Annotated in this window: 49 protein-coding genes and 4 pseudogenes (2 of these 53 cut by a window edge); 26 read left to right on the top strand and 27 right to left on the bottom strand. The window is 72.0% G+C overall.

Translation table 11 applies throughout. The features are described from left to right. The 3 genes and pseudogenes from BM536_RS26440 to BM536_RS26430 form a co-directional block, all read right to left on the bottom strand. Window positions 1-924, bottom strand: partial view of a hypothetical protein gene (locus BM536_RS26440; RefSeq protein WP_073492531.1) — the 5' portion only. Its footprint begins 369 nt before the window's first position; the window shows 924 of its 1,293 coding nt (coding positions 1-924); it begins with the start codon at window positions 922-924; its stop codon lies off the left edge, out of view. 238 nt (window positions 925-1,162) lie between these two features. After that, a pseudogene (locus BM536_RS26435) lies at window positions 1,163-2,399 on the bottom strand (GAF domain-containing protein). A gap of 352 nt (window positions 2,400-2,751) precedes the next feature. Continuing rightward, window positions 2,752-4,385, bottom strand: a pseudogene (locus BM536_RS26430) (acyl-CoA dehydrogenase family protein). Between the two features lie 308 nt (window positions 4,386-4,693). Between BM536_RS26430 and BM536_RS26425 the strand changes: the two are divergent. Together BM536_RS26425 and BM536_RS40385 are read left to right on the top strand one after the other, a co-directional pair. Beyond that, window positions 4,694-5,860, top strand: coding sequence for a YihY/virulence factor BrkB family protein (locus tag BM536_RS26425; protein WP_073492535.1), 1,167 nt, complete (start codon window positions 4,694-4,696; stop codon window positions 5,858-5,860). 486 nt (window positions 5,861-6,346) lie between these two features. Beyond that, on the top strand, window positions 6,347-6,604 hold the full coding sequence (locus BM536_RS40385; RefSeq protein WP_143650966.1) for a hypothetical protein: 258 nt from the start codon (window positions 6,347-6,349) through the stop codon (window positions 6,602-6,604). 65 nt (window positions 6,605-6,669) lie between these two features. Here the strand turns inward: BM536_RS40385 and BM536_RS26420 are convergent, their stop codons facing one another. Beyond that, entirely contained in the window at window positions 6,670-7,503 is an 834-nt protein-coding gene (locus BM536_RS26420) for a Rossmann-fold NAD(P)-binding domain-containing protein (RefSeq protein ID WP_073492552.1), read from the bottom strand. 221 nt (window positions 7,504-7,724) lie between these two features. Here BM536_RS26420 and BM536_RS26415 point away from each other — a divergent pair, with 221 nt between their 5' ends. After that, entirely contained in the window at window positions 7,725-8,723 is a 999-nt protein-coding gene (locus BM536_RS26415; protein ID WP_073492537.1) for an AraC family transcriptional regulator, read from the top strand. Between the two features lie 9 nt (window positions 8,724-8,732). Continuing rightward, the gene (locus BM536_RS26410) at window positions 8,733-9,404 is read left to right on the top strand and encodes a helix-turn-helix transcriptional regulator (RefSeq protein ID WP_094103597.1); all 672 of its coding nucleotides are present in this window, start codon (window positions 8,733-8,735) and stop codon (window positions 9,402-9,404) included. Between the two features lie 93 nt (window positions 9,405-9,497). Here the strand turns inward: BM536_RS26410 and BM536_RS26405 are convergent, their stop codons facing one another. Further along, on the bottom strand, window positions 9,498-9,896 hold the full coding sequence (locus tag BM536_RS26405) for a VOC family protein (protein WP_079274958.1): 399 nt from the start codon (window positions 9,894-9,896) through the stop codon (window positions 9,498-9,500). 411 nt (window positions 9,897-10,307) lie between these two features. Between BM536_RS26405 and BM536_RS26395 the strand changes: the two genes are divergently transcribed. From BM536_RS26395 to BM536_RS26385, 3 genes are all read left to right on the top strand, one after another. Next, window positions 10,308-10,913 (top strand): hypothetical protein, encoded by a 606-nt coding sequence (locus BM536_RS26395; RefSeq protein WP_073492541.1) that lies wholly within the window; start codon window positions 10,308-10,310, stop codon window positions 10,911-10,913. Window positions 10,914-11,074: 161 nt separating this feature from the next. Then, the gene (locus BM536_RS26390; protein ID WP_073492543.1) at window positions 11,075-11,773 is read left to right on the top strand and encodes a ThuA domain-containing protein; all 699 of its coding nucleotides are present in this window, start codon (window positions 11,075-11,077) and stop codon (window positions 11,771-11,773) included. Window positions 11,774-12,043: 270 nt separating this feature from the next. Further along, window positions 12,044-12,907, top strand: coding sequence for an isocitrate lyase/PEP mutase family protein (locus BM536_RS26385; RefSeq protein ID WP_073492545.1), 864 nt, complete (start codon window positions 12,044-12,046; stop codon window positions 12,905-12,907). A 532-nt stretch (window positions 12,908-13,439) separates the two neighbouring features. On the opposite strand, the gene BM536_RS26380 is transcribed toward BM536_RS26385, so the two are convergent. The 3 genes from BM536_RS26380 to BM536_RS26370 form a co-directional block, all read right to left on the bottom strand. Then, on the bottom strand, window positions 13,440-14,483 hold the full coding sequence (locus BM536_RS26380; RefSeq protein WP_073492548.1) for a LacI family DNA-binding transcriptional regulator: 1,044 nt from the start codon (window positions 14,481-14,483) through the stop codon (window positions 13,440-13,442). A 112-nt stretch (window positions 14,484-14,595) separates the two neighbouring features. Beyond that, window positions 14,596-16,773 carry a galactose oxidase early set domain-containing protein gene (locus BM536_RS26375; RefSeq protein ID WP_094103596.1) on the bottom strand — a complete coding sequence of 726 codons (2,178 nt, stop codon included), beginning with the start codon at window positions 16,771-16,773 and terminating at the stop codon, window positions 14,596-14,598. Between the two features lie 134 nt (window positions 16,774-16,907). Further along, window positions 16,908-18,260 (bottom strand): glycosyltransferase family 39 protein, encoded by a 1,353-nt coding sequence (locus tag BM536_RS26370; RefSeq protein ID WP_073493248.1) that lies wholly within the window; start codon window positions 18,258-18,260, stop codon window positions 16,908-16,910. Window positions 18,261-18,995: 735 nt separating this feature from the next. Between BM536_RS26370 and BM536_RS26365 the strand changes: the two genes are divergently transcribed. Then, a complete protein-coding gene (locus BM536_RS26365; protein ID WP_073493295.1) occupies window positions 18,996-20,222 on the top strand; it encodes a glycosyltransferase in 1,227 nt (408 codons plus the stop codon). After that, window positions 20,219-21,403 carry a glycosyltransferase gene (locus BM536_RS26360; protein ID WP_094103595.1) on the top strand — a complete coding sequence of 395 codons (1,185 nt, stop codon included), beginning with the start codon at window positions 20,219-20,221 and terminating at the stop codon, window positions 21,401-21,403. The genes BM536_RS26365 and BM536_RS26360 overlap by 4 nt, the downstream gene beginning before the upstream one ends. Before the next feature lie 156 nt (window positions 21,404-21,559). Here the strand turns inward: BM536_RS26360 and BM536_RS26355 are convergent, their stop codons facing one another. Further along, on the bottom strand, window positions 21,560-23,593 hold the full coding sequence (locus tag BM536_RS26355; protein WP_170109958.1) for a thioredoxin domain-containing protein: 2,034 nt from the start codon (window positions 23,591-23,593) through the stop codon (window positions 21,560-21,562). Between the two features lie 133 nt (window positions 23,594-23,726). Between BM536_RS26355 and BM536_RS43185 the strand changes: the two are divergent. After that, a pseudogene (locus tag BM536_RS43185) lies at window positions 23,727-24,181 on the top strand (hypothetical protein); the annotation flags it as partial. A 209-nt stretch (window positions 24,182-24,390) separates the two neighbouring features. On the opposite strand, the gene BM536_RS26345 reads toward BM536_RS43185, so the two are convergent. Next, window positions 24,391-24,636, bottom strand: coding sequence for a hypothetical protein (locus BM536_RS26345; RefSeq protein ID WP_073493254.1), 246 nt, complete (start codon window positions 24,634-24,636; stop codon window positions 24,391-24,393). Then, window positions 24,629-25,510 carry a mycothiol conjugate amidase Mca gene (gene mca, locus BM536_RS26340; RefSeq protein ID WP_073493256.1) on the bottom strand — a complete coding sequence of 294 codons (882 nt, stop codon included), beginning with the start codon at window positions 25,508-25,510 and terminating at the stop codon, window positions 24,629-24,631. The genes BM536_RS26345 and mca overlap by 8 nt, the downstream gene beginning before the upstream one ends. Window positions 25,511-25,669: 159 nt before the next feature. On the opposite strand from mca, the gene BM536_RS26335 reads away from it, so the two are divergent. After that, window positions 25,670-26,068 carry a DUF4307 domain-containing protein gene (locus tag BM536_RS26335; RefSeq protein ID WP_073493258.1) on the top strand — a complete coding sequence of 133 codons (399 nt, stop codon included), beginning with the start codon at window positions 25,670-25,672 and terminating at the stop codon, window positions 26,066-26,068. A gap of 169 nt (window positions 26,069-26,237) precedes the next feature. Continuing rightward, window positions 26,238-26,738: a transcription elongation factor GreA gene (gene greA, locus BM536_RS26330; protein WP_073493259.1), complete on the top strand. Its 501-nt coding sequence runs from the start codon at window positions 26,238-26,240 to the stop codon at window positions 26,736-26,738. A gap of 110 nt (window positions 26,739-26,848) precedes the next feature. Here greA and BM536_RS26325 read toward each other — a convergent pair whose 3' ends face one another. From BM536_RS26325 to ilvA, 3 genes are all read right to left on the bottom strand, one after another. Beyond that, the gene (locus BM536_RS26325) at window positions 26,849-27,706 is read right to left on the bottom strand and encodes an ABC transporter permease (RefSeq protein WP_073493261.1); all 858 of its coding nucleotides are present in this window, start codon (window positions 27,704-27,706) and stop codon (window positions 26,849-26,851) included. Further along, the gene (locus BM536_RS26320) at window positions 27,703-28,680 is read right to left on the bottom strand and encodes an ATP-binding cassette domain-containing protein (RefSeq protein WP_073493263.1); all 978 of its coding nucleotides are present in this window, start codon (window positions 28,678-28,680) and stop codon (window positions 27,703-27,705) included. Before BM536_RS26320 ends, BM536_RS26325 begins: the two co-directional genes overlap by 4 nt. 271 nt (window positions 28,681-28,951) lie before the next feature. Further along, a complete protein-coding gene (gene ilvA, locus BM536_RS26315; protein WP_094103593.1) occupies window positions 28,952-30,181 on the bottom strand; it encodes a threonine ammonia-lyase in 1,230 nt (409 codons plus the stop codon). A 163-nt stretch (window positions 30,182-30,344) separates the two neighbouring features. Between ilvA and BM536_RS26310 the strand changes: the two genes are divergently transcribed. The 3 genes from BM536_RS26310 to BM536_RS43175 all read left to right on the top strand — a co-directional run bounded on the left by BM536_RS26310 (window position 30,345) and on the right by BM536_RS43175 (window position 31,770). Next, a complete protein-coding gene (locus tag BM536_RS26310; protein WP_211362960.1) occupies window positions 30,345-30,851 on the top strand; it encodes a MarR family winged helix-turn-helix transcriptional regulator in 507 nt (168 codons plus the stop codon). Window positions 30,852-31,003: 152 nt separating this feature from the next. After that, window positions 31,004-31,525 carry a sigma factor-like helix-turn-helix DNA-binding protein gene (locus tag BM536_RS43180; RefSeq protein ID WP_073493265.1) on the top strand — a complete coding sequence of 174 codons (522 nt, stop codon included), beginning with the start codon at window positions 31,004-31,006 and terminating at the stop codon, window positions 31,523-31,525. Next, window positions 31,522-31,770 (top strand): hypothetical protein, encoded by a 249-nt coding sequence (locus BM536_RS43175; protein ID WP_073493267.1) that lies wholly within the window; start codon window positions 31,522-31,524, stop codon window positions 31,768-31,770. Before BM536_RS43180 ends, BM536_RS43175 begins: the two co-directional genes overlap by 4 nt. A gap of 4 nt (window positions 31,771-31,774) precedes the next feature. Here the strand turns inward: BM536_RS43175 and BM536_RS26300 are convergent, their stop codons facing one another. Next, the gene (locus BM536_RS26300) at window positions 31,775-32,929 is read right to left on the bottom strand and encodes a cystathionine gamma-synthase (protein WP_073493269.1); all 1,155 of its coding nucleotides are present in this window, start codon (window positions 32,927-32,929) and stop codon (window positions 31,775-31,777) included. 131 nt (window positions 32,930-33,060) lie between these two features. Here BM536_RS26300 and BM536_RS26295 point away from each other — a divergent pair, with 131 nt between their 5' ends. Continuing rightward, window positions 33,061-34,179, top strand: a complete 1,119-nt coding sequence (locus tag BM536_RS26295) for a hypothetical protein (RefSeq protein WP_073493270.1) — start codon at window positions 33,061-33,063, stop codon at window positions 34,177-34,179. Window positions 34,180-34,265: 86 nt separating this feature from the next. On the opposite strand, the gene msrA is transcribed toward BM536_RS26295, so the two are convergent. Further along, window positions 34,266-34,781 (bottom strand): peptide-methionine (S)-S-oxide reductase MsrA, encoded by a 516-nt coding sequence (gene msrA, locus BM536_RS26290; protein WP_073493272.1) that lies wholly within the window; start codon window positions 34,779-34,781, stop codon window positions 34,266-34,268. A 178-nt stretch (window positions 34,782-34,959) separates the two neighbouring features. On the opposite strand from msrA, the gene BM536_RS26285 reads away from it, so the two are divergent. The 5 genes and pseudogenes from BM536_RS26285 (at window position 34,960) to BM536_RS26265 (ending at window position 38,787) form a co-directional block, all read left to right on the top strand. After that, on the top strand, window positions 34,960-35,568 hold the full coding sequence (locus BM536_RS26285) for a DUF4291 domain-containing protein (RefSeq protein WP_073493274.1): 609 nt from the start codon (window positions 34,960-34,962) through the stop codon (window positions 35,566-35,568). Window positions 35,569-35,577: 9 nt separating this feature from the next. Then, window positions 35,578-36,679 (top strand): annotated as a pseudogene (locus tag BM536_RS26280) (serine hydrolase domain-containing protein). 55 nt (window positions 36,680-36,734) lie between these two features. After that, window positions 36,735-37,373 carry a hypothetical protein gene (locus BM536_RS26275; RefSeq protein ID WP_073493276.1) on the top strand — a complete coding sequence of 213 codons (639 nt, stop codon included), beginning with the start codon at window positions 36,735-36,737 and terminating at the stop codon, window positions 37,371-37,373. Further along, entirely contained in the window at window positions 37,366-37,947 is a 582-nt protein-coding gene (locus BM536_RS26270; protein WP_245873776.1) for a DUF3885 domain-containing protein, read from the top strand. Before BM536_RS26275 ends, BM536_RS26270 begins: the two co-directional genes overlap by 8 nt. A 99-nt stretch (window positions 37,948-38,046) precedes the next feature. After that, window positions 38,047-38,787 carry a Type 1 glutamine amidotransferase-like domain-containing protein gene (locus BM536_RS26265; RefSeq protein WP_073493278.1) on the top strand — a complete coding sequence of 247 codons (741 nt, stop codon included), beginning with the start codon at window positions 38,047-38,049 and terminating at the stop codon, window positions 38,785-38,787. 125 nt (window positions 38,788-38,912) lie between these two features. Here the strand turns inward: BM536_RS26265 and BM536_RS26260 are convergent, their stop codons facing one another. Continuing rightward, window positions 38,913-39,953 carry an NAD(P)-dependent alcohol dehydrogenase gene (locus BM536_RS26260; RefSeq protein WP_073493280.1) on the bottom strand — a complete coding sequence of 347 codons (1,041 nt, stop codon included), beginning with the start codon at window positions 39,951-39,953 and terminating at the stop codon, window positions 38,913-38,915. 169 nt (window positions 39,954-40,122) lie between these two features. On the opposite strand from BM536_RS26260, the gene BM536_RS26250 reads away from it, so the two are divergent. Continuing rightward, window positions 40,123-41,046, top strand: coding sequence for a helix-turn-helix domain-containing protein (locus tag BM536_RS26250; protein WP_073493282.1), 924 nt, complete (start codon window positions 40,123-40,125; stop codon window positions 41,044-41,046). Between the two features lie 183 nt (window positions 41,047-41,229). Here the strand turns inward: BM536_RS26250 and BM536_RS26245 are convergent, their stop codons facing one another. The 4 genes from BM536_RS26245 to BM536_RS26230 all read right to left on the bottom strand — a co-directional run bounded on the left by BM536_RS26245 (window position 41,230) and on the right by BM536_RS26230 (window position 45,384). After that, window positions 41,230-41,910 (bottom strand): ABC transporter ATP-binding protein, encoded by a 681-nt coding sequence (locus BM536_RS26245; RefSeq protein ID WP_073493284.1) that lies wholly within the window; start codon window positions 41,908-41,910, stop codon window positions 41,230-41,232. Between the two features lie 36 nt (window positions 41,911-41,946). Continuing rightward, window positions 41,947-43,389 (bottom strand): ABC transporter permease, encoded by a 1,443-nt coding sequence (locus BM536_RS26240; protein ID WP_073493285.1) that lies wholly within the window; start codon window positions 43,387-43,389, stop codon window positions 41,947-41,949. Between the two features lie 134 nt (window positions 43,390-43,523). Then, window positions 43,524-44,771, bottom strand: a complete 1,248-nt coding sequence (locus BM536_RS26235; RefSeq protein WP_073493301.1) for a L,D-transpeptidase — start codon at window positions 44,769-44,771, stop codon at window positions 43,524-43,526. A 235-nt stretch (window positions 44,772-45,006) separates the two neighbouring features. Then, window positions 45,007-45,384 carry a hypothetical protein gene (locus BM536_RS26230; RefSeq protein ID WP_073493287.1) on the bottom strand — a complete coding sequence of 126 codons (378 nt, stop codon included), beginning with the start codon at window positions 45,382-45,384 and terminating at the stop codon, window positions 45,007-45,009. Window positions 45,385-45,493: 109 nt separating this feature from the next. Here BM536_RS26230 and BM536_RS26225 point away from each other — a divergent pair, with 109 nt between their 5' ends. Beyond that, on the top strand, window positions 45,494-45,853 hold the full coding sequence (locus BM536_RS26225; protein WP_073493289.1) for an LPXTG cell wall anchor domain-containing protein: 360 nt from the start codon (window positions 45,494-45,496) through the stop codon (window positions 45,851-45,853). A gap of 42 nt (window positions 45,854-45,895) precedes the next feature. Further along, the gene (locus tag BM536_RS26220; protein WP_073493291.1) at window positions 45,896-46,678 is read left to right on the top strand and encodes a hypothetical protein; all 783 of its coding nucleotides are present in this window, start codon (window positions 45,896-45,898) and stop codon (window positions 46,676-46,678) included. Window positions 46,679-46,783: 105 nt separating this feature from the next. On the opposite strand, the gene hutH is transcribed toward BM536_RS26220, so the two are convergent. From hutH to BM536_RS26190, 5 genes are all read right to left on the bottom strand, one after another. After that, complete coding sequence (gene hutH, locus BM536_RS26215) at window positions 46,784-48,322, bottom strand: histidine ammonia-lyase (protein WP_094103592.1); 1,539 nt, start codon at window positions 48,320-48,322, stop codon at window positions 46,784-46,786. Between the two features lie 85 nt (window positions 48,323-48,407). Next, window positions 48,408-49,550, bottom strand: a complete 1,143-nt coding sequence (locus BM536_RS26210; protein ID WP_073493293.1) for a GGDEF domain-containing protein — start codon at window positions 49,548-49,550, stop codon at window positions 48,408-48,410. Between the two features lie 109 nt (window positions 49,551-49,659). After that, window positions 49,660-50,460: an enoyl-CoA hydratase/isomerase family protein gene (locus BM536_RS26205; protein WP_094103591.1), complete on the bottom strand. Its 801-nt coding sequence runs from the start codon at window positions 50,458-50,460 to the stop codon at window positions 49,660-49,662. 889 nt (window positions 50,461-51,349) lie between these two features. Continuing rightward, window positions 51,350-52,483 (bottom strand): adenylate/guanylate cyclase domain-containing protein, encoded by a 1,134-nt coding sequence (locus BM536_RS26195; RefSeq protein WP_073499418.1) that lies wholly within the window; start codon window positions 52,481-52,483, stop codon window positions 51,350-51,352. A 223-nt stretch (window positions 52,484-52,706) separates the two neighbouring features. After that, window positions 52,707-53,579, bottom strand: a complete 873-nt coding sequence (locus BM536_RS26190) for a biotin--[acetyl-CoA-carboxylase] ligase (protein ID WP_073499416.1) — start codon at window positions 53,577-53,579, stop codon at window positions 52,707-52,709. A 110-nt stretch (window positions 53,580-53,689) separates the two neighbouring features. Between BM536_RS26190 and BM536_RS26185 the strand changes: the two genes are divergently transcribed. Then, complete coding sequence (locus tag BM536_RS26185) at window positions 53,690-55,282, top strand: acyl-CoA carboxylase subunit beta (protein ID WP_073499415.1); 1,593 nt, start codon at window positions 53,690-53,692, stop codon at window positions 55,280-55,282. A 9-nt stretch (window positions 55,283-55,291) separates the two neighbouring features. Next, on the top strand, window positions 55,292-55,498 hold the full coding sequence (locus BM536_RS26180; RefSeq protein WP_073499413.1) for an acyl-CoA carboxylase epsilon subunit: 207 nt from the start codon (window positions 55,292-55,294) through the stop codon (window positions 55,496-55,498). Between the two features lie 219 nt (window positions 55,499-55,717). Here the strand turns inward: BM536_RS26180 and BM536_RS26175 are convergent, their stop codons facing one another. Next, window positions 55,718-56,632: the 3' portion of an SGNH/GDSL hydrolase family protein gene (locus tag BM536_RS26175; protein ID WP_094103590.1), read on the bottom strand. The gene runs 216 nt beyond the window's last position; only the last 915 of its 1,131 coding nucleotides appear in the window; the start codon falls outside the window, past its right edge; its stop codon occupies window positions 55,718-55,720.

Genomic DNA, 56,632 nt, shown 5'->3' with positions numbered 1-56,632 from the left:
GGCGCCCCGGTCGCCGTCGTCGAGCGTCCACTCCCCGGCGACGAGACTGTCCGGGGCGGTGCTGCGGTCCAGGGACACGGTGGCGGGGTGCGGGGCACCGGAGCCGCCGCTCAGCCGGTAGGAGGCCACGGCCGGCAGGACGTACGGAGCGCCGTGCGCCGACCATCCGCCGGGCACCCGGCCGACCGCCTCGCCGGCGACCGTCGCCCGGTGGATGCGGTTGACGTCGTAGACGTACAGCGCGGCCCGGTCCCCGTCGTCGGCGGTGACCAGCAGCTTGTCCTGGTACCAGACCATGCCCGAGACCTGGGAGACCAGGCCTCGGTAGTCGCGTCCCCCGTCGACGGGGACCGCGAGCAGCGCCCAGGTGTAGGGGAGGCGGTTCGTGTCGTCCGCGTCCACGAGTGCGACCCGGGCGAGTCCGCGGTCGGCGACCGGACCGGAATCGCGCGACCAGCCGGAGACGATCACCCGGTGGGCGCCCCACAGACCGTCGTCGTCCGCGTCTCCGGAGGTGGTGACCGCGCCCGGCTCCCAGCCCTCGGTGTCACCGGTGTTCCAGCAGTACGCACGCGTGGCCGTCGGGGAGACGGGCAGGGCCTCGCGCTCCCCCCGAGTGCAGTCGGCCGCGTGGCGCAGCGAACGGCCGGCGCCGCTCAGCGCCTCGCCGACCCCGACCGAGGGACCCATCTCCGCGGCGAGCCGGTCCAGAGAGGCCGACGGCACCGCTTCCTCGGTCAACCGCAGCGAGGCCGTGGAAGCGGACGAGGTCAGCGGTTCCAGGGCGCCGGGGCCGTCGGCGACCGTGGCCTGGGAAGCGCTGATCATGGTGGCGGCCGCGGTGAGCGCGAGAGCGGTTCCCGCCAGGAAACCGCGTACCGCCCTGCCCCGCCTGCGCCGGCGATGTCGGCCACGCTGCTTCATTCGTCCTCCCGAGGCGGGCCAACTGCGCCTGTTGATCCTTGCGTTGACCGAGGAGCAGGTGGGGTGACCCGTAGGGGGATGTTACGGCAGTCGGCACCCGCAGGGGGCGAAGACCTCGCATATGTACGGAAGATGCTGTGCCGTAAGTCGACTTACGGTACGAAAGCCCTGATCGCGGGCGGGCGGACACGTCGCCGGTCGCGGTTCCGGGAGCGGGGGACCGGACCCCCGCTCCCGGTCACCGTCGGAGGGAACCGGGGAGCCGCGCGCCCGTCACCGCGGGCGCCGTCGAGTGGGGGAGGAGGTCCTTCGGGTCCTCGGGGAGGAGCACCTCCACCTCCGCCTGCTCGCAGAAACGATACGGCCGATGCTCCAGAAGCCCCCCGAGATACCGCCGGACCCGCGACATCTCGGCCCGTACCGTCACTCTGCGCGCCGGATCCCCGAACACCTCCTCGGCCAGCCCCGAGGCACTGCGCCCGGCCCGGTGCACCGCCAGCACGTACAGCAACTCCGCGTGCCGGGGACTCAGTTCGTGCGACCACGTGCCCGCCCCGCCGGTCACCGTCACCGACCACCGGCGCGGCCGCGTCAGATCCAGCACGACCCGGGTCCTGCCCGGCACCTCCGGCTCCACCGCCCCGTCGAACAAGCGCACCAGCCAGCCCCCCGCCAGCGGCTCCAGCGTGCACAGCCCCAGCGCCGGCAGCCGACGACGCCCCGGCGAGGGCGACTTGGGCAGCGCGATCCGATTCGTGTACGGCATCCCGGTCACCGCCGCCGTCCACCCGTCCCCGTCCACCACCACCGCCCGGCCGCCGATCCTGGCCAGCACCGGAGCCGCCACCGCCCGCAGCCGATCCAGCGCGCCCAGATGCCGCTCGCGCAGGGTCGCCTCGGCCAGTTTCGCCACCGAGTCGACCCAGGCGAGGGTCGCCGGATGCATCGTGTCCAGCGGACCGCTGACGTCGACCACACCGAGCAGGCGTCCGCTCCTCGGGTCCGTGATCGGGGCGCCGGCGCAGGTCCAGGCGGTCTGCGCGCGCACGAAGTGCTCGGCGGCGAACACCTGCACCGGCCGCCGTACCACCGCGGGGGTGCCCACCCCGTTGGTGCCGACCACGTCCTCCCGCCAGTCGGCGCCCAGTTCGAAACCGATCCCGTCCGCCTTGCGCAGCACGGTGGAGCAGCCCTCCCGCCACAGCACCCGGCCGTCCTGGTCGGCGACGACCATGATGTGTCGGGTGACGTCGGCGACCGAGAGCAGGCCCTCGCGCAGCACCGGCAGCACGTCCCGCAGCGGCGACTCCTCCCGGCGCCGCCGCACCTCGTCGGGGCTGAGCAGCCTGGCACGGTAGCCGTTCTCCGGATCGACACCGCTGCGCAGCGTCCGTTCCCAGGACTGCTCGATCACGCCGGTGCGCGTGTCCGGGCGACCGGCCGGCGAGCTTGGCGTCACGCACCTCGCTGAGCATCCGGGCCGCCCGCGCGGCGTCGACGGCGGCGAGTTGCGGCACGTTCAACGGCGACTTCGCCACGGGGCCTCCCGGAGAGCAGACGGACGCAGGACCGGATGTCAAGCGGCTTCGCCGACTGTTTCCGGTCTTGCTGCGGGTCCCATACTGCCGTCCACCGGTGCCGGAGGGGCACACTCCGCTCACCCGGCCCCCCCACGTTGCAACCCCCTGCAACCCTGGTCAACATTCACGAGCTGTCCGAAACTTGTGGCACGCCGTCCCGAGCGGCGTTTCCGGCCTCGCAGGGCCATGGCCGCGGGGGTGGTGCCGTGTCGGCGCAGCACCACCCCCGCTCCTGCTCCTCCGCAGGTCACCCCAGCGGCCGAGCCCGCTCCACGAGCGCCCGGAGATCCAGGGTGTGGGGCAGCGTGCCGAAGGCGCCGCCACTGTCGCCGCCCAGCCGCGAGGCACAGAACGCGTCGGCCACCTCCGGCGGCGCGAACCGAACGAGCAGCGACCCCTGCAACACCAGCGCGAACCGCTCCGCGATCCGCCGCGCCCGCCCCTCCGCACCGCCGAGATCGGCCAGTTCGGTCAGCAGGTCCTTGATCGCCGCGTCCAGCCGGTGATCGGCGCCGCGCGCCCGACCCACCTCCTGGAGGAACGCGTGCAGCGCCGACGGCTCCCGCCGCAGCGCCCGCAGCACGTCCAGCGCCTGGACGTTTCCCGCTCCCTCCCAGATCGAGTTCAGCGGCGACTCGCGCACCAGCCGGGGCATCCCCGACTCCTCCACGTAACCGTTGCCGCCCAGGCACTCCGCCGCCTCCACCGTCACCGGCGCACAGCGCTTGGTCACCCAGTACTTGGCGGCCGGCACCGCGATCCGCAGCAGCGCCCGCTCCTGCTCACCGCCGTCGTCGCAGGCCGCGCGAGCCGCAGGCCGAGAACCGTCGCCGCCTCCGACTCCAGCGCGAGATCGGCCAGCACATTGCGCATCAACGGCTTGTCGAGAAGTTTCCCGCCGAACGCCTCCCGGTAGGCGCAGTGGTGCAGCGCCTGCGCGACGGCCGCCCGCATCAGCCCCGCCGACCCCAGCACACAGTCGAGCCGGGTCGCCGCCACCATGTCGATGATCGTGCGCACCCCGCGCCCCTCCTCACCGACCCGGCGCGCCCACGTCCCGTCGAACTCCACCTCGGCGGAGGCGTTCGACCGGTTGCCCAGCTTCTCCTTGAGCCGCTGGATCAGAAACCGGTTGCGCGTGCCGTCCTCCAGGACCCGCGGCACCAGGAAGCAGGTCAGCCCCTCCGCGGCCTGGGCCAGCACCAGGAACCCGTCCGACATCGGCGCCGAACAGAACCACTTGTGCCCCGTCAGCACATACGTCCCGTCCTCGGCCAACGGCCGCGCGGACGTCGTGTTCGCCCGGACGTCGCTGCCACCCTGCTTCTCCGTCATCCCCATCCCGAACAGCGCCCCCGCCTTCTGCCCGGCAGGCCGCAACTCCCGTTCGTAGATCATGGACGTCAGCCGCGGCACCCACTCGGCGGCCAGCTCCGGGTCGGCGCGCAGCGCGGGCACGGCCGCGTGCGTCATCGACAGCGGACAGCCGTTCCCCGCCTCCACCTGTGTCCACACCAGGAAGCCCGCAGCCCGCCGCACATGTCCGCCGGGCCGGGTCCAGGCCGCGGTCAGTCCCGCGCCGACCCCCTTGCCCAGCAACCGGTGCCACGCCGGATGGAAGTCGACCTCGTCGACCCGGTGCCCGTAGCGGTCGTGTGTTCGCAGTCTGGGCGGATTCTCGTTCGCCTGCACCGCCCACTCCTGGAGCTGTGCCGACCCGGCGGCCCGGCCCAGCGCCGACAGCTCGCCGTGGGCCTCGTCGAGCAGCTCCGGATCGAGGTGGCGCTCCACCGCGGCCACCAGGGCCTGGTCGGTGCCGTAGACGTCGTACCCGAGGAGCGGCGGGGGCTGGTTGGTCACGGTGTGCGTACTGCCTGCCATACCGCGAACGTACCCCCGGCCACGCCGCTCATGGCCGGGGGAGCGCAGAACGCGCCGTCCGGTGCCGCAGGCACGCCCGCCTGCCGAGGGCCGTGGCGGGGTGCCGTCCCGCGTGCCGAGGGCCGTGGCGCGTGCCGTCCCGCGTGCCGACGGCGGTGGCGCGTGCCGTCGCGCGTGCCGTGGCACCCGCCGTGCGGGACGTGCCGCGTGGCACCGGCCGAGCGGTGTGCGGCACGTGGTGCCCGGCAGGCGCTGACAGCCCACCACCGGAGGTGAGTGCAGTCGCGTACGGCGGATACCTTTAGGGCGTGCAGCCAGCAAGTCAGTCACCCGAGCAACCCGAGGCACCCACCGGGCGTCTCCATCGGGCGCGTGCCCTCTACCGGAACGTCTCCAAGCGCAGGACCGCCTGGCTGCTGGTCAAGGACACCGTCAACTCCTGCATCGAGTACCGCATCCTCGGCCTCGCCGCCGAGGCCGCCTTCTTCACGCTGCTGTCCGTGCCGCCGCTGCTGCTGAGCCTCATCGGCCTGCTCGGTTACGTCGACGACTGGACCGGCACCGACACGATCAGCAGCCTGGAGGCCACCCTCCTCGACGCCTCCCGCACGGTCCTGTCCGAAAAGGGTGTCGCACAGATCGCCCAGCCGATCCTCGACGACGTGATGAAGGGTGGCCGCCCCGACGTCATCTCCATAGGTTTCCTGTTCGCCCTCTGGTCCGGCTCACGTGCGGTGAACGTCTTCATCGACACGATCACCGTCATGTACGGCCTCGACGGCATGCGCGGCATCGTCAAGACCCGCCTCGTGGCGTTCCTGCTGTTCGTCGCCGCGCTGTTGCTCGGCGCGGTCGCGCTGCCCCTGATGGTCGCCGGACCCGACGCCGTCGTGCGGATCGTGCCGTGGTCGGCGACGGTCGTCCAGGTCCTGTACTGGCCCGTCGTGATCGTCCTGTCGATCGCCTTCCTGACCACGCTCTACCACGTGTCGGTGCCCGTGCGCTCCCCGTGGATCGAGGACGTCCCCGGCGCGCTGGTCGCCCTCGGCATGTGGGTGCTCGGCAGCTTCCTGCTGCGCATCTACCTGGAGAACACCGTCGAGGGCGCCACCATCTACGGCTCCCTCGCCGCCGCCGTCGCCGTCCTGCTGTGGATCGGCGTGTCGGCGTTCGCCGTCCTCGTCGGCGCCGCCATGAACGCCGCCATCGACCGCGTCTGGCCGGCCGCCGCGACGGCCGCCGCCCGCGCCGCCAACGAGCGGCTGCGGCAGGAGGAGGCCGCCGAGTACGTCGCCCGGATGGCCGCCGCCCACCCCCACGAGGACCCCGACGACCCCGACATGCCCTCCGAGTTCCCCGAACGGTGGTCACGGTTCCTGCCCCCGGAGGACGTCACGGGTCGGCTGCGCACCCACGCGAAGATCTCGCCGAAGGGCGGCGGGGGCGGCGAGGAGTGCCCGCCCTCCGAGGGGTGAGCATCCGGAGGCCCTCCGGCCGGACCGCCTGGAGGAGCACCACGTCGGGGACCGGGCGCGGGGGGACACGGGCCTGGTGACACTGCCGTCGCTGACGTCGGCGGGGGCAGGACGGCGCCGTGGCGGTCCCGTGCCGAGGAGTCGACGCCGTCCGGGAGCCGAGGGCCGCGCCCCGCACCGCCAAGCCCTGAGGGCCGTACCGCCAGGGGGCGTCCGCGCCGGACAGTCGCCGTCCGCGGCGAGCTCTTGGCGGGCTGCCGCCCGCGCCGGACAGTCGCTGTCCGCGGCGAGCTCTTGGCGGGCTGCCGTCCGCGCCGGACAGTCGCTGTCCGCAGCGAGCCCTTGGCCGCCTCCCGTTTACACCGGGCCGGCCGATGGGCGGTCTCCCGTCCGTACCGGGCGGCCCATGGGGGATCTCCCGTCCGTACCGGGCAGCCGACGAGCGGCCCGAGGTCGGCCACGACGCCGTGGGCAGCCTCGTCGGGCGTGCCGGCCGGCTGCGTGGTCTGTACCGGCTCGACGAGGCGCTCTCCGTCCTGCGCGACGCGCTCGCCGTCGTCGACCCGGCCGGAGAGCCCGGCCACCCCGGTGGCCGCCGACGCCCTGGCGATAGTCCTCGACACCATCGGCGGGACGCTCGTCTCGACGGGCGGACCCGAGGAGGCGCTGGAGCCGGTCCGCCGCGGACCCGCCATCCGACGAAGCCTCGTGGCGGACGCCGACGCGCCGAACGAGCTGCTCTGAAACTCCCCCACCAGCACGGATGCGTGCTGACGGAACTTCGCCGCCTCGACCTGTGGCGGCCGGTGTCACGCCCAGGTGCCCGCCGCCGCGGCCTCCTTCGCGAACTCGGCGAAGTCGCGCGGCTCCCGGCCCAGGACCTGCCGTACACCGTCCGTGAGCTGCGCGTTGTGTCCGTCGAGCAGCTCCTCGAACAGCTCGACCAGGAAGTCGGCCTCCTCGCCCGGCACCCCGAACACGACCAGGTGCTCCCGGTACTCCGACGCCGACACGGTCCGGTACGACAGCTCCCGCCCGCTCGCCGCGGCGATCTCAGCGACCGCCTCGCCCCACGCCACCAGCCGCGGCCCGGTCACGTCGATCTCCCGCCGCACATACCGGTCCCCCGAGGTCAGCGCCGCCACGACCACATCCGCGATGTCCCGTACGTCGATGAAGGGCTCCCGCACCCCCTCGGCGGCCGGGAACACCAGCCCGCCGCTCAGCCGCAGCTCCTCCACCAGCGGACCCTCGCTGAAGTTCTGTGCGAACCACGAGGCCTGCACGACCGTCCAGTCGGCGCCCGACTCCCGCAGCGCCTCCTCGGTCGGTCGCGCCCGCTTCTCACCACGAGCGGAGAGCAGCACCAGCCGCCGCACTCCGAGGGCAACCGCCTCCCGCGAGATCTCCCCGATCGCCCTGGTCGCCTCAGGCGAGCCGACGTCCGTCGGGAACGCGAGGTAAGCCGCATCCGCGCCGCGCAGCGTCTCCGCCCACGTCGACCGGTCCCGCCAGTCGAAACCGGTTGCCCGTGAGGCCGCCCGCACCTTCAGCCCGGCCGCCCGCGCGGCCAGCGCCACGCGTCCGCCCGTACGACCGGTCGCCCCGGTCACCACCACCGTCGTGTTCGAGGCGTCCGTCATGTTCGAGGCGTCCGGCGTGTCCGGCGTGTCCGGCGTGTCCGACGTGCTCGATGTGTGCGACGTGTTCGTCGCCGGGCCCGAGGCCGTGCCCGGGGTCGTGGTCGGGTTCGTCGTCGTGTTCTCGGCCGCGTCCTGTGTCATGGCATCAGTCAACTGCCGTACGGCGCACGGGCCCATCGCTGAACGGCTCATTCCCATAAGCGCGCGTCTACGCTGGCCGCATGGACGCTCACCCACGCTCGAACGGGCTCACGCGGGGCGACCCCCTCGCCGGCCTGTTGGAGGGCCCGCGCGCGCGTGGCGCCCTCATGATCCGCGCCTGCTTCGACCCGCCGTGGGCGGTACGGGTCGAGGACCGGGCCCCGCTCACGGTGATGCTCATGGTGCGCGGCGAGGGCTGGGTCGTGCCCGACGAGGGCGAGCGGGTCCGGCTCACGGCGGGTGACCTCGCCATCGCCCGCGGACCCGGCCACTACACCTGCGCCGACGACCCCGCCACGGTCCCGCAGGCGCTGATCCTCCCCGAGGGGCAGTGCGCCTACCCCGACGGGCGGGCGCTGAACGGCTCCATGGACCTGGGCGTGCGCGCCTGGGGCGACCGCCTCGACGGCTCCACGCTGGTGCTGATCGGGACGTACATGATGGACGGCGAGATCAGCGGCCGGCTGCTGGACGCGCTGCCGCCCCTGCTGTCCCTCACGTCCGACGTGTGGCGGTGCCCGCTCACCCCGCTGCTCATGGAGGAGATCGGCCGCGACGAGCCGGGCCAGGAGGTCGTGCTGGACCGGCTGCTGGACCTGCTGGTCATCGCCGCGCTGCGGGCCTGGTTCTCCCGGCCGGAGGCGGAGGCGCCCGCCTGGTACCGGGCCATGGCCGACCCCGTCGTGGGCCGGGTGCTGCGCCTCGTCCAGGACGACCCGGCCCACCCCTGGACGGTCGCGTCCCTGGCCGTGAAGGCGGGCGTCTCCCGGGCCGGCCTGGCCCGCCGCTTCACCGAGCTGGTGGGCGAACCCCCGATGACCCACCTCACCGGCTGGCGCCTCGCCCTCGCCGCCGACCTGCTGAGGGACACCGACGAGACGATCGGCGCGATCGCCCGCCAGGTCGGTTACGGCAGCGCCTTCGCCCTGTCCAGCGCGTTCAAGCGGGTGTACGGGGTGAGCCCTCAGGAACATCGGGGCCGGGTGGGGGCCGGTCTCCCGGTGGTGGGCGGCGCGTAGCCTGGGCCCGTGTACGAGGAACGGCCCTCCCGGCTCGCCGGTGCGGTGGTGTGGACCAACACCCCGACGGGCGGCGTCCCACGTCCGGTGCTGCCAGACGGCTGCATGGACCTGCTGTGGAACGAGGACAGGCTGCTCGTCGCCGGACCCGACACCAGGGCGTACATCCCTGACGGCCCGACCGCGGCCTGGGCGGGACTGCGCCTCTACCCCGGCACCGCGCCCGCCCTCCTGGGCGTGCCCGCCCATGAACTGCGCGACCAGCGAGTCGCGTTGTCCGATCTGTGGCCCGCCGCTGAGGTACGACGCCTGCGCGCCGGGGTCGAGGCCGCGAAGCACCCGGCGACCGCGCTGGAGGAACTGGCGCTGGAGCGAGCGGCCCCACCCGACCCCGAGCTGCGCCGCCTGGTGACCGCCCTCGCGACGGGCCGCCCGATCGCCGCGACAGCAGACCGACTCGGCCTCGGACCGCGCCAGTTGCACCGCCGTTCGCTGCACGCCTTCGGCTACGGTCCCAAGACGCTGGCGCGCATCCTGCGCCTCCAGCGCGCTCTGGCCCTGGCCCGTCGGGGCGTGCCCTACGCGGACACCGCGGCCCGCGCCGGTTACGCCGACCAGGCCCATCTGGCCCGGGACGTGCGGGAGTTGAGCGGGATGACGCTGACGGAGCTGCTGGGCTAGGGGCGAGCGGTCAGAGGGCAGGGGATAGGGGAGAGGGGGACACGGGCAGGGAGCATGGACTAGGGCACGGGCCAGGAATCAGCCAGGGATGGGTCAGAGATGGGCCAGGGGGGCGAACAGGTCGACTCCGTTGCCGTCCGGGTCCTGCACGACGGCGTACCGCTGTCCCCAGAAGGCGTCCCATGGCTTCAACTCGCCGGTGTACCCGGCGCCCACCAGCTCCGCGTACACCGCGTCGACCTCGGCCGGATCGTCGCAGCGCAGCGCGAGGGAGTGCCGGCCGCCCGCGGAAGGGGCCTGCCAGTCGGGATGGAAGGACCGGACGGTTTCCTCGGTGTCCAGCAACAGCCGCAGCCCGCCCGGCAGAGCGGCCTCGGCGTGCGGCTCCCGCTCGGCGCCCTCGGGGAACGCGAAGCCGAGCCGACGGTAGAAGGCGACGGAGGCGGCCATGTCGGAGACGACCAGGCCGATGGCATCGAATCGTGGACTCATACGGCCACCGTAGGCAGGGCCGCCCGAGGGGTCTTGAAGAAAACGGACACGCACGCTCTCGCTCCAGGCTTGCCCGTCAGGTCTGGCAGGTTCGTCCCTCCGTGCGGTCCGTGCGGCCGGTCCGTGAGCTTGGTCCTTGAGTTCAGTCCGTGCGCTCGGTCCGTCCGGCTCGCCCATCAGCAGAAGGCGACCGGGCCGTTCGGCGTGTCCAGCGTGTACGAGAAGCCCGCCGGGCCCTCGGAGACCGCGAGGCCGGTGCCGAGCGTGGTCAGCAGGGCGCGGACCTCGCCGGGGTCCGGGGCGGAGGCCGTCAGCTCCAGCAGGGGGGAATGGTCTTCATCCCGCCCGAGACCATGCGTACGGCCTCGAAATCACCGCGACTGTGGAACACCTGTGCGGCAGGATGGCCGCATGATGCGTACCGTACGCCTGCTGCCCGCGCTGCTGCTGGGGCCCGTGCTGCTCACCGCCTGCGGCAGCGAGCGGGCCGACGAGGCCGACCCTACCGAACTGGCCTCCCGGGCCCGCGCGTTGGGTATCGCCCCGGAGCTGGTGTACGCCACCGACGCCCCCGGCCACAGCCTCGCCCAGCAGTCCGTCGGCGTGTACGGCGGTGACGGCTTCTCCGCCACCTACGTCTCCCAGCAGAAGGGGACGCAGGTCCAACTCACCGTCGGCCGGGGCACGATGACGGCCGCCACCTGCGAGCGGGCATCCGGTGCCGAGCCCTCCGCGACACCCGTCACCTGCGCTCGCGACGGCGACGCCTGGTACCGCAGTTCCGGGCAGTGGGCGGAGTACGCCGTCCCGAAGAAGGATTTCGTCATCCGCGTCGGCGGCACGAACGTACCCCGCGACGTCCTGCGTGAGGCCGCCGACCACCTGCACCGCCCGTCCTCCGACGAACTCGACACCCTCCTGCCGTCCGCACCGGCCGGCGGTGAGCCGGTGGAGCGCGGCGACCTGCCACCGGTCGGCGACGGAGCTCCTGACAACGACGTCGACGCGGGCGGCTGAGACAACCGCCACGGAAAGGCGCCGGGAAAGGCGCCGGCGCCGGAACCGGTTGCGCGCGGTGGCGGCCGTCCACCCGCCCCGCCCCGCGCCGTGCGCCCCGAAACCCTCTCCGCAACCGTTTCCCTGGGACGTCCACCCCTGCCCGCATAAAGTCGGGTGACATGACCGCACGTCTGCTCGTGTACACCCGCACCACCGACTACCGACACGACTCCATCCCGGACGCCGTCACCGCCGTACGCGCACTGGGGGAGTACGCCGTCGACCACACCGAGGACCCGTCGGCTCTGGAAGCCCCGCTGGACGGATACGCGGCGGTGGTCTTCCTCTCGACCAGCGGCGAGGTGCTGACCCCGGCCGGGCGGGAACGGCTGGCCCGGTACGTCGACTCGGGCGGCGGCTTCGTCGGCGTGCACGCGGCGGCCTGCACCGAGTACGACTGGCCGTACTACGGCGAACTCCTCGGCGCCCGCTTCGCCCGCCACCCCGCCCTCCAGCCCGGCAAGGCACTCGTCGAGGACCGCGACCACCCCGCGACCCGCCACCTGCCGGCCGTCTGGGACTTCACCGACGAGTGGTACGACTTCCGCACCAACCCCCGAGGCCGAGGCCAGGGCCAGGGCGAAGGTGCAGGCCAGGACGAGGGACGAGGCCGTGTCCGGGTGCTGGTCACCGCCGACGAGTCCTCCTACGACGGCGGACGGATGGGCCCGGACCACCCGCTCGTCTGGTGCCGCGAACAGGGCGCCGGGCGGGTCTTCTACACCGCTCTCGGCCACTCCTCCGAGGCCTACCGGGATCCCGACTTCGTGGCACATCTGGGCGGCGGAATCGGGTGGGCGGCAGGGGTGGAAGCGTGAGGGGGGCGGCGAGGCCCGGCGCGTTCGGTGTACGCCCACGGGATCGCGTTCAGCGAGCGGCCTCGGCAACGCGTGCAGCGACCCGTCGGCAGCGCGTGCGGTAAGGCGTGCAGAAACTCGTCGGCAGCGCGTGCGGTAACGCGTCAAGTGACGTTTCTGCGGTGAACCGTTTGCGCCATCGGGGTGAGTGCGGCCCGCACGGGCGCGGTGCTCGCGCCCGGCCGCGGAGATCCTCTGTCCCGGTAATGGCACAGCAGGAGGAGCCGGACGTTGACTTACGGGACCAAGCTGCGCGAGCGGATCGCCGCACCGGGGACGACGCCGCTGATCGGCGTGTACGACATGTACTCGGCGTCCATCGCGGCCCAGCACTACGACGCGATGTTCGTCTCCGGCTTCGGCTTCGCCGCCTCCTACTACGGACTGCCGGACATCGGTTTCATCGCCTGGCCCGACATGATGGCGTTCGTCCAGCGGCTGCGGGGCGCCTTCCCGGGACACCACCTGCTGGTCGACATCGACGACGGCTACGTCGATCCCGAGGTCGCCTGCCATGTGGTGGAGGGCCTGGAGCGGATCGGGGCGTCCGGGGTGATCCTGGAGGACCAGAAGCGGCCCCGCCGCTGCGGGCACGCCGACGGCAAGCAGGTGCTGCCGCTCGCCGACTACCTCACCAAGCTGGACATGGTCCTCGCCAGCCGCCGTGACATGGTCGTCGTGGCGCGCACGGACGCCACCGACGACGCCGACATCCTGGACCGGGCCGAGGCGCTCGCGGCAACCGACGCGGACGTCGTCCTGGTCGACGGGGTGCGCAGCGTGGAGTGGATCCGCCGCATCCGGGACGTCGTCGGCGACAAGCCGTTGCTGTTCAACCAGATCGCCGGCGGCAAGTCGCCGAGCCTGTCCCTCGGTGAACTCACCGACCTCGGCGTCGACATCGCGATCTACAGCACGCCGTGCCTGTTCGCCGCGCACCAGGCGATGCACTCCGCGCTGACCGACCTGAAGCGTGCGGACGGCCGCCTGCCCGAGGCGGACGACACCGGGGGCGTCGGCGTCGGGACTGCCACCCGGCTGCTGGAGGGCAACCTCGCGCGGCTGCGATCCGTGCCGGGGAGCGCCCGGGGGTGAACCGAGGGCTCGCCCGTGGCGTCCCGACCGGCGGGACCCCGCTCCGTGCCCTTGCCTTCGGCCTGCTCCCGGTAGGCATCGGCCCCTGTCCTCCGGAAGCCCCGAGACAGGGGCCCGACCAACTGCGCCCGTCCGTGCCGACGGGGCTGGTCGCCGGACAACTCCTCGCCGTGCCGGCGTCCTTGCTCGCCGGAACCGTACAACCGTATGGATGCGGTTCCGGAAGCCGACGCGGGCCGGCACAACGCGACGGCCGCGCCCCTAGGCGTCCCTCTGCGCGCCGTACTGCCGGTCGCCGCCTGCCTCGTGCAGGCCCGGGTGTGCGCGGCGCCGAACCGGCCGCGCCACCGAGCGGACTCCCGGCGGAGTGGGCGACCCGGTCGGCGAGACGGGACCCGCGCGGCTCGCCGGCGTCTCCGCCCGCCTGATGTCCTCGTCGGCCTGACGCTGCCCGCGCACGCGGTGCGTCCGGGGAAGGGCGGGCGGGTCGCGGGCCAGGCAGACGGGGAGGGCGCGTACGGCGCCGCGTGCGTCATCGCGCCGGCGGTGCGGTGCTCGCGCGCTCCACCAACCGTGTGGACAGCTCTGTGCGTGTCCCCTCCGGGTGCTCCCCGTCCATCATCCGCACCAGCAGACGGAGAGCCGTCGCCGCCATCTCCGCCAGCGGCTGGCGGACGGTCGTCAGGGCCGGAGTGCCCCAGCGGGACTCGGGCAGATCGTCGAAGCCGACCACGCTGATGTCGTCCGGGACGCTCAACCCCCTTTCCTCCAAAGCCTCGTAGACACCCAGCGCCATGCGGTCGGAACACACGAAGACGGCCGTCGGCGGCTGGGGAAGGTCGAGCAGTTCGCGCATGCGGTGACGGGCCACGGACTCGTCGAACCCGCCGTGCCGGATGTACTCCGGGCGGTGACCGAGACCGGCCGAGGCCAGGGCGGAGCGGTAGCCGGCCACGCGGGCGGTGCTGCACATCCTGCGGCGCGTTCCGGCGATCACGGCGATGCGTTCGTGGCCGAGGGACAGCAGATGTTCGGTGGCCGTCACCCCGCCCTGCCAGTTCGCCGCGCCCACCGACACGACACCCGGCGGCGGCTCCACCACCGGGTCGATCATCACGTACGGGATCCGGTGCTGCTCCAGCCACACGTACTGGGACTCCGTCAGTTCGGCCAGGTTGAACAGCACGCCGGCCGAACCGCGCGCGCTGAGCTTGTCCAGCCAACCGCGCTGCGGACGACCCGCGCGGGTACGGGAGAGGGCGGCCGACACGACCACGTCCAGGCCCGCGTCGTGCGCCGCCTCCTCCACGCCGTGCAGCACCGCACCCGTCCAGGAACTCGCCAGGGAGTGCACGACGAGATCGACCAGCCGGGGCGGTTTCGCCGGGTCGAAGCGGGGTCTGCGCACGTAACCGAGCCGGTCCAGGGCCTCGGTGACACGACGTCGGGTCTCGGGAGCCACATCCTCGCGCCCGTTGACCACTTTCGAGGCGGTGGGCACGGAGACCCCCGCCTCGCGGGCCACGACCGCAAGGGTCGGCCCGGCCGCCATGCTCGCACTGCCCGTGCGGACCATCGGGAACCACCTCTCCGGCCCGCCCGAGGGCCAGCGAAAGTTCGACCACCGCCCTTTCGGAGCCGATCCGCCCCGACGGCTCGCAGAAAGCGCTTGCTATCCTAGGTGTGCCTCAGCGTGGCGTGAAGATGTAGGAAGCGGTTGCGCGGTGCGTGTGCGGTGAGTGCGTGGCCGTCTCGCTCGCGGGAGCGGCCCGGAGGCCCTCCGCGAAGTCCTGGACCCGGGCCGCCGCGACCTGGCCGGCCGCGCCGATCCGCACCCACTTCGACACCGACGGCACGCCGTTCGCGTCGACGACCGACAGCATGTACCAGCCGGGCGGGGCCAGGTTGGGGTTGCTGGTGAGGCTGAGGTCGACGGTGTTGCCGTCGACCGTCATCGGCAGGTCGACATAGCGCTGGTTGGGGTCGGAGGAGTGGGTGATGGCCGCCGGGCGGATCAGGGAGGCCTTGACCACCGGCTTGTCGACCGTGATGCGCTGGTCGGTGCCGTAGGTCCAGTTGGTGCCGGCCACCGACGTGATCTGCGGGCGGTCGCCCTTGAACAGGTACGGCGGCTTGTAGAGGGACACCCGCTGGTCGAAGGAGCCGTCGCCCGGGTTGTCGCCGACGCTCAGGACACGGCCGTCGGGCAGCAGCAGGGACGAGGAGTGGTAGGTCCGCGGGACCGGGTCGGTCGCCAGGCCCGCCTGGAAGGTGTTGGTCGCCGGGTCGTACAGCGACGCCTCGAAGACGGGGTCCTCGCGGTAGGTGTGCAGGGCGCCGCCGGTCTCCAGGACCTTGCCGTCCGGGAGGATGACCGCGGAGACGTACACCTTGCCCTGGGCGCCGGTCTGCGGGGTTCCGTCCCGGTAGCGGCCCTTCGGCAGGTCGGGCCCGGGCACGTACCGCGGCGAGTCGGCCTTCATGTCGATCAGGTCGACGAGCCCGTGCGCGTCGGGTGCCACGGTGTGGTTGCCGCCGCCGATCGTGGCGACCTTCTGGTCCTGGGCGGGCGGCAGCAGCACCGACATGGACTGGTCCCGCTCGTCCTTCTTGCGCAGGCCCGGTACGTCGGCGATGGTCCCGGCCTCGTAGTCGTACACGGAGGCGCCGGTGCCGGGCAGACCGTTGCCGAAGACATGGCTGCCGGTGTAGAAGAGGCGGCCGTCCTGGAGCAGGATCATCGACGGGTACAGGCCCCAGAAGGACCAGGCCTGCTTGGCCTCGCCGAGCGGCAGCCACTTGTTCTGGGCGTAGGAGAAGTGCTCGTTGACGACCGTGCCGGAGGAGTCCTCGGCGAGGCCGCCCAGCGAGATGACGTCACCGTTGCCCATCGCGGTGGCCGACGGGTACCAGTGGCCCGCCAGCATGTCGTTGACCTTGATGTACTTGTTCTGGCCGGGGTCGTAGACGTAGCTGCTGCGCAGCCCCTTGTAGCCGACGCTGCCGTCGGGCGCGGCGTAGTCCTTGTTGCCGCCGACGACCAGCACCCGGCCGTCCGGGAGCTGTACGTGCCCGGCGCAGAAGAAGTCCTCCGGTGTCGGGACGGCGGTGTAGCCGCCGGTGACGGGGTCGTACAGCGAGGTCTTGAAGGTTCCCGCCTCGAACATGTCGAGGTCGTTGCCGGAGCCGGCGATGAGCAGGACCTTGCCGTTGTGCAGCAGCACCGAGTGCATGGCCCGGACGGGCATCTCGGCGGTCTGGACGGTCCATTCACCCCTGCACTCCGGTCCCGTGCCGCCCGTGACGCAGGGGTCGGGACCGGCGGGGACGGTGGCGTCCGTCATGGCGTAGTCGTCGGTGGTGAGGGTGCCGACACCGTAGAGGGCGCCGCCCCATGTGATCCGGTCGGTGCCCGGCGGGATGACCGGGGTGCGGACCTCGGTGCGGGTCCAGGCGGCCGACTGCGCCAGGGTCTTGAGGTCGGTCCAGTAGACCCAGCCCTGGACGGTGTCGTGGCGGAAGAGGGTGAAGGCCACGTCCGGTGTCGTCGACCTGTACCAGAACGACAGGTCGTACTGGTGGGCCGGAGTGACCTGCGGGGCGCAGGCGTTCTCCAGCATCATCGTCTTGCGGTCGCCGTCGGCGCGCCGGGTCAGCTCGATCCGTACGGCACGGCTGCCGGAGTGGGCGTCGCCGGTGACGGCGAAGGAGAAGTCGTTGTCTCCCCAGCCCGACTTCTCGAAGCACTGGGGGAACTGGGACGGTCCGTCGAGGATCTCCAGGCCGGGATTCCTGACCAGGTTGGTGGCGGCGTTGGCGGGTTGGGCGCCCAGTGGGCCGAGCCCGAGGGCGGCGGCGAACAGCATGAGGGCGGTGAGCAGCAGACGGGGTGTCCTTCCGGGTGGAAGGGTCCGCCGCCCTGGGTGTCTTCGGGCTCCGTACATGGTGGTTCCCCCCTTGTTCACGAGCCCCCCGCATCACGGGTGGTGCGTCGCTCGCGTCACTCGTCGTGTTCGATGCGGAGGATGTCGATCCGGCCGCCGCCCTCACCGAAGGTGGCGACCGGCGTGCTGTGCGCGAACAGGTCCCGCAGGGTGGGGAGATGCTCGCGTTCGCCGCGCAGGGCCGCGGTGGACACGACGTAGTCGATGTCCCTCCAGCCGTGCGGCAGCGTCTTGGTGACCGCCGGGTCCTGGTCGAGCTTGTAGTGCCAGATGACACCGGTGCCCGGCCGGTAGCCGGCGTCGACCGCGTCGAGCCAGAGCACGCCGTCGGTGACGATGCGCACCCGGTCGCGGTCGCCGACGGGCGTCTCGCGCAGCCAGCGGGCGGCGTCCGCGTAGACGCCGTTGTCGTCGGCGCGCATGGCGACGCGGTCCTGTTCGTACCAGTGCGGTGCGGCGAACACCGCGGCCAGGGCCACGGCCGCCAGGGAGGCGGTGGTGCGCAGGTGCGGCCTGCCGGGCAGCCGGGTCACCAGGGCCTGGGCGAGCCCGGCCACGGTGAGCGCCAGGAACGGCAGGACCTGCACGATGTACATCTGCGGCAGATAGCCGCCGGGGCGCAGCGCGACCAGCGCCAGCACCAGTACGGCGAAGGCGACGGGCCGCAGCCGGCGTACCGCGAACGCGCAGACGGCTGCCGCGGCGCCGCCGATCAGCAGGTACGGGTCCCTGTCCAGCCAGTCCGTGAACAACTGGTGGGCGTCGGTGCCGTCGGCGAACGCCGATCCGCTGCCCTCGCGCCCGCCGAGCTGGAACTTGAGCGTGCCGAGCAGTGAGACGTGTCCGGCGCCGGGGAACAGCTCGCCCTTGAGCAGGGCGTACAGCGGATAGAAGAGGCCGGTGAGGATGAATCCGGAACCGAAGCCGGCGAAGGAGAACTTGCGGGTGCTGGGGTGGCTGCCCTGCCAGAGGCTGACCAGCAGCACGGGCAGCAGGACCGCGATGGTCTCCTTGGAGAGCACGGCCAGGGCGAACGCCATGCCGGCCGCGGCGTGGTGCCACAGATGGCGGCGCGGCGACAGCGCGAACGCCATGGACACCAGCACCCACAGGACGGCGAAGTTGTCCAGGTAGATCTGCCGGTGCAGCACCACGGCGAGTGGTGACAGCGCGTACAGCAGCATCGCCGCGGCGGCCGTGGGGCGGGACAGGCCGAGGCGCCGGCCGATCACGAAGACGAGGACCATCGACACCGCGGCCACCGGCAGCATGGCGAAACGGCCCTGCACGAACGTGGGCAGGTCGGGCAGCAGCCAGTTGGGCAGCCAGGACATGGAGGCGAGCTGCATCCAGCCGGCCGGCGGGTGGTCGTACCAGTAGGTGTAATGCGCGAGTTCGCCGTGCTGCACGGCCCACGCCTGCGCGAGATAGGTGCCCTCGTCGTCATTCGGGAATGGGTAATTTCCGATTCCGAGAAGACGTGCCAGGATCCCGGCGAAGAGAACGGGCGCAACCCAGATATAATCGCGCTGTAACACACTCCCGCGTATGGAGGAGCGATCTCCTCCGAAATCCCCGGCCGCGGCCGGGAAACGGAAGCAGCGCCTTCGGAGTCTTCGGAAAGCTTTGTTACGGACTCGTCTCGCGCACGTGTTTTCGGTACGGCAGTCCCCATGCGGAATCCCCCCACCCACTTATCGGCCTGACGGCAGCCGTGGGCCTCCCCCTCGAAACCCCCCGGAATCAGGCATGCCGGAGCATCATGGCACACGCCCGGGTGCCACATAAGCTGAACATACGATTCCGCTTGAGGCGGGGATCATCACGCCGAGACCACATTGCGGCGGAAATGCCGAACCTGCTAACTTCGGCCCAGGTTTGCTCGTGGGCCCGGATCGAACATGTGCGAAAACCCCGGCGCACCGGGGTGGAGAACCGGTCGGTAACCGAACCGCCGCCAAGGGCCTTCGAAGATCACGAGCAGAGGGAACACCGTCCGCCGGGGGGCCGCAGACGGACGGACCCATTCCGCGGAACACCGAGTGACACCTAGTAGAACAACATGTTCGAACAAGGATGACCAAGAAAGACCGAGGGGGGAATTCGTGGTCTCCGCCATTCTATTCATCGATTCGATCATCCTCATGGGCGCCGCCGGCGTGACCCTGTGGTGGATGCTCCACGCCTGGCGCACCCCGGAGACACTGGAGTCGACGGCCTTCGCCACGCCCGACGGCAGGGCCGACCTGTCCTTCTCACTGCTGGTCCCGGCCCGCCACGAGGAGGCCGTCCTGCGGCACACGGTCGAGCAGATGCTGCGCATCGACCACCCGGACTTCGAGATCCTGCTGATCGTCGGCCACGACGACCCCGGCACCGCCGCCATCGCCCACGAACTCGCCGCCGAGCACCCCGACAAGGTGCGCACGGTCGTCGACACCCACGCCAAGAAGAACAAGCCCCGCGCCCTCAACACCGCGCTGCCGCACGCCCGCGGCGAGGTCGTCGGGGTCTTCGACGCCGAGGACGTCGTCCACCCCGAGCTGCTCGGCCACGTCGACTTCGCCTTCCGGCGCGACGACGCCGACGTCGTCCAGGGCGGCGTCCAGCTGATCAACTACCAGAGCAGCTGGTACAGCCTGCGCAACTGCCTGGAGTACTTCTTCTGGTTCCGCAGCCGGCTGCACCTGCACGCCCGCAAGGGGTTCATCCCGCTCGGCGGCAACACCGTCTTCGTCCGGTCCGCGCTGCTGCGGGACACCGGCGGCTGGGACGGCGACTGCCTCGCCGAGGACTGCGACCTGGGCGTCCGGCTCTCCAGCGGCGGCGCCAAGGTCGTCGTCGCCTACCACTCCGCGCTGGTCACCCGCGAGGAGACGCCCGACTCCATCAAGGCGCTCTACAAGCAGCGCACCCGGTGGAACCAGGGCTTCCTCCAGGTCCTGCGCAAGGGCGAATGGCGCCGGCTGCCCGGATTCGGCCAGCGGATGCTCGCCCGCTACACCCTCAGCACCCCGTTCGTGCAGGCCGCGACCGGCGTGATGATCCCGCTCGGCATCCTCTTCGCCGTCCTCGGCGGAGTCCCGCTGCCCTTCTCCATGTTCGCCTGGCTGCCCATGCTGCCGATGGTCGCCATGATCGTCTTCGAGGCGGTCGCCCTGCACGACTTCGGCCGCGAGTACGGCTTCCGCATCACCTTCGGCCAGTACGCCAAGCTCATCCTCTTCGGCCCCGTCTACGCCGTCATCCTCGCGGGCGCGGCGCTGCGCGCCGTCTGGCGCGAATACACCGGGCGCCGCGACTGGGAGCTGACCTCCCATGTCGGCGCGCACCTGCCCGTCCACACCCCGCAGCCCCAGGAGGCACGGTGACGGCCCTGCCCGCCGACGTGTCCATCGTCGTCCCCACCTTCAACGAGGCCGACAACATCCACGAGTTGCTCGCCCGCATCGGCGCCGCGATCCCCGCCGGGACCCGCGCGGAGGTCGTCTTCGCCGACGACTCCACCGACCACACCTGCGAGGTCATCGAGGAGGCGGCCGGCCGCAGCGCCGTTCCCGTCGTCCTGCACCACCGGCCCGTCCCCGAGGGCGGCCTCGGCGGCGCCGTGGTCGAGGGCATCGCCCGCGCCTCGGCCCCCTGGATCGTCGTCATCGACGCCGACCTCCAGCACCCGCCCGAACTCATCCCGCAACTCCTCGCCCGCGGCACGGCCACCGGCGCCGAACTCGTCGTGGCCAGCCGGTACACGGCCGGCGGCGACCGCGGCGGCCTGGACGGCGGCTACCGCAAACTCGTCTCCAGCTCCTCCACGCTCCTCACCAAATCCCTCTTCCCCCGCGCCCTCAGCGGTCTCACCGACCCGATGAGCGGCTTCTTCGCGATCCGCCGCACAGCGGTCGACCGCGCCGCCGCGGAGGAAGAGGGTCTGCAACCCCTCGGCTACAAGATCCTCCTCGAACTGGCGGTACGGTGCCGTCCGCGCGGCATAGCCGAGGTGCCGTACGCCTTCGGGGAACGGCACGCCGGCGAGTCCAAGTCGACGGCCCGCGAGGGCATGCGCTTCCTGCGCCACCTGATCACCCTGCGCACCGCCGACCCCCGCGCCCGGGCGGGGGTCTTCGGCCTCGTCGGCCTGTCGGGCTTCGTCCCCAACCTGGCCCTGCTCTGGCTGCTCACCGACCAGGCACCCGGCCTGCACTACGCCCCGGCGGAGATCATCGCCAACCAGGCGGGGCTCCTGTGGAACTTCGCCCTGATCGATTCCTTCGTCTACCGCAACCAGCGGCGCCACCACCGGCGCGGTGCACGGCTCCTGACGTTCGCCGCCGTCGGCAACGCCGACCTGGTCGCCCGCATCCCGCTCGCCGCGCTGCTGATCGGCGCCGCCGGCATGACCGCCCTGCCGGCGACGGCACTCGCCATGGCGATCGTCTTCACGGCCCGCTTCCTGGTCGTGGACCGCTGGCTCTACCGCCGCCTGCACACCACCCTCCCGGCCCTGCCCCGGGTCACGCCCGACCCGGACCCGGTACCGGATCCCCTGGGCTGACGGACGGAACGCGCGAAGGGCCCGCCCCGGTCGTCGACCGGGGCGGGCCCTTCGGCGTGCGGCGGGAGTGGCGGGCCCGGCCGCCGTCGCCCGTCAGCGCGGGACGGGCCGTGACATGTACGGCCACGCTCGCGACGCCCGTCACCTCGCCTCACCTCACGGCGTGACCTTCTCCCGCAGGGCGTCCACGTCCGTCACCGGCAGATCGCACACGAAGCCCCGGCAGACGTACGCCGTCGGCGCCCCGCCCACCAGGACCCGGTCCGCGAGCAGCGGAAACTCCTCGCTGTCCGGCGTCCCGTAGGCGACCACCGCTCCCGGCGCGGTCGCCAGCAGCGCGGCGCGGTGCAGCTCCCGGGTGGCGGGATCGTCCAGCGCGGGCCCGACCACGGCCACCTCGCGCGGCCCGTCGAGCAGCGCCTCGGCTGCGGCCAGCCCCCACCCGATGAACCGCGGCACCCGCGGGCCGAGCGCCTTCACGACGCCCAACGCCTTCTCCGCCGCGGACCGGTGCGCCTGCGAACCGGTGTGGGCGGCGTACGACAGCAGCGCCCCGGCGGCCGCCGACCAGCCCGAGGGCACCGCGTTGTCGGTCGGGTCCTGCGGGCGCCGGATGAGCTGCTCGGCGTCGGACGCCGTGTCGTACAGCGACCCGGACTCCGGGTCCGTGAAACGCGCGAGGACGTGGTCGAGCAGGAACCCGGCGAAGTCCAGCCACACCCCCTCGCCGGTCACCCCGGCGAGCGCGAGGAAGCCCTCGGCCACGTCGGCGTAGTCCTCCAGGACGCCCGCGTTGGCGCCGACCTTGCCGTCCTTGCTGGTCCGGGAGAGCCGCGCCTGGTCGTCGAGGTGCAGCCGGACGAGGAGGTCGGCGGCGGCGACGGCCGCCTCCACCAGGTCGGGCCGGTCGAAGAAGGCGCCGGTCTCGGCGAGCGCGGCGACGGCGAGACCGTTCCAGGCGGCGACGACCTTGTCGTCCCGGCCGGGCGCGGGCCGCTCCGCGCGCACGGCCAGCAGCCGCGCCTTGACCGACGCGATCTTCTCGGCGTCGAACACGGCCTCCTGCTGCGGCAGTTGCAGCACGGAGGCACCCTCCTCGAACGTCCCCTCGTCGGTCACCCCGAAGTAGGCGGCGGCGACGGCCGCGTCCTCCGCGCCGAGGGCCTCGGTGAGCTGCTCGGGCGTCCAGACGTAGTACGCCCCCTCGACGTGCCGCCCCGTCCCGTCGTCGCTGTCGGCGTCCAGCGCGGAGGCGAAGCCGCCCTCGGCGGTGCGCAGTTCGCGCACCATGAAGTCGGCGGTCTCCAGCGCGACCCGCCGCGCCTGCTCGGAGCCGGTGGACCGCCACAGGTGGGCGTACACGCGGCACAGCAGCGCGTTGTCGTACAGCATCTTCTCGAAGTGCGGCACGATCCAGTCGCGGTCCACCGAGTAGCGCGCGAAACCGCCGCCGAGCTGGTCGTAGATCCCACCTCGGGCCATCCGCTCGCAGGTGTCCCGCGCCATCTGGAGGGCGCCGTCGGCCCCGGTGCGCGCGTGGTGGCGCAGCAGGAACTCGATCACCATGGACGGCGGGAACTTCGGCGCCCCGCCGAACCCGCCCCGCTGCGGGTCGTACTCCCGGGTCAGCCCCAGCAGTGCCTGCGCCAGCTGCTGCTCACCGGGCGCCAGGCTGTCGCCGTAGGAGATCTCGCGCCCGGCGAGGTCGCGGACGATCTTCCCGGCGACCTCGGCGACCTCGTCCCGCCGCTCCCCCCAGGCCTGCCGCACGCCCTCCAGCACCTGCCGGAAGGACGGCATGCCCTGCCGGGGCACGGGCGGGAAATACGTGCCGAAGTAGAACGGCTCGGCATCCGGCGTGAGGAACACGGTCATGGGCCAGCCACCCTGCCCGGTGGCGGCCTGCACGGCCTCCATGTAGACGGCGTCGACGTCGGGCCGCTCCTCCCGGTCGACCTTGACGTTGACGAAGTGCTCGTTGAGGTAGTCGGCGGTGGGCTCGTCCTCGAAGGACTCGTGAGCCATGACATGACACCAGTGGCAGCTCGAGTACCCGACGCTGAGCAGTACCGGCACCCCCCGCCGGCGCGCCTCCTCGAACGCCTGAGCCGACCAGGGCCACCAGTCGACCGGGTTGTCGGCGTGCTGGAGCAGGTAAGGGGACGTCTCATGGGCCAGTCGGTTCGCCATGGGTCCATCCTGCCGCAGGACCCGGCCCGGAACGCGTCAGACGTCTCCCGGCCCGCGGGCCGCACCCCGTGCCCTCACATCCTGCACGGTTCACACCCTCGAGCCCGTGCGACCGCCGCAGCACACCTGCGGCTCCGGCTTCGCCCGCCAGCTCCTGGTGGACGCCCGCGCCGACTTCCAGCGCATCGGGGTCGCCCACGGCGAGGCCTGGACCTGCCTGGAACTCGCGATCGTCGACGCGGGCAACACCCGTGCCCAGCAGGCGCTGGCCCTGTGCGACGAGGCGGTCGGCCTGTTCGCGTCGTACGGCGACCGCCGCGGCGAGGACTGGGCCCGCTTCCTGCGCTGCACGCCTTCTGCCGTACGCGGCCCCGGGCGGCATCGAGGTCGACACGGCGGTCGCCCAGGACGAGCTGACCAGGTTGGTCACCGCACCCCCATCCCCTGCGCGACACCAGACTCACCGAGTGCCTGGAGGCGTACGGACTGCTGCTGGAGCGGGGCGTGCGTCCGGAGTCGGGCTGGCAGGCGTGGCGCCTGGTCCCGGGCCGGCACGCACGGGACGCGCCCGGTACGGCTGGGCGCTGACCCAGCCGGCCCGCGCCCGGCTGATCGCCGGCGACGCGTCCCGGGCGGTGAACCGGGAAGCGGAACCGCGGGGACGGCTCACGGCGGTGCGGGATCGCCTGCACCGCGCCGCCCCTGCCCGGCAGGGGCGGGCCGGGCCGGGGGCTGGGCGGTGCCGTCGGTCCGGGGTGCGGGAGGTCAGGCTGCGGTCGGTCCGGCGTGCCGTCCGCTCAGCCCTTTGCGGGCGTGGTCTCCCCCGGGGCGGCCGTGCCGGAGGTGCCCTCCGGCGTCTCCACGAAGTCGACCTTGGCCATGCGGCGGTTCATCGACTTCATCAGGCCCCACACCGCGATCGCCATCGCCGCGAAGACGAGGAAACCGAGGACGCCGGGGGTGACCTTGTTCTCGTCGACCTCCTTGGCGAGGGGGACGAGGTGCGTCATTGCCAGGCTCACGCTTGCGCTCATGTCAGGCATTGTCGCGGATGCCCGCAAAGAGGTCGTCCTCGGGGAGGGAGGTATCGACGAGCGACTTCGCCAGCTCGTACTCCTCCGTCGGCCAGACCTCCCGCTGCACCTCCATCGGCACCCGGAACCAGCCCCCGTCGGGGTCGATCTGCGTGGCGTGCGCGATCAGCGCCTTGTCGCGGATCTCGAAGAAGTCGGCGCACGGAACATGCGTGGTCAGCGTGCGCTCGACCCGCTCGAACTCGCTCCAGCGCTTGAGCCACTCACCGTACGGCGACTCCAGGCCGCGGTCGAGCATCGCCTGGTGCAGCGCCTCGGTGCGCGGACGGTTGAAGCCCTGGTTGTAGTAGAGCTTCAGCGGCCGGTACGCCGGACCGAACTCGCTCTCCGGGTACTTCGCGGTGTCGTCCGCGCCCTCGAAGGCCACCATCGAGATCTTGTGGGTCATGATGTGGTCGGGGTGCGGGTAGCCGCCGTTCTCGTCGTAGGTGGTGATCACCTGGGGACGGAAGGAACGGATCTGCCGCACCAGCTCGCCGGCCGCCTTGTCGACGTCCTCGAGGGCGAAGCAGCCCTCCGGCAGCGGCGGCAGCGGGTCGCCCTCGGGCAGCCCGGAGTCGACGAAGCCGAGCCACTCCTGCTTGACGCCGAGGATCCCGCGGGCCTCGTCCATCTCCTTCTTGCGTACCTCGTGGATGTGCTCCTCGATGTACTTGTCGCCCTGGAGCTTGGGATTGAGGATGGAGCCGCGCTCCCCGCCCGTGCAGGTCACGACCAGCACGTCCACCCCCTCGGACACGTACTTCGCCATGGTGGCCGCGCCCTTGCTCGACTCGTCGTCGGGGTGGGCGTGCACGGCCATCAGTCGCAGCTGGTCAGTCAAGACTCATATCCTCAGTAAGTCGGCGCCCCCATGGGACGGGGTGCGATCGGCGGCTTCTATAGTGACCGAATCGAGGCGCCAATAATTCCGTGGTGCCGCCCCGGCGGCCCGGTTTCGGACCTTCGCCCGACCGGCCGGAGGCCTTGCGAGAGGACGATCATGAGCACGGCGAGCACGCGACCCCCCGAGGGCCGTTACGGCCGTTCCTCGGATGCGCGCGCGGACCGCACCCTCAAGGTCACCGGTGCCGTGCTGGGCGCCCTGCTGCTCGCGTTGATCGGCTACTTCGGCTATCACTACGTCGGCCAGAACAAGATCAGCGGCGAGTTGATCACCTTCCAGGTGGCGGACGACTCGGTGCGGGTGCACCTCGAGGTCCGCAAGGACGCCGACGCGAGCGGTTACTGCACGGTCCGCTCACAGGCCGAGGACGGCGACGAGGTGGGCCGCGCCGACTTCCGCTTCTCCGGCCCGGACACGCGGATCGACGAGGTGGTCACGCTCCGTACGACGTCCCGGGGCACGACGGCGGAGCTGCTCGGCTGTCACGCCGACTGATCGCCATCCGGAATACGCAGGTCGTGGCCTGCGTTGACGCAATTCTTATGGCTTATGTCCTCCCCCTCGGGCCGCTGAATTGTTAGGCTCGTGGTTTCGCCCATCCCTGGAGGAACATGCTTCCGGGTAGGGCGAGCTTTGTATTCCCAGTACCGACGAGGAGCACCCTGTGACCCAGACCAGCGAGAACGTCACCTGGCTGACCCAGGAGGCGTACAACAAGCTCAAGAGCGAGCTTGAGCACCTTACTGGTCCTGCGCGCACCGAGATCGCCGGCAAGATCGCGGCCGCGCGCGAGGAGGGCGACCTGCGCGAGAACGGCGGTTACCACGCCGCCAAGGAGGAGCAGGGCAAGCAGGAACTGCGCATCCGCCAGCTGACCCAGCTGCTGGACAACGCCAAGGTCGGCGCGGCCCCGGTGTCCTCGGACGGCACGGTGGCGCCCGGCATGGTGGTGACGATCGCCTTCGACGGCGACGAGGACGACACGCTGGACTTCCTGCTGGCCTCGCGTGAGTACGCGAGCTCCGACATCGAGACCTATTCGCCGCAGTCGCCGCTGGGCTCCGCCGTGGTCGACCACAAGGTCGGCCAGGACGTGCAGTACGAACTCCCGAACGGCAAGACGGCCTCCGTACGCATCCTCAAGGCCGAGCCCTACAACGGCTGACGGACCCCTCCGGCCCTCCGGTTCCTGAGTAGTCCCCGACCCGCGTCCCGACCAGACCCCCGGCGCCCCCGTGGCGCGGGGGTCTCGTCATGCCGTGCGGCGTGGCGTGGTCATGCGGTGGCCGAGCGGTACTTGCGGACCGCCAGGGTGCGGAAGATGAGGATGATCAGCACCGAGTAGATCAGCGAGGCCCAGACCGGGTGCTGCATGGGCCAGGCGTCGGAGGTCGACTGTCCCGGGTTGGCGAACAGCACGCGGCAGGCCTGGACGGTGGCGCTGAACGGGTTCCACTCGGCGATGTGGCGCAGCCAGGGCGTCATGTTGCCGGTGTCCACGAAGGCGTTCGATATGAAGGTGACCGGGAAGAGCCAGATCAGTCCGCCGGAGGTGGCCGCCTCGGGGGTGCGCACGGACAGGCCGATCAGGGCGCCGATCCAGGTGAACGCGTAGCCGAGGAGGAGCAGCAGGCCGAAGGCGGCCAGGACCCGTGCGGCGTCGGTACTGCCGTCGGAACCGACCCGCCAGCCGACCAGGATCGCGACGACGGCGAGGACGAGCAGCGTCAGCGCGGTCTGCACGAGGTCGGCGAGGGTGCGCCCGGTGAGGACCGCGCCGCGGGCCATGGGCAGGGAACGGAAGCGGTCGATGAGCCCCTTGTGCATGTCGTCCGCGATGCCGGCACCGGCTCCGGCGGTGGCGAAGGTGACGGTCTGGGCGAAGATCCCCGCCATGAGGAAGTTCGTGTAGTCGGTGGCGCTGGTGCTGCCGCCGATCTGCATGGAGCCGCCGAAGACGTACGTGAACAGCACCACGAACATGATGGGCTGGATGAGCCCGAAGATGACCATCTCGGGGATCCTGGACATCCGGATCAGGTTGCGTTTGGCAATGACCAGGGAGTCCCGGACGCTCTGCCCGAGCGGGTTGCCCGGGGCCGTGCCCCGGACGGCGTCGGTGACGGCGCTCATTTCACGGTCTCCTTGGCATTCTCTTCGGGCTTGTCCTCGGCGGCGTGTCCGGTGAGGGACAGGAAGACGTCGTCGAGGGTGGGACGGCGCAGGCCGATGTCGTCGATCTCGATGCCTCGGATGTCCAGCTCGCGGATGACCTCCGCGAGAAGCTTCGCGCCGCCGGAGACGGGCACGGTGAGCTTGCGGGTGTGCTCCTCGACCGTGGTGTCGCCCTTGCCGAAGCCGGTCAGGACCTCCACGGCGGTGGGTATGTGCTCGCGGTCGTGCACCACGACCTCCACGCGCTCGCCGCCGGTGCGGGCCTTGAGCTGGTCGGAGGTGCCGCGGGCGATGACCCGGCCGTGGTCGACGACCGCGATGTCGTGCGCGAGGTGGTCGGCCTCCTCCAGATACTGCGTGGTCAGCAGCAGTGTCGTGCCGCCGGAGACGAGGCGCTTGATCACCTCCCACAGCAGTTGGCGGTTGCGCGGGTCGAGGCCGGTCGTCGGCTCGTCCATGAACATCACGGGGGGCGAGACCACCAGCGCCGCGGCCAGGTCGAGGCGGCGGCGCATGCCTCCGGAGTAGGTCTTCGCCGTGCGGTCGGCGGCGTCCGCGAGGTCGAACTGGTCGAGCAGCTCGGCGGCCCGGACCTTCGCGTCCTTCGCCTTCATCTGGTAGAGCTGGCCGACCATCTGGAGGTTCTCGCGGCCCGTCAGATACTCGTCGACGGCCGCGAACTGGCCGGAGAGGCCTATCGAGCGCCTGACCTCGTTGGGGTTCTTGAGCACGTCGAGGCCGGCGACCACGGCCCGGCCACTGTCCGGGCGCAGGAGGGTGGTCAGGCAGCGGACCGCGGTGGTCTTGCCCGCGCCGTTCGGCCCGAGGAGGCCGAGGACGGTGCCCTCCGGGACGTCGAGGTCGACGCCGTCCAGAGCCCTTACGTCACCGAAGGTCTTCACCAGGCCTTCGGCATAGATGGCGCCTGGCATGTGAGTCTCCACGTCGTTGGGGATTTCGTCGTTGGTGTTCGTCGTTGGTATCGGTCGTCGGTACTGGTCGTTCGAAGGTCTTCGGAAAGCCTAGGTTTGTGCGTTTCGTTCCGCCCGCTCGAGATGCGTCGCGCACACCCCCGAGGCGGCGTGACACACACCATAACGCGATGTATCGCGTCTCTCAATGCACTTACCCGAAGGAGTGACGAAGAGGGCTGTGACCTCAGCCGATGTGACCTCAGCCGGTCGAACCTCTACCGGTGTGACCTCAGTCGATGACGATGTACCCGGCCTCGCGCAGGGCCTGACCGACCTCGGCGCAGTGCACCGGCCCCTTCGTCTCCAGGTGCAGCTCGACCTCCGCCTCCGTGAGCCCGAGCCGGGGATCGGTCCGTACGTGGCTCACATCGAGGACGTTAGCGTCGACCACTGACAACACCCCGAGAAGCGTCGCGAGCGCCCCCGGCCGGTCCGTCAGCCGGAGCCGTACGGCCAGGTAGCGGCCCTGCGCGGACATTCCGTGCCGCAGGACGCGCTGCATCAGCAGCGGATCGACGTTGCCGCCGGAGAGCACCGCGACGACCGGCCCCTCGAAGGTGTCCGGCTCGCTCAGCAGCGCCGCCACCGGGCTCGCCCCGGCCGGCTCGACCACCAGCTTGGCCCGCTCCAGGCAGAGCAGCAGCGCGGTGGCCAGCGCGTCCTCCGAGACCGTGCGCACCTCGTCCACCAGGTCGCCGACGATCCCGAACGGCACATCACCGGGCCGGCCGACCTTGATGCCGTCCGCCATCGTCACCGGGCTGCGCAACGCCACCGGCCGTCCCGCCGCCAGCGAGGGCGGATACGCCGCCGCGCCCTCCGCCTGCACACCGACGATCCGCACGTCCGGCCGCAGCGCCTTCACCGCGACCGCGATACCCGCCACCAGCCCCCCGCCGCCGATCCCGACGACGATCGTGCGCACCTCCGGGCACTGCTCCAGGATCTCCAGACCCACCGTGCCCTGCCCGGCGATCACGTCCGCGTGGTCAAAGGGGTGGATGAACACCGCGCCGGTCCGCGCCGCGTACTCCTGCGCCGCCGCCAGCGTCTCGTCGACCACGTGCCCGTGCAGGCGCACCTCCGCGCCGTACTCCCGGGTCGCGCTGATCTTCGGGAGCGGGGCGCCGTTCGGCATGAACACCGTGGAGCGCACGCCCAGCAGGGTGGACGCCAGCGCGACCCCCTGCGCGTGGTTGCCCGCGCTCGCCGCGACGACCCCGGCCGCACGCTCCTCCGGCAGCAGCCCGGCGATCCGCACGTACGCGCCGCGCAGCTTGAAGGAGCCGGTCCGCTGGAGGTTCTCGCACTTGAGGTGCACCGGCGCCCCGACGAGCTGGGACAGGTACCTGCTGCCCTCCATCGCGGTCATCCGCGCCACGCCCGAAAGCATCTTCTGGGCGCCACGCACATCGTCGACAGTGACGGGCCGCAAGGAGTCAGCCGTGCCATAGCTCATGACACGAGCATCGCAGTTCACAGGCGGGAACGACCGCTGTGACCAACCACCGAGACCGGTTTCCGCAGCGCCGGTACGACCCGCCTCCGGGCCGCGTACCCTGTCCCCCAACCCAGCCCCCTTTTCATGAAGCGAGCCCCCGGCCATGCCCACAACACCTGGAATGTCGATGGACATGACGACCCTCGGTGACACCGGTCTTCTCGACGCGTTGCAGCACGAGGTGGCGGTCTTCGCGCGCCGTGCCGAACAGACCCGGCTCGGTGGGGTCGGTCAGGTGCGCAACTCCATGGACCGCGCCGCATACCTGCTGCTCAACCGCCTCGACAAGGAAGGCCCGATGGGCGTCAAGGCGCTCGCCGCGAGCATGGGCATCGACTCCTCGACGGTCACCCGGCAGGTGGCACCGCTGGTCGACACCGGCCTGGTCAAGCGGACCTCGCACCCCGAGGACGGGCGGGCCGTGGTGCTCCAGCTCTCCCCGCGCGGGCTGTCCCGGCTGGACGAAGTGCGTTCTTCCAGACGTCAGTTGATGGCCGAACTGACCCACGACTGGAGCCCGGGGGAGCGCGAGGCGTTCTGCGCGCTCCTCACGCGCTTCAACACCGCGCTGTCCAGCCGGATGGCCGCCCACGGTCTCCCCGGCGCGGAGCCCGCACCGGCTTCCTGACGCCCCGCGCGCACCCTGGCTCCCCGCGCATCCCGCCCGTGCGCGGCTCTTGACCGACGGCTCGCCCCTGGCCTCATATGAGACCGGGTCCCCGTCCGCCGCAGACGGCCGGGATCCGTCCCAGGGGGTCGCCGGCAGGCGGGAGGCGCGCGGTGCGAGCACGGCATGCGGCCCAGGACGTCCGCCGGGCCAAGGAGTTCGAGGCGTTCGTGGCCGGCGCGGGCGGGCGGCTGACGCAGACCGCCACCCTGCTCACCGGGGAGGCCCCGGACGGCAACCCGCGCGCGCGACGGCTGCTGACCTTCGCCCTCGCGCACACGTACGCGTGCTGGGACCGGCTGCACGGCGAGGACCCCTACGACCACGCCCGCCGGCACCTCGCCATCCGCTTCGCCGACACCGCCTGGCACCAGTACGCCACCTGGCAGCACTACGCCGCCCGGGACCGCGCCCGGCGACGCCTCGCCGGCCCGCTGGCCGGGCTCACCCCGCGGGAACGCCTGATCCTGGTCCTCAGGCTCTACGAGGGCGTCGGGGAGGAGCAGGTCGCGGCCCTGCTGGGCCTGCCGACCGAGCGCGTCCACGCCATCTGCGACCGGGCGACCGCGACCGTCCTGCACCCACCCCCGGCACCGTCACCCCCGCTCCCCGGGACGAAGGCGGCGACGACGTGAACCGGCCCGAGCGGGAGGCCGCCGTCCGGCAGATCATGGAACGCTCGGTGCCCCGGCTGCCGCCCGAGCTCCACACGGACGCCGTCCGCCACGGCAGCCGTATGCTGCGCCGCCGCACGCTCGCCCGGCGTCTTATGTGGCTGCTGCTGTGGGCGGCGGCCGTCGCGTTCGCCGTCTGGGCGATGGTGGCCGAGCCGTGGGTGGAGCCGCCGTCGGAGACGACCCCACCCCTCACGGACTGGTGACCGTCTAGCCGAGGGCCTGCTGGAGGTCCGCCAGCAGGTCGTCGATGTTCTCGATGCCGACCGAGATCCGCACCAGGTCGGCCGGGACCTCCAGGGCGGAACCGGCCGTCGACGCGTGGGTCATGCGCCCGGGGTGCTCGATCAGCGACTCGACGCCGCCGAGGGACTCGCCCAGCGTGAACACCCTGGCGCGGTTGCAGACCTCGACCGCCGCCTCCTCGCCGCCCGCCACCCGGAACGACACCATGCCGCCGAACGCCCGCATCTGCTTGGCCGCGACCTCGTGACCGGGGTGGTCCGGCAGGCCCGGGTACAGGACGTTCGTCACGCGCGCGTGCCGGGTCAGCATGTCGGCGACCTTGGTCGCGTTCTCGCTGTGCCGGTCCATGCGCACCGACAGCGTCTTCGTGCCGCGCAGCACCAGCCAGGAGTCGAAGGGCCCGGCGACCGCGCCCATCGCGTTCTGGTGGTACGCCAGCTCCTCGCCGAGTTCCCGGTCGCCGACGATCAGCGCACCGCCGACGACGTCCGAGTGGCCGCCCATGTACTTGGTGAGCGAGTGCACGACGATGTCCGCGCCGAGCGCCAGCGGCTGCTGGAGGTACGGCGTGGCGAAGGTGTTGTCCACGACGAGCCGGGCGCCCGCGTCCCGCGCCACCTGCGCGACGGCCGCGATGTCGGTGATGCCGAGCAGCGGGTTGGAGGGGGTCTCCACCCACACCGCCTTCGTCTTCGGCGTGATCGCGGCCCGTACGGCGGCCGGGTCGCTGGTGTCGGCCACCGACCACTCCACGCCCCACCGGGAGACGACCTTCGCGAACAGCCGGAAGGTGCCGCCGTACGCGTCGTTCGGGATGACCACGTGGTCACCGGGGCTGAGCAGCGTACGCAACAGGCAGTCCTCGGCCGCCAGTCCGGAAGCGAACGCGAGACCCCGGACGCCGCCCTCCAGGGCGGCCAGGTTCTCCTGTAGGGCGGTCCTGGTCGGGTTGGCGCTACGGCTGTACTCGTAGCCGCCGCGCAGACCGCCGACGCCGTCCTGCTTGTAGGTCGAGACCTGGTAGATCGGCGGGACGACGGCGCCGGTGAGGGGATCGGCGGTGTTGCCCGCGTGGATCGCGAGGGTCTCGAAATGCTGACTGATGTGCCTGTCGCTCATGAGCCCCGAGCGTAGTGCGCCGCGGGGAAACGTGCGGGACCGCGGGCTGCCCGGCGCCCCCACCGCGGGGTTTTCCACAGGGCGACGGAGGAGGTTGGCCAATTGTCGGTGGTGTCTGGAACCCTGGAGGCATGGAAATTCTCTGGGTCCTGATCGCGCTGGTCATGCTCAGCTTCGTGCTGCTGCCGGTCCTGCGGCGCAGGCGCGGCATGATCGAGCAGGTCCCGGCCGGCCACCCCGACGCCGCGGACCCCGCGGACTACGGCTTCGTCCGCGAGGAGGAGCTGGACATCCGCATGCCCGGCCCCGACCAGGACCTGCTCGACGTACTGAACGTGGTGCAGCGCACCCAGGACCACCGGGCCGCCCAGCAGCTGCTGGCCGGCACCGAGGCGGAGGGCGAGCGGCGCTGGCAGCGCGTGCAGGCCTTCGCCGGCGCCGCCGCGCTGGAGCTTCACCAGCGGCCCGGCGGGGCCGGGGAGACCCCGGGCGGGCAGTGGCTGCGGGTCTGGCGCGCCGAGGCTCCCAAGGACGCGGGCGGGGCGGCCGTGCACGCCGAGTTCCTCGTGCAGCAGGCGTGGCGCACGTCGACGCCCGGCACGGACGACTTCCGGATCATCATGGAGGAGGCGAAGGACGCCTGCGGTCAGGCGGCTCTGCTCGCTCCCGGTGACCCGATCCCGTACATCGTCGAGCTGTCGGTGGCCCGCGGCCTGGCCTACTCGCAGCCGGAGTTCGAGCAGCTCTGGCTGCAGATCCTGGACCGCGCCCCGGCACACATGGGCGCGCATCTGGCGGCCCTGCACTACTGGTGCGAGAAGTGGCACGGCTCACGCGACACGGCGATGTCGTTCGCGGAGGCCGCGGCGGCGCGCGCCCCTCAGGGCTCCCTCCTGGCGGCGATGCCCCTCTTCGCGGTGTTCGAGCACCTCCCTGAGGTGAACCTCGTGACCGGCTTCTACCAGAGCGAGGTCGTGACCAAGGCGATCCACGGCGCCCTCTTCGCCGTCCATGCGGCCCGCCCCGACGATCCCATGCTGGCGCACGTGCGCCATCTCCTGGTCTTCTTCCTGGTGCGCGCCCAGCGCTGGTCGGAAGCAGTGAACCAACTGGTGCACGTCGACGGGCACGTCGGCGCGCTCCCCTGGACCCTGTCCGCCGACCCGGCGGGTGAGTTCGCGGTGTACCGCGCGCTGGCGGTGGCCGGATACGAGGCGAACGGCGGCAACCCGGCGTCGCTCCCGCACTGACCCCCCCCCCGGACCGGACCCGTACGGCCGGCCCCGAGGGCGGGTCCGGTCGGCCCGGCTCCCACCCTCGGCCGGGCGCCTCGCCGTCAGTCCTTGTTCGCGCGGGCGGGCAGCCGCCACCCCGGACGCGGGAAGTGGCAGGTGTAGCCGTTCGGGTAGCGCTGGAGGTAGTCCTGGTGCTCGGGCTCGGCCTCCCAGAACGGGCCGACCGGCTCCACCTCGGTGACGACCTCGCCCGGCCACAGTCCGGAGGCGTTCACGTCCGCGATCGTGTCCTCGGCGATCCGCTTCTGCTCGTCGTCCACGTAGTAGATCGCCGAGCGGTAGCTGAGACCGATGTCGTTGCCCTGGCGGTTCTTGGTGCTCGGGTCGTGGATCTGGAAGAAGAACTCCAGGATCGTGCGGAAGTCGGTCTCCGCAGGGTCGAAGAGGATCTCGATGGCCTCCGCGTGCGTGCCGTGATCACGGTAGGTGGCGTTCGGCACGTCACCCCCGGTGTATCCGACCCGGGTCGCCTTCACGCCCGTCTGCCGGCGGATCAGCTCCTCCATCCCCCAGAAACATCCGCCCGCCAGTACTGCCCTCTGCGTCTGCGCGGCCATTACGACCCTCCCATATCTGTCAGCTCGGTCACTCGGGCCGCCGGGCTCACACACCACCGGCAGCCCCTGGCCACTCCCCTCAACGTCCGACGGCTCCAGGCGATTCCAAGCCCCTGCGACCGGACCCGCGAACAAAACCGGTGGCCGCCCGGCTCCGGTCCGCCGCACGCTGTACGCCATGCAAGAACCGCAACGCCGGATCCGCGCCCTGTACGGGGAGTCCACGATCACCGTCTACCAGGCGTACCCCCCGGAGATCGGCGTGCCCGCCGCCCGCGACGGCCGATTCCCGCCTGCTTGGAAGCGGGACCGGATGACCTGGATCAAGCCGTCGTTCCTGTGGATGATGTACCGCTGCGGCTGGGGCGAGAAGGCCGGACAGGAGACGGTGCTTGCCGTCGAGGTCACGCGTGACGGCTTCGAGTGGGCGTTGCGGCACGCGTGTCTGTCGGGTTACGTGCGCGGAGTGCACGGCGACCGTGCGACCTGGCAGCGTCAGCTCAAGCGTGCGCCCGCTCGCGTGCAGTGGGATCCCGAGCGGGATCTGCGCCTGCGGGCTCTGCCGTACCGGTCGTTGCAACTCGGTCTCACCGGGGAGGCCGCACGGCGTTACGCCGACGAGTGGACGGTCGCCGTCCGTGACGTGACGCCGCTCGCCCGCGCGATACGCGCCCACGTGAGCGACGGCGACCTCGACGCGGCGGCCGGGCTGCTCCCGCCCGAACGTCCCTACCCCGCCCCGCCCGCCGCGGAATTCGGTTGCCCCTGCCCCGGCCGGGCGGGCTAGATACTGAGCATGGCCGACATCCAGGGCTCGTACGATCATCTGTTCGTCGCTGTTCCGACGGCGTTGGCCGCTTCGCTGGACCGTGGGGACGCCGGCGGTTCGGTGGCGGTCTTCGTGGACGGTGAGCCGGTGGTGGATGTGTGGGGCGGGTTCGCCGACGCGGAGCGGACGGTTCCGTGGCAGCGGGACACCATCGTCAACGTCTGGTCCGTCACGAAGACGATGACCGCCCTGTGTGCCCTGCTGCTGGCCGACCGCGGCGAACTGGATCCGGCCGCGCCCGTCGCCCGGTACTGGCCGGAGTTCGCCGCGGCGGGCAAGGAGGGCGTCCTGGTGAGCCATCTCCTCGCACACACCGCCGGTCTGCCCGACTGGGACGGGCCGGTGGCCGAGCTGTACGACTGGCCGGCCGCCACGGCACGGCTGGCAGCGCAGACGCCGCGGTGGGAGCCGGGCACCGCGGCCGGCTACCACTCGCTCACCCAGGGGTTCCTCGTGGGTGAGGTCGTACGCCGGATCACCGGGCGGAGCCCCGGCGAGTTCTTCGCCGCCGAGGTCGCCGGACCGCTGGGCGCGGACTTCCGTATGGGGCTGCCGGCCGAGCACGACCACCGGGTGGCGGCCACCGTCCCGCCGCCGGGACGGGACGGGGACCACCGCGCGAGCGCCCCCCGGTGGCGATGCCGTTCCGACCGCGGCCACGCCGATCCGTGTCCGTGACGGCAACAGCGTCGCCTGGCGGCGTGCGCAGATCCCGGCCGCGAGCGGGTACGGCAACGCCCGCTCGGTCGCCCTCGTGCAGTCGGTGCCGGCCTGCGGGGGCTCGGTGCGCGGGGTGCGGCTGCTGTCGCGGGCGGGCTGTGACCGTGCGCGCGAGGAGCAGTTCAGCGGCCAGGACCGGGTCCTGGGGATGCCGGTGACCTGGGGCCTCGGCTACGCGATCTTCGGTGACACCTACGGTTGGGGCGGCTGGGGCGGTTCGCTCGTGATGATCGACCCCGCCACGCGCATGGCCGTCGCGTACGTGACGAACCAGATGCGCGACCCGGGCGACGACAACCGGGGACTGGAGATCGTGATGGCCGCCTATGACGGACTCCAGGGACGGTGAGAGGCGCGTGCGCCCCAGAACAGAACTCCAGACAGAACACCGGGAGCATGACCAGATGGTGAAGTGGACCGCCACAATCCCCTCCTTGGAGCGGCCGGACCCCGGAGCCGGGCTGTCCGACTACCAGTCGGCCATGCGGGACCGGCTGCTGGCCGCACCGGTGGTTCCCGCGCCCGCGCCCTGGCGGCCCGTCCCCGGATGTCCCGTCGCCGTCGGCGGGCTGCTCGGGATCGGGTTCGCCGTGCATCCGGGCAGCGGGAACGACCTGGTGATGGTCGTCTCGCAGGACGGTCACGGCCTCTTCGACGCCGTCACCGGCGAGCGGATCGCCCGCGACCGTGACCCCGCGCCCGAGGACGGCACGCCCGACGAGAGCGAGGACCTGTCGTGTCCGGGGCTGGGTCCGATCGCCGGCAGCAGGGTGCGCATCGCGGGCCTGTTCGGCGGCGGGCTGCACTCCGGCACCGGGGACGGCTGGTCGGTGGAGGTCGTCCAGCCGGCCTGGCCGAACGAACGCGTCCTGCTCTCCCGTGGCGACGGACTGCCGCACGACGGCCCGCACGGCGAGAAGTGGTGGCACGTCTTCCACTCGACCCACTCCACCTTCCGCGCCGCCGGATTCTCCCCCTCCGGACGCACCCTCGCCGTCGCCACCAGCAGTGACCTGACCCTGTGGAGCCGCGAGGATGAGTGAGGACCTGGCACGGCTCTGGCGGGAGCGGCACCCGCGCGTCCCGCCCGTCGCGCACACCTTCCGCGGCGTGTTCGCCGACCGGTGGGTACAGTTCCACAGCCTCCCCGGGTCGAAGCGCTACCCGGAGTCCGAGGACGAGTACGCGACCGTGCTGCACCGCCACAACACCGTGCTCGACGAACTCTTCGCGGGCCAGGACGTGTTCGTGGTGACCGGCGACTGGTCGTCCACCGCGGACGGGCCCGCCGGCTTTCCCACACCGCGTCAGGACCTGCACCCGGACGGCGTCCTGTGGTGGACGGAGCCGGACCTGTCGGATCCGGACCCCGAGTTCCACACCTACCACCGCTTCTACGCCGATGTCCGGCCGTGGCGGCCCGGCTGTGTCGACGCCCTGCTGCGGGCCGTCGCGGACGAGGAGATCGTCGACGTCTTCCTCACCGACACCGGTCTGCGCCGCATCCTCCACCCCTACGACGGCGGCGCGGACGCCGTCCTCACCACCCCCGACGAACGGGACCGCCTGCGCGCCCGCCACTCCGACCGGCTCTCCCGCCACCCCTCCGGCCGCTGACCGCGGCGACCCAGCCGAGGCTCTGCTAGAAACGGGAGCGCGCGGCCACCCGGTCGTGAGTTACCACGCGTCATCCGTACAACCCCGGGGGAGATCCGCATGAGTGGCAGCAGTGACGTGTTCCTGATCGGTGGCGGGAGTGACGAGTCGGCCGCCGACGCCGTCTACGGCCCGTTCCTGCGCGCCGCCTCGGCGGCCGCGCCCCGCGTGCTGTGCGTCCTCGTCGACGAGGGCGCAGGCGCCGATCTCTTCGGCCGGTACGACACGCTGCTGCGCAAGGCCGGCGACTGCACGCCGGTGCCGCTGCTGCTGCCGCTCGGGGAACCGTTCGAGCCGGAGGCGCTGACGGCGGACGTGGACGCGCTGCTGGTGTGCGGTGGGCTGACTCCGGCGTACCACGAGGCGTTCGGCGGGTGTCTCGACACCCTGCCCGCGCTGCTCGCGGAGCGGGGTGTGCCGTACGCCGGTTTCTCCGCGGGGGCCGTGATCGCCGCGCGGGACGCGGTGCTCGGCGGCTGGCTGGTGGACGGGGTGGCGGTGTGCCCGCCGGACACCGCGGAGGACCTGGAGGAGGTCGAGGTGCGGCCCGGACTGGGGCTGGTGCCGTTCGGGGTGGATGTGCACGCGGCGCAGTGGGGGACGCTGGCGCGGCTGGCCGCGGTCGTGGCGGACGGGCGGCTCGCCCACGGGGTCGCCGTCGACGAGAACACGGTGGTGCGGGTCGCGGACGGACGGGCGCACGTCGCCGGACCGGGCCGCGCCCACTCCGTACGCCCCGCACCGGCCGGCGCAGTCCTCGTCCGCTCCTACGGCGCGGGCGACTCCTTCCCCGCAGGCTGAGCCCGGCCAAACGTTCCCCCCCGGCCCGGAACCCGCCTGCTGGGCAGGCGGTCGGGCGGACGAGACGACGCACGAAGAGGGCCCCCGGCGTGCTGCCGGGGGCCCGTCGGGGGTGACGCGGGACGTCAGATGGTCGCCGTGTCGATCACGAAGCGGTAGCGGACGTCGCTGGCCAGCACGCGCTCGTAGGCGTCGTTGATCTCGGAGGCGCTGATCAGCTCGATCTCCGCGCCGAGGCCGTGCTCGGCGCAGAAGTCCAGCATCTCCTGGGTCTCCTGGATGCCGCCGATGCCGGAGCCGGCGAGGGTCTTGCGGCCGCCGATCACCGAGAACAGGTTGAGCGCGACGGGCTCCTCGGGGGCGCCGACGTTCACGAAGGCGCCGTCCGTCCTCAGCAGGGCCAGGTAGGCGTCCAGGTCGAGCGGGGCGGAGACGGTGGACAGGATCAGGTCGAAGGTGCCGGCCAGTTCCTCGAAGGTCTTCGGGTCGCTGGTGGCGTAGTAGTGGGCGGCGCCCAGCTTGAGGCCGTCGTCCTTCTTGCGCAGCGACTGGGACAGCACGGTCACCTCGGCACCGAGGGCGTGCGCGATCTTGACGCCCATGTGGCCGAGGCCGCCCATGCCGAGGACGGCGACCTTCTTGCCGGGGCCGGCGTTCCAGTGCCTCAGCGGGGAGTAGGTGGTGATGCCGGCGCAGAGCAGCGGGGCGGCCACGTCGAGGGCGAGGCCGTCGGGGATGCGGACGACGTAGTTCTCGTCGACCACGATCTTCTCCGCGTAGCCGCCGTAGGTGGGCTCGCCGTCCTTGCCGATGGCGTTGTACGTGCCGACGCTGCCGCCGGTGCAGTACTGCTCCAGGCCGGCCTTGCAGTTGTCGCACTCACGGCAGGAGTCGACGAGGCAGCCGACGCCCACGCGGTCGCCGACGGCGAACTTCGTCACACCGGGGCCGACCTCGGTGACGACACCGGCGATCTCGTGGCCGGGCACCATCGGGAAGATGGCCTCGCCCCAGCCCTCGCGGGCCTGGTGGATGTCGGAGTGGCAGATGCCGGCGAACTTGATGTCGATCAGGACGTCGAACTCGCGGACCTCCCGTCGCTCGATCGTCGTGCGCTCCAGGGGAGCCTTGGCGGAGGGGGCGGCGTACGCAGCAACAGTGGTCATGCCGGGGTTCTCCTAGCGGGTCGTACGCCCGGTCTGCCTTCGGACCGGGCACGGCGTCCAGCCTGCCCCGTATCCGGGCGTCCACCCAGGCCTCACCTGTGCCTACGTTCGCCGTGCCTACCACTGGCGGGGTCAGGATCGCCTGCGTACGACCGTGAATACTGGATGCATGGACGAACAGGCCGAAGCCGTACCGCAGCCCGGCGGGCGTCTGGACCGGCGCGCCGAACTCAGCGAGTTCCTGCGCACCCGGCGCGCCCGGCTGAAGCCGGAGGACGTGGGGCTGCCCGACTTCGGGCGGCACCGGCGGGTGCCGGGGCTGCGGCGCGAGGAGCTGGCACAGCTGGCCGGGGTGTCGGTGGCGTACTACACGCGCCTGGAGCAGGGCAACGGGCGGAACGTGTCGGCGGAGGTGCTGGACTCCATCGCCCGCGCGCTGCAGCTGACCGACGCCGAGCACGCCCACCTGACCCATCTCGCCAAGCCGAAGCAGCACAAGAAGAAGCCCGCGGCCCGGGCCCAGCAGGTGCGGCCGGCGCTGCGGCAGCTGCTGGACCTGCTGGACGGGGTGCCCGCCTACGTCGTCGGGCGGCGGGCGGAGATCCTCGCCTGGAACCGGATGGCGGCGGCCGTGTTCGGGGACTGGGGCGAGCTGCCGGTCGCCGAGCGGAACTGGGCGCGGCTGGTGTTCCTGCGGCCCGACTACCGCGACCTGTTCGTGGACTGGGAGCAGAAGGCGATCGACATCGTGTGCACCCTGCGGATGGACGCCGGCTGCTATCCGGACGATCCGCGGCTGTCGGCGCTGGTGGGCGAGCTGTCGGTCAAGAGTGAGGACTTCCGGCGGCTGTGGGCGACCCACGACGTCAAGGAGAAGAGCCACGGCGTGAAGAAGCTGCGGCATCCGCTGGTGGGCGACCTGTCCCTGAACTTCGAGGGCTTCCAGCTGCTCGGCGAGAGCGAGCAGTCGATGGTGTCGTACCACGCGGACCCGGGCTCCCCCTCGGCGGAAGCCCTGCGCCTCCTGGCCAGCTGGGGCGCCGACGCGGGCCGCCTGGGCTCCACCGCTCCCGGGCCGCCGCTGTCGGCCTGAAGCCGTACTCGACGACTGTGCCGGCGGTCCCGGCCGTGGTGCCCGGGTCGGCCGTCATGGACCGGGCAAGCACGAACGGCCCGCCGGAGGCTGCTGTTCCGGGGGCCGTTCGCTCAGCGCCCGGCGAACCGGGTCACGGGGACGCCGTACCGCGTCGGGGAACCGCGCGGTCGGCGGACCGCGTCAGACCGCGTTCTCCTTCACCGTGATCCTGCCCTTGCGGATGGTGGCCACGCGCGGGGCCTTCTTCGCGATCGCGGAGTCGTGGGTGACCATGATGAAGGTCAGGCCGTGCTCCTTCCACATGGTGTGCAGTACGTCCATGATCTCGTCGCGCATGCCCTCGTCGAGGTTGCCGGTCGGCTCGTCGGCGAGCAGCACCTTGGGCTGCTTCACCAGCGCGCGGGCGATGGCGACGCGCTGCTGCTGGCCGCCGGACATCTCGCTGGGGAGGTGTCCGAGCCGCTCGCCGAGACCGACCGACCTCAGGGCCTCGGCGGCCCGTTCGCGCCGCTCCTTCGCCTTGACGCCGAGCGGGACGAGGGCGGTCTCGACGTTCTCCTGCGCGGTGAGCGTCGGGATGAGGTTGAAGGACTGGAAGACGAAGCCGATGTTCTCGCTGCGCACCTTGGTCAGCCTGGCCTCGGAGAGCTTCGCCAGGTCGGTGCCGTCGAGGACGACCTCGCCCTCGCTGGGCCGGTCCAGCCCGCCGATCATCTGGAGGAGGGTGGACTTGCCGCCTCCGGTGGGGCCCTGGATGACGAGCCGGTCACCGTCCGGGATCGTCAGGTCGACACCGGCGAGGGCGTGGACGGTGTCCTTGCCGCGGGTGTAGCGCTTGGTGACGCCTCTGAGTTCGTACATGGGGACAACAGCTCCTGGGGTAGGTGAGGGGGTGGACTACTCGACGCGCCGCAGCGCGTCGGCCGGCCGGAGCCGGGACGCCCGCCAGCCACCGAACGCCCCCGCGATCAGGCCGCCGGCGACGGCGAGTCCGACCGCCACGGCCACCGTCGTGACGCTGACCGGCGCCGTCAGCGCCACGTCGAGCGTGCGGGCCGCCGCCTGCCGGCCGCCACCGAAGCCGCCGCCGGGACCGCCCTGGCCGCCGGTGCCGCCGCCCATCTCGGCCTGGAGGGTGGGGCTGATGGCGGTCACGACGTAGGCGCCGCCGAGGCCGAGCGCGATGCCCAGGGCGCCGCCGAGGAGGCCGTTGACCATGGCCTCGCCGACGACCTGCCCGGTGACCCGGCCGGACTTCCAGCCCAGGGCCTTCAGCGTGCCGAACTCCCGCACGCGCCGGGACACCGCCGAGGAGGTGAGCAGTCCGGCGACCAGGAACGCGGCGACGAGCACCGCGACGGACAGCCACTTGCCGACGCTGGTGGCCAGCGAGGAGGCCGTGGAGAGGGAGCCGGAGACGGTGTCGGCGAGGTCGGCGGAGGTCGTCACCGTCGTACCCGAGACGTTCTTCTGGATCGCGGACTTGACGCTGTCGATCTTCTGCGAGTCGGTCGCCCGGACGTAGACCGTGGTGACCTTGTCCTTGGAGTCGCTGAGCGTCTGAGCCTGCGTCAGCGGGATGTAGACGTTGGCGGCGGCGTCGCCGCTGTCGGCGGTGGCGATGCCGATGACGCTGTACTTGACGCTCTTGATCGTGACCGTCGAACCGGCCTTGAGCTTCTTCTCCTTGGCGTAGGCCGAGTCGACGACGGCGACCTCGGCGTTCGTCTCGGTGGTCTTGAAGGTACGGCCGCTGGTGATCTTGGAGGAGGTCAGCGGGCCGAGCGCGGGCTCCGTGACGTCGGTGCCGAAGACCGAGTAGTTGTCGACGTCGAAGTTCGCGCCGCCGCCCTGCACTTCGCCCTGCGGCTGGCCGGTGCCGCCGGGTCCGCCCTGCTGGCCGCCTCCCTCACCCTGCTGGAACTGGCCGCGGGTGAACTGGCCGTTGACCTTGATGACCTGGAGGCTCAGCCCGCCGACCGCGTCGGAGACGCCGCTCTGCTCGCCGACCTCGGTGACGGTGGCGGTCGACAGGGTCTGGAAGCCCTGGACCATGACGCGGTCGCTGCTCTGCTCGGCGTCGGAGTCGCCGTCCTGCGCGTCGAACTGGAAGCGCGGACGCTCGGAGGTGTCGGCGGTGGGCGCCGCCGCCTTGGTGACCGTCATGTCCGTGCCCAGGCCGTACAGGGACTGGAGGACCTTGTCCTGGGCCTTCCCCATGCCGGAGGAGACGGAGGTGACGACGATGACGAGCGCGATGCCCAGGGCCAGTCCGGAGGCGACGACGAGGGCCGCTCTTCTGCGGCGGCGCAGTTCGCGCCTCAGGTAGGTGAAGAACATGGCCGCAAGCTAGGTACGGCCCGTGATGAAGCCATAAGGCTGAGATAAGAGGAGCATGAGAAGGCTGTGTCGGCCCCGGAAACACCGGTGCGCCCCTGGGGGCGGCGACCGGCGGACGGTGAGCGGGATGTGCGTCAGGCGGCCGAACCGGCCTTCCACTGCGCCCAGTCCATGTTCCAGCCGTTGAGGCCGTTGTCCGGCGCGACGGTCTTGTCGCCGGTGTTCTGGACCACGACGACGTCACCGACGATCGAGTTGTCGTAGAACCAGGCGGCCGGGGTGTTCGGGTCGTCGGCGCCCTTGGTGTCGGACAGGCCGACGCAGCCGTGGCTGGTGTTCACCGAGCCGAAGATGGACTTCGCGCCCCAGTAGTTGCCGTGCAGGAAGGTGCCGGAGCTGGTCAGACGCATGGCGTGCGGCACGTCCTTGATGTCGTACTCGCCCTTGCCGTCGTCGTCGGTGAAGCCGACCGTCGCGCCGTTCATCCGGGTCTCCTTGAACTTCTCGGAGATCACCATCTGGCCCTCGTACGTCTTGTTGTCGGGCGAGCCGGCCGAGATCGGGATGGTCCGCACGGTCTTGCCGTCCTGCATGACCTTCATCTGCTTGGTCTTGGCGTCGACGTACGTGACCTGATTGCGGCCGATCTTGAAGGTGACGGTCTTCTGCTGGACTCCGAAGACCCCGTCGGCCCCCTCGACACCGTCGAGCGCGAGCTTCAGCGTGACGGTGGAGTTCTCCTGCCAGTAGTCCTCGGGGCGGCAGTCCATGCGGGTGGTGCTGAACCAGTGGCAGACGACTTCCTGGCCGCTGGTGGTGTTGACCGTGATGCCCTTCTGGACGGCGGCCTTGTTGGTGATCTCCTTGTTGAAGTTGATGGAGACCGGCATGCCCACGCCGACGGTCGAGCCGTCCTCCGGCGTGAAGTTGCCTATGAAGCTGTTGTCCGGGGAGACCGTGGTGAAGGAGGCGTTCTCGTGGGCCTCCTGGCCCTCCGCGTCCTTCGCGGTCGCCGACAGCTTGTAGGTGGTCGAACGCTCCAACTGGACGCTGGGCTTCCAGCTGGTCTTGTCGGCGGACAGCTCGCCCGCCACCGTGCTGCCGTCGGCCGCGGTCATCGTCACCTGGGTGAGCGTGCCCTTGCTCACGGAGACGGTCGCGGAGTTGTTGATGGAGGCGTTGTTCGAGCCGTCCGCAGGTGTGATCTTGATCTGGGCCTCGGAGGACTTCTGGGCCGCCGCCTCGTCGGCCTGGGCCTGCGAGGAACTGCCCCCACTCTCGGAGGCGTCACTGTCGCCGCCCGAGCACGCAGAGAGCACCAGAACACCGCCGAGCAGTGCGGACGCGGTCATGAGACCCCTGCGCCGCCTACTGTCCGTCATCACACGCTTCTCCATCGTCGCCGATTCCCGTTAACCGGGAGTCCCCGTCCAGACCTTCAACGCTACGACCGGTTCGCCCCGTTCCACATATGTCACATGTGTGGGCCACACCACGCACGCAGGCGCTCGGTCCCCCGTCCGGGGCACCTGGTGCGGGTGTCGGTCAGTGCGTCGTGTGAGACGACGAAACCCCCGGGCGGCGGTTGCCGTCCGGGGTACGAATTCCCCAAGACGCTCAGCCGATGCCGCCCGCGCGGCCGTCCTCTTCGGCGTCCGCCTCGCCGTCGTCGTGGTCATCATCGTCCTCGAGGTCCCAGTCGGGCGAATCGGGGTCGTAGTCGACGGGCTCGGTGGACCAGGAGGCCTGTTGGAGTTCTACGCCGGGGATCTCGCTGACCAGGTCGAACGGGTCCACCAGGCAGGCCAGGGCCTCGGCGGTGTCTTCCGTCACAGCGCTCTCCGCTTGCGCGCGCTCACTCTCCGGCATCCCCGGGTCGGCGGCCTCCTCCGCGAGTCGCCGCAGTGCGGCCTTGGTCAGGGCGCCCTCGTCGTCGATCTCCAGGACGAGTTCGACGCGAAGGCGGACAAAACGTGATGTCTTTTCAGAAGTCATGCACGGAGCGTACGACTGACGGCCCCCGCGACTTTCCCGCGACCCGCGCCTGTCATTAGCATCGGTCCACACGGCCAATTCGCCAGCACCACAAGGGGATCGATATTCCGTGTCATCCGCTCGCCGTCCGTTGCTGACCGCCACCGCCGCGGGGACCCTGCTGGGTGCTCTGTGGTTCGTCCCGAACGCCCAGGCGACCCAGGACGAGCCGACGAGAACGGGCGTGACGACGCAGGTCACGACTCAGGCGCGGGCCGCGTCCACGGACAGCGTCGGCGCCGCCCTCACCGCCGACACCGCCGACACCGCCGACACCTTCGACACCTCCGACGGAGCCTCCGGCGGCACCCGCCTCGCCGACACCGGAAGCTTCGACACCACCCCGTACATCGTGGGCGGGACCGGCCTCCTCGCACTCGGCGCCGGCTTCGTCGCGTATTCGGTTCGCCGGGAACGTCTGGGTTTCTGAAGTGATTTGACGCCTCCTTGACCAGACCCTCATAGTCCGCTCATGAAGAGATCATCGGGCGCGCGGCTGTGCGCCACGGCTGCCGTGGGCGCACTGTCGCTCGTCCTCGTCACGGGCTGCTCGGACGACGGGTCGAAGAAGGACTCCAAGGGATCCTCGAAGGGGTCCGACTCCTCCTCGGCGTCCTCGGCCCCGGCCGCGAAGGCGCTGACCGCGGCCGAGCTGGAGAAGCTGCTCCTCGCCCAGGGCGAGGTCAAGGGCTACAAGGTCGACTCGGGTGACGACACCCTGCCGAAGTCGAAGTCGGACGTGAAGACGGACAAGCCGGCGTGCGACCCCCTCGCGTGGGCGACGGCCGGTCTGGCTCCGGGCGAGACGGGCGCGAACGCGAGCAACTCCGTCGCGGAGGACAAGGTTTCGGACGCCACGGCGCAGCCGGAGGACATCGCCGACGCCTTCGACATCGACATGACGTTCGTGGGCCTGTCCTCGTACGAGGGCGACGGCGCCGAGAAGGCCATGAAGGCCCTCGCCGACGGCGTGACCGCCTGCTCCGCCGGGTACGGCCTGGCCACCGGCGGCGAGGACTCCAAGGTCACCAAGGTGGCCTCGGAGAAGGGCTCCGGGCTGGGCGACGAGTCGGTGGCGTTCTCCGAGGACGTCGACATGGACGGCGAGGGTTCGGCCACCTTCCACACGGACGTGGTGCGCAAGGGCAACACCATCGCCACGTTCTACACGGTGAACTTCGCCTCGCTCGGCTCGGGCAAGGCCGCCGACATCCCGGCCGCCGTGGTCCAGGCGCAGGTCGCCAAGCTCAAGTAGGCACGCGGGCAAGCACGTCGGGGCCCTGCCGCAGGCGCGCACGCGCCTGCGGCAGGGCCCCTCGCCGTGTCCCGCGGATCCCGCACGTCCTGGCGGACGCGGGTCCTAGCGGAGCGGCCCCGTCACCGTCTCCACGGCCGCGACCAGCCGTCCGTCGCGCACGAACGCGTCGGCCGCGGCCAGGTCGGGTGCGAGGAAGCGGTCCGGTCCCGGACCCTGGACCCCCGCCCCGCGTACGGCGTCGAGGACCGCGCGGGTCGCGGGCGCCGGCGTGAGCCCCTCGCGCAGCTCGACGGCGCGGGTGGCGGCGTACAGCTCGACGGCGAGGACGCGCGTGAGGTTGTCGACGGCGGTGCGCAGCTTGCGGGCCGCGGACCAGCCCATGGAGACGTGGTCCTCCTGCATCGCGGAGGACGGGATGGAGTCGGCGGAGGCCGGTACGGCGAGCCGCTTCAGCTCGCTGACCAGTGCGGCCTGCGTGTACTGGGCGATCATCAGACCCGAGTCGACGCCGGCGTCGTCGGCGAGGAACGGCGGCAGGCCGTGGCTGCGGTTCTTGTCCAGCAGCCGGTCGGTGCGGCGCTCGGCGATCGACGCGAGGTCGGCGACGGCGATCGCGAGGAAGTCGAGGACGTAGGCCACCGGGGCGCCGTGGAAGTTGCCGTTGGACTCGACACGTCCGTCGGACAGGACGACGGGGTTGTCGACGGCGGAGGCCAGTTCGCGTTCGGCGACGAGGCGCGCGTGGGCCATGGTGTCCCGGCCGGCGCCGGCGACCTGCGGGGCGCAGCGCACCGAGTAGGCGTCCTGGACGCGGGGCGCGTCGTCCTGGTGGTGCCCGGTCAGCTCCGAACCGGCCAGCACGGCCAGCATGTTGGCGGCGGAGTCGCCCTGGCCCGGGTGCGGGCGGATGGCGTGCAGCTCGGGCGCGAGGACCTTGGCGGTGCCGAGGAGGGCCTCCAGCGACAGTGCGGCCGTGACGTCGGCGGACTTGTAGAGGCGGTCGAGGTCGGCGAGGGCCATGACCAGCATGCCGAGCATGCCGTCGGTGCCGTTGAGGAGGGCCAGGCCCTCCTTCTCGCGCAGTTCGACGGGGGTGATGCCGTGCTCGGCGAGCAGTTCGCCCGCGGGGCGTACGACCCCGTCGGGACCCTCGGCGTCGCCTTCGCCCATGAGGGTGAGGGCGCAGTGGGAGAGCGGGGCGAGGTCGCCCGAGCAGCCGAGGGAGCCGTACTCGTGGACGACCGGGGTGATGCCGGCGTTGAGGACGTCGGCCATGGTCTGCGCGACCTGGGGCCGGACGCCGGTGCGCCCGGAGCAGACGGTCTTCAGACGCAGGAACATCAGGGCGCGGACGACCTCGCGCTCGACGCGCGGCCCCATGCCGGCGGCGTGCGAGCGGACGATGTTGCGCTGGAGCTGGGCGCGCAGTTCCGGGCTGATGTGCCGGGTGGCGAGCGCGCCGAACCCGGTGGAGACGCCGTAGACGGGCTCGGGCTTGGCCGCCAGCGCCTCGACGACCTCGCGCGCCGCGGCGAGGGCCGCCACCGCCTCGCCGGAGAGCTCGACCCGGGCGCCGTCGCGCGCCACGGCGAGCACGTCGGACGCGGTCACCCCGGACGTCCCCACCACCACAGTGTGCATATCCATATTCAGGATCGTACGTATTGAAGACCAAGATGTCACCAGTGGGAGCGGGGTTCGCCCCTTACCGATGCGTCACAGCCGCTCAGTGCCGCCCGCGGAAGCGCCGCCGCTCTCCGGCAGGCCCGCGCGGCGGCTCGTCGGCGAGCCGGACCACCGGATCGTCGGGGCCCTCGCGCCCCGCGACGACCGGCCGGGCGGCCCGTACGGCCTTGGCACGGTACTGGGCCGCGTCCGCGAGCCGGAACAGGCGGCGGGCCGAACCCACCGGTCCGATGGGGTCCTCGGTGGAGGCGACCCCGCAGGCCACCCCCTCGCCCAGCTCCAGCTCGGCGGCCCGGCGGCAGAGTTCACCGGCGACCTTCACCACGTCGTCGGCGGACGGTCCGACGGCGAGCAGACAGAACTCGTCCCCGCCGAGCCGGGCGGCCAGCGCGCCGGGCAGCATCGCCCCGCACAGCGACAGCACCGACCCGAACCGCTCCAGCAGCCGGTCGCCGACGGCATGCCCGCAGGTGTCGTTCACCCGCTTGAGTCCGTTCAGATCGCACACCACCAGGCTCACCACGTCCCCGTGCGTCCGATGCCGATCCACGGCCTCCTCCAGGCGTACGTCGACGGCACGGCGGTTGGCCAGGCCGGTGAGGGCGTCCGTGAAGGCGAGCCGGCGGGCCTCCTCCAGCCGCTCGGTCTGTGCGAGCCCGGCCGCGACGACGGCCGCCAGAACGGTCGCGAAGTCGGCGTCGCCACGGTCGAAGACGGGAGTACCGGAGGAGCGGGCCACGTACAGCTCGCCCCAGGCCCGGCCGTGCAGCACGATCGGCGCGACCACACAGGAGCCGCGCCCACGGCGGCGCAGCGCGGCGACCCGCTGGTGGCAGTAGCCGGGGCGGCCGGCGGCCGGTCCCTGGGCCGTCTCCACCCAGGCGTCGGGCTCGCCACCCGCCACCCAGCGCTCGTGCAGGAACTCGGTGATCTCCGGGAACTGGTGCACCGGATAGGCCTCACCGTCCGGGAACTCGTCCTCGTCCGGCGCCCGGTCCCCCACGTTCACGAGGACGCGCAACCGCCCGAGGTCCCGCTCCCAGACCGACAGCGCGGCGAACCCCCCGGCCAGCGCACGGCAGGCGCCGAGCGCCGCCGCCCGCCACGACTCACGGGGCGTGCGCGCCGCCGCCATCCCCTGCGCCAGCGCCACCACGGCCACGAGGCGTCTGTCCTCACCCATCTCCCCAGGCTAGGGACATTTGGTCACAAAGGAGACTCCGGGGTAGCGCCTGGAGTGACGCCCCGGGGCGAAGGCCTGGCGTGACGCCCCCCCCTGCACGGAGACCGATTCACTCACCCGGCCACTGCGGCTTCCGCTTCTCGTTGAAGGCCGCGACGCCCTCCGCCCGGTCCCCCGAGAAGGCCACCGCCCGCCAGGCCGCGTCCTCCACCTCCAGACCCGCCCGCAGATCCAGCCCCTGGCCCAGCCGCAGGGCGCGCTTGGCCGCGCGCAACCCCACCGGCGAGTTCGCCCCGATCCGCTCGCCCAGCGCCAGCGCCTCCTCCCGGTCCCGCCCCTCGTCCACCAGCACGTCCACCAGGCCCAGTTCCCTGGCCTCCACGGCCTCGACCCGCCGCGCGGAGAAGATCAGCTCGGCCGCGCGCGCCGCGCCCACCCGGCGGGGCAGCAACTGCGTCCCGCCGCCGCCCGGGATCACCCCCACCGACACCTCGGGCAGCCCCACCACGGCCGTACGGTCCGCCACGATCACATCGCAGGCCAGCGCCAGCTCGAAACCGCCGCCCAGCGCGAACCCGTGCACCGCCGCGACCGTCGGCACGGGCAGCTCCAGCACACCGGTGTACGCCCCCCGCGCGACCGGCCGCTGCCGCACCAGTTCGGCGTCGGAGAGCGAGTTGCGCTCCTTGAGGTCCGCCCCGACGCAGAAGGCCCGCTCGTGCGTCGAGGTGAGCACCACCACCCGGACGTCCCGGTCCTCACCCAGCGCCGTACAGGCGGCCCCGAGGGACCGGGCCATCTCCGTCGAGACGGCGTTCATGGCCTTGGGCCGGTCGAGGACCAACTCCGCGACATGCCCGTCCCCGTGCCGCCGCACCAGCACGAACTCCCCGAACCGTTCCTCGCTCATGACACCCTCCGGGTTAACGCGGGTTAACAAACCTGGCCGGCCCGATCATCGCAGCCGCGCCCCGCCGGGGAAAGGCCCGCCCGCGTCCCGCTCGACCTCCGCCCACCCGTTCGAGTGACATCCCACCCGACTCCACCCGCACCGCCCAAGGGAGCGCATAACGTGCGTCGGCCACGGCGCAGAGGGGGCGCGACCACATCGGGGAGGGAACGCGATGACGACCACACCGGTGAGCGGCCGGACCACAGGCGCGGAAGCGGGCCGGGCGGAAGGGACCGACGACGAGGTGGACGTCCGTCTCGGGTCGTTCTCCCACGCGCGGGGGCGGCATCGCCGGCCGCGCCCCCGGAAGGCGCTGTTCGCCGCGGGCGGGTTGGCCCTGGCGGTGGGCGCGCTGAGTCTGCTGCGGCCGGCCTCCGACTCGGGCGGGGGCACGGCCGAGGCCGGGCCCCGGCTCCAGCCCACCACGGACACCCGGCAGGAGCCGGAAACCGGGCGGCGCCCGACCCGACCGACGCGGCGGCCACGGTGTCCGGGACGCCCGGGCCGACGTCCACCGCCCCGGCCCCGATGGGCGGCGGCAGCACGGCCGCCGCCGGCGCGGTCCCCAGCGCCTCGCCGACCTCCCCGACCTCCGCGGTCCGCACGCCCAGCGGTCCGTACGCCCCGCGCACGAGGCAACCGGCCGACGAGGGGGCACGCCCCCCGGCGGCCACACCCTCCTCCCGGAGCAGGGCTCCCCAGCCTCCGGGGCCGACGGCGACGCCGGCGCCCGGGCCGGGCACCGTCCCGCCCGCCGCGGGGCCGACGAGCCGTCCGGGACTGTGCCTGCCGGTCGTCGGCCTGTGCGTGGACCCGCTGCCCGGCCCCGGCGGCTGAGCGGCGCGGCCTACTCCCCCTCGCGGCCGGCATCCCGCCGCGTGAGCAGCCAGGGCTCGACGACACCGAGCCCTCGCACAGGCCGCTGCCACATCGGCTGGAGCGCGAACCGGTAGACGGGCGGCTCCTCGCCCTCCTTCTCGGCGGCTGCCGCGGCCTCGGCGGCCTCCGCCTCCGAGGCGGGCGCGTCACCGGTACGGATCAGCTCCTCCGCGAAGGCGCTGTCGACGAGCACGGCGTCCCGAGGCGCTATCGACGTCAGCCGGGAGGCCAGGTTGACCGTCGTACCGAAGACATCGCCCATCCGGGTGGTCACCGTGCCGAAGGCCATGCCGACGCGCAGCTCGGGCATCGTCGCGTCGTCGCTCATCGTCTCGACGAGCAGCAGCGCGATCTCGGCGGCGGTGCCGGCGTCGTCGGCCGCGTACAGCACCTCGTCGCCGAGGGTCTTGATCAGGCGCCCGCCGCGGGCGGCGACCAGGTCGGCCGCGGTGGTCTCGAAGGCCTCGACCAGCTCGCCGAGTTCCTCCTCCTCCATACGGCGGGTCAGCCGCGTGAACCCGACCAGGTCGGCGAAGCAGACCGCGAGCCGCCGGTCGACCATCTCCTCGTCGTCCGCGGCCTGCACGACCCGGCCCGCCGAGGCGGCGAGCTGCCGGCGCCACACGTAGACGAGGAACTCCTCCAGCTCGGGCAGCAGCAGCTCGACGATCGGATACGTCACCTCGGTGCGGGTCATTCCCGGCTCGGGCGGCTCGGTCAGCCCTTCCAGGAAGGAATCGATCTGCCACTCGGCCAACCGGGCGGTGGTCTGCCCCGTGGACCGCGCGACCTGCACCGCCATGGCCTCGCTGAGCAGCCCCGCCTCGACGAGGCCGGCCAGGCGGCGCAGGGCCAGTACGTCGGCCTCGGTGAGCGCCCTGGCCTGTCCGATGTCGGCGAAGCCCATGGCCCGCCAGAAGCGGGAGGCCAGCTCCATGGAGACGCCGGCGCTGCGGGCCGCCTGGAAAGGGGTGTAGCGGCGCTCGGCGCCGAGGATGAGCTGCTCGAGGCGCAGGGCGAGGGGGTCGTCGCCGGAGTCGGCGGCCGGCACGTCAACCCGGCCGTCCGCGCCCTCGTCGGAGCCCGTGTCGTCGACGGTCACGCCTGCTGCCCTTCCGATCTATCGCGGTCAGGTTTCGACCGGCCTCAACTCTACGGCAGGTGTGCGCCAGCTCACTCCGTCGGTGAAGTCTCCCACCCACCCACGCGAATCGGCATCCCAGCCCGTCCGGCGTTCGCGGACGAGGCCCGTTCAGGGCCGACAGCCTGCGGGGCGCAGCCCTCGGGTCCGCCGCGGGAAGGGGCGGCGGGGGCGGGCGAACACCTCACGCCGGCCGCAGGTGCACGATGTCGCCCGCGCCCACCGGCTCCCGTACGCCCTGCTCCGTGGCGAGCACCAGTCGCCCGTCCCCGTCCACGGCCACCGCCTCGCCGACCACCGACCGATCCCCGGGCAGCTCCGCCCGCACGGTCCGTCCCAGCGTCGCGCACCCGGCCGCGTACGCCTCCTGAAGCCCCGACGCCATGGGGTCCCCGCCGGCTCCCCGCCACCGCCCGTACCACTCCTCCAGCGACCGCAGCACCCCCCGCAGCAGCGGATCCCGGTCGGTGCTCACCGCCCCGGCCAGCAGCAGCGACCCCGCCTGGGGCACCGGCAGTTCCCCGGCCCGCAGCGTGACGTTGATGCCGACGCCGACCACGACCCCGTCCGCCCCGGCCCGCTCCGCCAGGATCCCGCCCGCCTTGCGTTCCTCCCCGCCGACGGTCACCAGCAGGTCGTTGGGCCACTTCAGCGCCGTATCGACGCCCGCGGACCGGGAGAGGCCGGTCGCGACCGCGACGCCGGTCAGCAGGGGCAGCCACCCCCACCGTGCCACGGGCACCTCGGCCGGGCGCAGCAGGACGGAGAAGAAGAGCCCGGACCGCGGGGGCGCCGTCCACCGCCGGTCGAGCCGCCCCCGCCCGGAGGTCTGCTCCTCCGCGACCAGGACGGTGCCCTCGTCGGCCTTCCCGGCGGCGGCGAGCGCGACGAGGTCGGAGTTGGTGGAGCCGGTGCGGGGCACGATGTCGACGCCCGTCCACAGCCCGCCCTCCCGGACGAGCCCGCGCCGCAGCGCGACGGCGTTGAGGGGCGGACGGTCCAGATCGGACCACCGGCTGCTGTCTCCGGGGTTTCCTTCTGCATCTCGCGGCGTCATGCAAGCCACCCTAGGTGTGGTAAACGCCGCACTGCCGATCGGTAGGCCCGCCACTACTGTACGGATGAGTAACCGTCCCCCCCTTTGAGCAGGCAGGGAGCCGCATCCCGATGTCCGAGTCGGAAGAGATCGACATCCACACGACCGCGGGAAAGCTCGCGGACCTCCAGCGCCGCGTCACGGAGGCGACGCACGCCGGCTCCGCACGCGCCGTCGAGAAGCAGCACGCCAAGGGCAAACTGACGGCCCGTGAGCGCATCGAACTCCTCCTCGACGAGGGTTCCTTCGTCGAGCTGGACGAGTTCACCCGCCACCGGTCCACCAACTTCGGCCTCGACCAGAACCGCCCGTACGGGGACGGCGTCGTGACCGGGTACGGAACCGTCGACGGCCGTCCCGTCGCCGTGTTCTCGCAGGACTTCACCGTGTTCGGCGGTGCCCTCGGCGAGGTCTACGGCCAGAAGATCGTCAAGGTCATGGACTTCGCGCTGAAGACCGGCTGCCCGGTCATCGGCATCAACGACTCCGGCGGCGCCCGCATCCAGGAGGGCGTGGCCTCGCTGGGGGCGTACGGCGAGATCTTCCGCCGCAACACCCACGCGTCCGGGGTGATCCCGCAGATCAGCCTGGTCGTCGGGCCCTGTGCGGGCGGCGCGGTCTACTCGCCCGCGATCACCGACTTCACCGTCATGGTCGACCAGACCTCGCACATGTTCATCACCGGGCCGGACGTCATCAAGACGGTCACCGGCGAGGACGTCGGCTTCGAGGAGCTGGGCGGCGCGCGCACCCACAACTCGACGTCGGGTGTGGCCCACCACATGGCGGGCGACGAGAAGGACGCGATCGAGTACGTCAAGCAGTTGCTGTCGTACCTGCCGTCGAACAACCTCTCCGAGGCGCCGGCGTTCCCGGAGGAGGCGGATCTCACCGTCACCGACGAGGACCTGGAGCTGGACACGCTCGTCCCGGACAGCGCGAACCAGCCGTACGACATGCACACGGTGATCGAACACGTCCTGGACGACGCCGAGTTCTTCGAGACGCAGCCGCTGTTCGCGCCGAACATCCTGACCGGCTTCGGCCGGGTGGAGGGCCATCCGGTCGGCATCGTCGCCAACCAGCCGATGCAGTTCGCGGGCTGTCTGGACATCAAGGCCTCCGAGAAGGCGGCCCGGTTCGTGCGGACCTGCGACGCGTTCAACGTCCCGGTGATCACCTTCGTGGACGTCCCCGGCTTCCTGCCCGGCGTCGACCAGGAGCACGACGGCATCATCCGCCGGGGTGCCAAGCTGATCTACGCGTACGCGGAGGCGACCGTCCCGCTGATCACGGTCATCACCCGCAAGGCCTTCGGCGGGGCCTACGACGTCATGGGCTCCAAGCACCTGGGCGCCGACCTCAACCTGGCGTGGCCGACCGCGCAGATCGCCGTGATGGGCGCGCAGGGCGCGGTCAACATCCTGCACCGCCGCACGATCGCCGAGGCGGAGTCCGCGGGTGACCTGGAGGCGACCCGCGCCCGGCTGATCCAGGAGTACGAGGACGCGCTCCTCAACCCCTACATCGCCGCGGAGCGGGGTTACGTCGACGCGGTGATCATGCCGTCGGACACCCGTCGGCACATCGTGCGGGGCCTGCGTCAGCTGCGGACGAAGCGGGAATCCCTGCCCCCGAAGAAGCACGGCAACATCCCCCTGTAAGGAGCCGCTGTGATCAAGGTCGTACGGGGCAATCCGACCCCGGAGGAGCTGGCCGCCGCCCTGGCGGTGGTCCGCGCCCGCGCCGCGGCGGCGACAGCCGAGCCGTCCGGCGCGCAGGGTGCCAGGGACTCCTGGTCGGACCCCTCCCGCATCGCCGCCCGCCGGCTGCCGCGGCCGGGTCCGGCCACCTGGAGCCGCACGTACTGGCCGAGCTAGGGCCTGTCGTCTGGATCGGGCCGCAGGAAATCGACGGTGCTGTCCAGTGCGGTGAGCGGGGCCTGGTGCGTGCGGCCGCGAGGCGGAGGAGGGAGTCGACGCGGAGCGTCGGCGAGTGACGACAACGCGGCAGATGTAGCACCAGGCCCCGCGTCTGCGGCGTGATCCGAACGACAGGCCCTGATCCGAACGACAGGCCCTGATCCGGCCGGCCGCCCGTCACAGACGGGCGGCCACGGCTTCGGCCATCACCGCGTACCCCGCGTCGTCGGGGTGCAGGTGGTCGCCGGAGTCGTACGCGGGGTGCAGCCGGTCGGGGTCCGCCGGATCGGCCAGCGCCCGGCGCAGGTCCACCACCGCGTCGTACTCGCCGGAGCGGCGCACCCACTCGTCCACCTCGTGGCTCACCTCTGCGGCGTGCTCGCCCCAGTGGTCCGAGCCGCCGAACGGCAGCAGGGTCGCCCCGACCGCCCGCAGGCCCCGCCCGTGCGCCTGCCGGATCAACTCGCGGTGCCCGGCGATCAGTTCCTCCGCCTCCAGGACGGGTGCGGGCTTGTACGTCGGCTGCTCGTCCGTCTCGCCGAAGCCGACGTCGTTGAGGCCGAGGAGCACTACGAGGGTGTCCACGCCCGGCTGCTCCAGCACGTCGCGGCGCAGCCGGTGCAGGGCCTTCTCGCCGTACCAGGCGGAGTCGTTGAGCAGCAGGTTCCCGCCGATGCCGGCGTTGAGGACGGGCCGTCCGGTGCGCCGGGCCAGTTGGTCGGACCAGCGGCGGTCGGCGCCGGGGGTGGAGCCGAAGCCGTCGGTGAGGGAGTCGCCGAGGAGGGCGATGCCGTCCGCGCGGCCCGCGTCGGTCTCGACGGCGGTGAGGAAGTACCAGGACTCGCTCCGCGCGTCGAAGCCCGCCCCGCCCACGTCCGCCGACAGGTCGCCCTCGCCGCGGTAACTCGTCGTGAAGGCCTGCGCGTGGAAGGTGGCGGGGCCGGTGACGGCGTCGAAGTGCAGGGTCAGCGTCAGCGCCTGTCCGGGGGCCACGGCGAGGGGGGCCGGGTCGCTGAGCAGGTGACCGCGGGCCGGGATCTCCGTATGCCCCGAGCCGCCGAAGGTGAGGCGGGTGACGGAGTCCGCCTCGAC

Origin of the sequence: Streptomyces phaeoluteigriseus, assembly GCF_001896135.2 — a bacterium.
GTDB lineage: Bacteria > Actinomycetota > Actinomycetes > Streptomycetales > Streptomycetaceae > Streptomyces > Streptomyces phaeoluteigriseus.
Note: the sequence above shows the minus strand (reverse complement) of the source record. Positions and strands in the feature narration are given on the sequence as shown.

Coding starts and splice junctions, on each gene's coding strand:
- BM536_RS26235 (WP_073493301.1), bottom strand. CDS start 44,771: ATGACGGACAGTAGGCGGCGCAGGGGTCTCATGACCGCGTCCGCACTG.
- BM536_RS26420 (WP_073492552.1), bottom strand. CDS start 7,503: ATGACGGACGCCTCGAACACGACGGTGGTGGTGACCGGGGCGACCGGT.
- BM536_RS26220 (WP_073493291.1), top strand. CDS start 45,896: ATGAAGAGATCATCGGGCGCGCGGCTGTGCGCCACGGCTGCCGTGGGC.
- BM536_RS26240 (WP_073493285.1), bottom strand. CDS start 43,389: ATGTTCTTCACCTACCTGAGGCGCGAACTGCGCCGCCGCAGAAGAGCG.
- BM536_RS26300 (WP_073493269.1), bottom strand. CDS start 32,929: ATGAGCGACAGGCACATCAGTCAGCATTTCGAGACCCTCGCGATCCAC.
- BM536_RS26190 (WP_073499416.1), bottom strand. CDS start 53,579: ATGACGCCGCGAGATGCAGAAGGAAACCCCGGAGACAGCAGCCGGTGG.
- BM536_RS26380 (WP_073492548.1), bottom strand. CDS start 14,483: ATGGTCCGCACGGGCAGTGCGAGCATGGCGGCCGGGCCGACCCTTGCG.
- BM536_RS26245 (WP_073493284.1), bottom strand. CDS start 41,910: ATGTACGAACTCAGAGGCGTCACCAAGCGCTACACCCGCGGCAAGGAC.
- BM536_RS26205 (WP_094103591.1), bottom strand. CDS start 50,460: ATGAGCGAGGAACGGTTCGGGGAGTTCGTGCTGGTGCGGCGGCACGGG.
- BM536_RS26295 (WP_073493270.1), top strand. CDS start 33,061: ATGGAAATTCTCTGGGTCCTGATCGCGCTGGTCATGCTCAGCTTCGTG.
- BM536_RS26230 (WP_073493287.1), bottom strand. CDS start 45,384: ATGACTTCTGAAAAGACATCACGTTTTGTCCGCCTTCGCGTCGAACTC.
- BM536_RS26270 (WP_245873776.1), top strand. CDS start 37,366: ATGAGTGAGGACCTGGCACGGCTCTGGCGGGAGCGGCACCCGCGCGTC.
- BM536_RS26265 (WP_073493278.1), top strand. CDS start 38,047: ATGAGTGGCAGCAGTGACGTGTTCCTGATCGGTGGCGGGAGTGACGAG.
- BM536_RS26415 (WP_073492537.1), top strand. CDS start 7,725: ATGGACGCTCACCCACGCTCGAACGGGCTCACGCGGGGCGACCCCCTC.
- msrA (WP_073493272.1), bottom strand. CDS start 34,781: ATGGCCGCGCAGACGCAGAGGGCAGTACTGGCGGGCGGATGTTTCTGG.
- BM536_RS26250 (WP_073493282.1), top strand. CDS start 40,123: ATGGACGAACAGGCCGAAGCCGTACCGCAGCCCGGCGGGCGTCTGGAC.
- BM536_RS26320 (WP_073493263.1), bottom strand. CDS start 28,680: ATGCCAGGCGCCATCTATGCCGAAGGCCTGGTGAAGACCTTCGGTGAC.
- BM536_RS26210 (WP_073493293.1), bottom strand. CDS start 49,550: ATGGGTGAGGACAGACGCCTCGTGGCCGTGGTGGCGCTGGCGCAGGGG.
- BM536_RS26375 (WP_094103596.1), bottom strand. CDS start 16,773: ATGCTGTTCGCCGCCGCCCTCGGGCTCGGCCCACTGGGCGCCCAACCC.
- ilvA (WP_094103593.1), bottom strand. CDS start 30,181: ATGAGCTATGGCACGGCTGACTCCTTGCGGCCCGTCACTGTCGACGAT.
- BM536_RS26275 (WP_073493276.1), top strand. CDS start 36,735: ATGGTGAAGTGGACCGCCACAATCCCCTCCTTGGAGCGGCCGGACCCC.
- BM536_RS26390 (WP_073492543.1), top strand. CDS start 11,075: ATGACCGCACGTCTGCTCGTGTACACCCGCACCACCGACTACCGACAC.
- BM536_RS26310 (WP_211362960.1), top strand. CDS start 30,345: ATGTCGATGGACATGACGACCCTCGGTGACACCGGTCTTCTCGACGCG.
- BM536_RS26325 (WP_073493261.1), bottom strand. CDS start 27,706: ATGAGCGCCGTCACCGACGCCGTCCGGGGCACGGCCCCGGGCAACCCG.
- BM536_RS26395 (WP_073492541.1), top strand. CDS start 10,308: ATGATGCGTACCGTACGCCTGCTGCCCGCGCTGCTGCTGGGGCCCGTG.
- BM536_RS26335 (WP_073493258.1), top strand. CDS start 25,670: ATGAGCACGGCGAGCACGCGACCCCCCGAGGGCCGTTACGGCCGTTCC.
- BM536_RS26365 (WP_073493295.1), top strand. CDS start 18,996: ATGGGCGCCGCCGGCGTGACCCTGTGGTGGATGCTCCACGCCTGGCGC.
- hutH (WP_094103592.1), bottom strand. CDS start 48,322: ATGCACACTGTGGTGGTGGGGACGTCCGGGGTGACCGCGTCCGACGTG.
- BM536_RS26185 (WP_073499415.1), top strand. CDS start 53,690: ATGTCCGAGTCGGAAGAGATCGACATCCACACGACCGCGGGAAAGCTC.
- BM536_RS26285 (WP_073493274.1), top strand. CDS start 34,960: ATGCAAGAACCGCAACGCCGGATCCGCGCCCTGTACGGGGAGTCCACG.
- BM536_RS26260 (WP_073493280.1), bottom strand. CDS start 39,953: ATGACCACTGTTGCTGCGTACGCCGCCCCCTCCGCCAAGGCTCCCCTG.
- BM536_RS26345 (WP_073493254.1), bottom strand. CDS start 24,636: ATGCCTGACATGAGCGCAAGCGTGAGCCTGGCAATGACGCACCTCGTC.
- BM536_RS26355 (WP_170109958.1), bottom strand. CDS start 23,593: ATGGCGAACCGACTGGCCCATGAGACGTCCCCTTACCTGCTCCAGCAC.
- BM536_RS26405 (WP_079274958.1), bottom strand. CDS start 9,896: ATGAGTCCACGATTCGATGCCATCGGCCTGGTCGTCTCCGACATGGCC.